Raw genomic sequence first — 57,261 nt, forward strand, 5'->3', positions numbered from 1 at the left:
CACCACCCCGCCCCCGCGCCCCCCGGCCCCACCCGAAGCGGCCCGTGACGGCAGCGGCGGGCTGGGGACGATGTAGTAAAAGCTACGAATGGCTTTGCATCAAGCCAGAGGAATTATTGCTTACTTAAAGTGCCTATATTTTTTGTGGCTTCTATACTCTTAACCATGCTAGCTCTATTGCTTTCTAAGCTCCAGTATGGTTTGTCTTTTACAAAAGTATTCCATTGGCCCAAATACTTGCTAGCCTTATCAGTGTCTACTAAAAATAAAGCGGCTAATATATCTCCTTGGTTATACCACAAATCTTTGCGTTTCAAATAATAATCAAGGTAAAGGGTCAAATAGGATTTAGATTTTTCGTCGGCAAATACTGCTAAAGCCAATGCATAGCCATAACCGGCGTAGCAAACCTCGCTTTTTAGTAAGTGAACCCCAATTATATCCTTGAATTCGCTATAATTTTTGATTGCAGCAAAGTAGGCACCTACGATTCTTGGCCTCCAATCAAAATCGCCCAATAACTGCTTTACAATTTCAGGAGTTATTTCTCTTGCTGCATTTACGTAGTTAGCAAGAGTCGCTTCGTCCATGCTGTTTATTGAATTCATATAAAAATCCATAACCCACTTATCAATAAATTCTTCGGAAAGTTCTCCTTCATTACGATAAGATTCGAGTTTATCAAAGTTGCTCTGGTTTCTAGATGTTGCCCCAGAAACGTGTAAAGCAATTTCAGTTGCTTCATCATTGTTGCCGAATAGCTTAGTCCATAGTTTCAAAAAAGCCATATTGTCTTAATTTAACTCATTAAAAAAGGGTGCTACCTCGACAAGATAGCACCCTTTGTTATTCAGCCAAACAAGCCGCTTACATATTCCGCCGGTACTGCCCGCCGACCTCAAACAACGCGTTCGTAATCTGGCCCAGCGAGCAGAACTTGACGGTGTCCATCAGCTCCTCGAAGAGGTTGCCGTTGGCGACGGCGACTTGCTGCAGGTGCTTGAGGCGCGCGGGGGCCTCGGCGGCGTTGCGGGCCTGCAGGGCCTCCAGCATCGTAATCTGGTACTGCTTCTCCTCCTCGGTGGCCCTGATCACCTCGGCGGGTATCACCGTGGGCGAGCCCTTCGACGAGAGGAAGGTGTTGACGCCGATAATGGGGTACTCGCCGGTGTGCTTGAGCATCTCGTAGTGCATGCTCTCCTCCTGAATCTTGCCGCGCTGGTACATGGTTTCCATGGCCCCGAGCACGCCGCCGCGCTCCGTGATGCGGTCGAATTCGAGCAGCACGGCTTCCTCCACTAGGTCGGTCAGCTCCTCGATGATGAACGAGCCCTGGAGCGGGTTTTCGTTCTTGGCCAGGCCCAGCTCGCGGTTGATGATGAGCTGGATGGCCATGGCCCGGCGCACCGATTCCTCGGTGGGCGTGGTAATGGCCTCATCGTAGGCGTTGGTGTGCAGGCTGTTGCAGTTGTCGTAGATGGCGTACAGGGCCTGCAGGGTGGTGCGGATGTCGTTGAAGTCGATTTCCTGGGCGTGCAGGCTCCGGCCGCTGGTCTGGATGTGGTACTTCAGCATCTGCGAGCGGGCGTTGGCGCCGTACTTCAGCTTCATGGCCTTGGCCCAGATGCGCCGCGCCACCCGGCCGATAACGGCGTACTCGGGGTCGATGCCGTTGGAGAAGAAGAACGAAAGGTTGGGGGCGAAGTCGTTCACGTCCATGCCCCGGCTCACGTAATACTCCACAAACGTGAAGCCGTTGGAGAGCGTGAGGGCCAGCTGGGTGATGGGGTTGGCGCCGGCCTCGGCAATGTGGTAGCCCGAAATAGACACCGAGTAGAAGTTGCGGACCTTCTCGTCGATGAAGTACTGCTGCACGTCGCCCATGAGGCGCAGGGCGAATTCGGTGGAGAAGATGCAGGTATTCTGGGCCTGGTCTTCCTTGAGAATATCGGCCTGCACCGTGCCGCGCACCTGCGTGAGGGTGCGGGTTTTGATGGACGCGTAAACGTCGGCGGGCAGCACCTGGTCGCCGGTTACGCCGAGCAGTAGCAGGCCGAGGCCGTCGTTGCCTTCGGGCAAAGGGCCCTGGTAGTGGGGGCGGGGCTGGCCGTACGCCGCGTAAATGGCGTCAATTTTCTGGCTGACTTCCTCTTCCAGTCCGTGCTCCTTAATATAGAACTCGCACTGCTGGTCGATGGCGGCGTTCATGAAGAAGGCGGCCAGCGTGGCGGCGGGGCCGTTGATGGTCATGGACACCGACGTGCTGGGGTTGGCCAGGTTGAAGCCCGAGTAGAGCTTCTTGGCATCGTCGAGGCAGGCAATGCTCACGCCGGCATTGCCGATTTTGCCGTAGATGTCGGGCCGGACGTCGGGGTCTTCGCCGTAGAGCGTCACCGAGTCGAAGGCCGTGCTGAGGCGCTTGGCGGGCAGGCCCATGCTCACATAGTGGAAGCGGCGGTTGGTGCGCTCGGGGCCGCCTTCGCCGGCAAACATGCGGGTGGGGTCTTCGCCCTCGCGCTTGAAGGGGAACACGCCGGCCGTGTAGGGAAACTCGCCGGGCACGTTCTCCTGGAGCTGCCAGCGGAGCAGGTCGCCCCAGGCGGTGTAGCGCGGCAGGCTTATTTTCGGAATCTGAGTGCCCGACAGGCTCTGGGTGTGCGTTTGCAGCCGCAGCTCCTTATCGCGCACCTTGAACACGAACTCGGGGGCTTTGTAGGCGGCTACCGTTTGCGGCCAGTTCTCCAGGAGCTTCCAGTTCTGCCCGTCCAGCCGAAGCTTGACCTCTTCGAAGGTGCTCTCCAGGCCGGCCACGAGTGCTCCGGGCTCGATTCCGCCGCCTGCTGGGCCGCCGCCGTTACCAAGTCCTCCGGTACTTTTTCCAATTCGGTCGTTACCGAGGCTTTCAACGGCTCCGACGGCTTGTCGGATTCCATAGAGCTGCTGCGCTGTGGCAGACTGTTTTTGAACCCACTGGTCATATTGGCGGTTGGTTTCGGCTATTTCGGAAAGATACCGCGTGCGGTGCGGCGGAATAATGTAAATCTTCTCGGAGTCCTCCACCGAGGTTTCGAGCTTCGAGGCAAAGGCGTGGCCGGTGCGCTCCTCCATGGTGGCCAGCACGGCGCGGTACAGCCGGTTCATGCCCGGGTCGTTGAACTGCGAGGCGATGGTGCCGAAGACCGGCATGGTATCGGTCTGCTTGTCCCAGAGGCCGTGGTTGCGCTGGTACTGCTTGCGCACGTCGCGCAAAGCGTCGAGGGCCCCGCGCTTGTCGAACTTGTTGAGGGCAATGACGTCGGCGAAATCGAGCATGTCGATTTTCTCCAGCTGGGTGGCCGCGCCGTACTCGGGCGTCATCACGTAGAGGCTGGCGTCGGAGTGCTCGATAATTTCGGTGTCGGACTGGCCGATGCCGGAGGTTTCGAGGATGATGAGGTCGAAGTCGGCGGCCCGTACCACGTCCACGGCGTCCTGCACGTACTTGCTGAGCGCCAGGTTGCTCTGCCGCGTAGCCAGGCTGCGCATGTACACCCGGGGACTGTTAATGGCGTTCATCCGGATTCGGTCGCCGAGCAGCGCCCCGCCGGTTTTACGTTTGCTGGGGTCCACCGAGATGATGGCAATGGTCTTCTCAGGGAAGTCCATCAGGAAGCGCCGCACCAGCTCATCCACGAGCGAGGACTTGCCCGAGCCGCCCGTGCCGGTGATACCTAATATAGGAGTTGCCAGCTTGTCATTCTTATCGTCGGTAGAGGCGCTACTAGCTTTCAGCTTTTTGCTGACCGCCAAGAATTCATCCGGGAAGTTTTCGGCGGCGGAAATGAGGCGGCCAATGTCGCGGGCGTTCTTGTCTTTGAGGTGGTCGGCCTCGCCGTTGAGGTTCTGGCCGGTCGGGAAGTCGGACTGTTCGAGCAAGTCGTTAATCATACCCTGCAGGCCCATGGCGCGGCCATCGTCGGGCGAGTAGATGCGGGTGACGCCGTGGTTCATCAGGTCCTCGATTTCGGAGGGTAGAATCACGCCGCCGCCGCCGCCGAAGAGCTTGATGTGGCCCGCGCCGCGCTCCTTCAGCAGGTCGTGCATGTACTTGAAGTACTCGTTGTGGCCGCCCTGGTAGGAGGTAATAGCAATGGCCTGGGCATCCTCCTGAATGGCGCAATCCACGATTTCCTGCACCGAGCGGTTGTGGCCCAGGTGGATTACCTCAGCCCCACTGCTTTGGATGATGCGGCGCATGATGTTGATGGCGGCATCGTGCCCATCGAACAGGGCGGCGGCCGTTACGATGCGGACGTGGTTTTTGGGTTTATAAGGCGCTACGGGAGCTTGCATATCGAGGGGCGGTTGGGTGGGTTTTGGTAGGGCTAAGGTACGAAACAGGCAGCGGGGGCGCGTTGGAAGTGGGTTGAAAGGAGCGAGTGGTGTAATCCTAGTCAGTCGACTCCTCTTCGAAATCTTCTATGAAATTTCTTCCACCAGTTGTGTTAAAATCATTAAGCAAGTAATCTAAGGCCTCGATGGGAATGTCAACAGGCGTAAAAGTCGTGAAGGTTATTTTCTTTAAGTCATCATGCCGGAAAATTTCCACCAGCATAGAACTTCCTTCCCATAGTTCCCAGCCGAGGCCATCACGCAAGTTTACATCACTTGCTATTTCAAGCCGAAAAAGTCGGTTATCAATACGGAAAGGCATGAGTTTGGGGTAATGGAGATGAAACGCTTATGATATTCACTTCTCCAGATAGATACGTTAGCACATTAGTCGCGGCTGCCGCTTCAGTTTCGGAAGGTGTTGCTGAGGTGGCGAGAGTTGTTACAGGGGCAAGCCGGGCCCAAAGTGTTACCGCCAACTCTGTACGTTTAGGTATATGCTGGGCCGGGCGGGGTAGAACTTCCATTTAGCTTGACTTTTATCACGGGTATAAATCAAATGTAATGGGGAGGGAAATGCTGCCGGAACATCGAAGTGGTTGTAGCCGGGCGTTTCCCCCACTGCGTCGAGCCATTGTAGCGCCACTACTATTTTTTGCCCTTTGCTGAACTGCAAATTGTACGGCCGCAAATTGACTTTAATCCAGCCTCGCTGCTGGTCGGCTAGCACCAGCTGAATATCAGTGGGCAACAACTGCTCTGCCGGCCGGCCGGCACGCACGGCGTAGAACAGCAGTCGTAAGCGCACCTGCTGGAACGGGTTGCTCTCCACATACACATTGAAATCGTCTACGTAGCAGTTGCGGGGCGAAGTGAGGAAGGTGCCGAACTCCGAGCCGAGCTTTTCGCGGCGGCGGATACTGTCCTTCACGATGCTGTTCACCTGCCAATGGGCAATTCCGCCGGTGCTGGCGCGGCCTAGCACCTGCGGCCGTAGCTGCCGGTGGCGTACCGTTACCTCGCGCAGGGCCTGGGGCTGGGTTTGCAGCCTGATGGTAAGGTCTGCCTGCCGAAGTTGCCCCAATACCAGCCGGCCCGGCCGGTAACCCACGCCCGTTACGATAACCGAGTCGGTGGCTGCCAACTCGGGAGAGTCGGGGAAGCGGAAGCGGCCCTGCGCATCGGCGACGGTGCCATCGGCCTTCCCCTTCACGCCGATGGAAGCGAAGGGCACTGGAGTGGCGGTGGAGTCGGCGCGCAGTACGCGGCCGCGGAGGGTTTGGGCAGAAAGCAGCAGGGGAGACGCATAAGCCAGCAACAACAGTAAAAGGCGCATTCTGGAAGTAAAGTTGGTACGACCGGAAGAGTGCGGCAGGACTATTGAACGTTGCAAGAGGGTGAGGGAAGCCAAGCGCCCCTGTCGGAGCTTTTGTAAGTCCCGCGCAAATCCTGCCAGAAATTGCTCCCCCAACGACTCCAGTTCAAACCACCGTACGATTCCTAGTTTCGCTTGTCCGATATGGGATGGCGAAATAACAAGACATGAAAATGCCCCGCCGAGTCCGCCGGGGCATTTCAGTACAAGCAACTACAGCGTTAGGCATCAATTGGCTCCTGCTTGGCTTTGGCCTTGGGCTTCACGTCTGGAATCAGGTTGTGGGGGTTGATGACGAACTTCTTGGCCACGCCGCTATCGAATTCCTCGTAGCCGCGGGGCGCATCGTCGAGGCTGATAACCTCCACGTTCACGGCCTTGGCAATCTGCACCTTGTCGTACAGAATAGCCTGCATGAGCTGGCGGTTGTAGCTCATAACGGGCGTCTGGCCGGTATGAAACGAGTGGCTTTTAGCCCAGCCCAGCCCGAATCGGATGGAGAGGTTGCCTTTCTGAGCCGCCTTGTCCTCGGCGCCTGGGTCTTCGGTTACATAGAGGCCGGGAATGCCGATGGAGCCCCCGGCGCGGGTTATTTCCATGAGCGAGTTGAGCACGGCCGCCGGGACTTCCTTCTTCGAGTCGGTGCCGTGCCCGCTGGCCTCGAAGCCTACGCAGTCAACGGCGCAGTCGATTTCCGGCACGCCCAGAATCTGGGTAATCTGCTCAGTCAGGGTCGCGTCGAGCGTCAGGTCCACGGTTTCGCAGCCGAACGAGCGGGCGTGCGCGAGGCGGGCCTTGTTCATGTCGCCTACTATTACCACGGCCGCGCCCAGCAGCTGGGCCGAAGCCGCGGCGGCCAGCCCTACCGGCCCGGCTCCGGCAATGTACACGGTGGTGCCCGGGCCCACGCCAGCCTTCACCGCCCCGTGGAAGCCCGTTGGGAAAATATCGCTCAGCATGGTCAGGTCGCGGATTTTCTCCATTGCCTGGTCCTTGTTCGGGAACTGGAGCAGGTTGAAATCAGCGTAGGGCACCATCACGTATTCGGCCTGCCCGCCAATCCAGCCGCCCATATCTACGTAGCCATAGGCGCCACCGGCGCGGCCTTCGTTCACACTCAGGCAGATACCAGTTTTCATCTCCTTGCAGGTGCGGCACCGGCCACACGCCACATTAAATGGCACCGATACCAGGTCGCCCTTCTTGAGAAACTCCACATCGGTACCTGCCTCAATCACCTCGCCGGTTATTTCGTGGCCCAGTATCAGGCCGGCGGGTGCCGTGGTGCGGCCCCGCACCATATGCTGGTCCGAGCCGCAGATGTTGGTCGATATTACTTTCAGCACCACACCGTGGTTGATTTTCTTGCCTTTCGGGTTTTTTAGCTCCGGAAAGTCAATATCCTGGACGGCTACTTTGCCGGGCTCCAGGTACACTACGCCTCTGTTGTTAGCCATAAAATTGGGGGGTGATGGGGATGGGAAATAAGCTGTAAAACGCCAAACGGCGGCCTTCGCCACAAGGGAAGTCCGCCGTTCGGGTACTTAAAGGAAGCCGGGAAAGGCCGAAAGGTTTGGCCCAATAGCCCCGATGCGGGCGGCTACCGGCTACTTGAGCGCCTGCATGCCGGCTTCGGCCACGGTGTGGTCGTTTTCAACCGAGTCGCCCGACACGCCAATAGCCCCAACGATTTCATCGCCCTGCTTAAGCGGAATGCCACCGGGGAAAGTGATAAGGCCGCCGTTGGAGTGTTCAATGTTGTAAAGCGGGCCGCCGGGCTGCGACAATCCGCCGATGTTGCCGGTAGGCATGTCGAAGAAGCGGGCCGTTTTAGCCTTCTTAATGGAGATGTCGAGCGAACCCAGCCAGGCCCCGTCCATGCGGGCAAAGGCCACGAGGTTCGCCCCAGCATCGACCACGGCAATGTTCATTTTCACGCCCATTTCCTGGGACTTCTGGCGGGCGGCTTCGATGATTTGCTGGGCCTGCTGGAGGTTGATAGAGTTCATGGGAATTTGGTTGGTGAATACTTTCATACGCGGGTTGGAGCCGAAAAGATGGTCCGGCCGCGGCCGTTACGGTGGCGGCCGGGCCGTTGCTGTGGCTAGGCAGTAATGAGGGCTGCTACGGCCGCCGGCCGCCAGGGCTACCGGCCGGCCGTAGCATATCCGGGCGTCGTTGCGTACCTTTGAACCTAGAAAAAACTGCCTTCAGTGAAGAACATCCGCAATTTCTGCATCATTGCCCACATCGACCACGGCAAAAGTACGCTCGCCGACCGCCTGCTCGAATTCACGAGCACCGTGTCCAAGCGCGATATGCAGGCCCAGCTGCTCGACAACATGGACCTGGAGCGGGAGCGGGGCATCACCATCAAGAGCCACGCCATCCAGATGCAGTTTCCCTACAAGGGGGAAATCTACACGCTCAACCTGATTGACACTCCCGGCCACGTCGACTTCAGCTACGAAGTAAGCCGCAGCATTGCCGCCTGCGAAGGCGCGCTGCTCATCGTCGATGCTTCGCAGGGTATTGAGGCCCAGACGATTTCCAACCTCTACCTCGCCATCGGGGCCGACCTGGAAATCATCCCCGTCCTCAACAAAATCGACCTGCCCCACGCCATGCCCGAGGAGGTGAGCGACGAAATCGTGGACCTCATCGGCTGCGAGTACGAAGACATCCTCCACGCCTCCGGCAAAACCGGCCTCGGCATCGAAGGCATCCTCAACGCCATCATCGAGCGGGTGCCGGCCCCCAAAGGCGACCCCGAAGCCCCGTTGCAGGCCCTGATTTTCGACTCGGTCTTTAACTCTTACCGCGGCATCGAAGTGCTGTTCCGCATCAAGAACGGCACCATGCGCAAGGGCGACAAGCTCCGCTTCATGGCCACCGGCAAGGAGTACGGCGCCGACGAAATTGGTATTCTGGGCCTCAACCAGGAGCCCCGCCAGGAAATGGGCGCCGGCAACGTGGGCTACCTCATCTCGGGCATCAAAGAAGCCCGCGAAGTAAAAGTGGGCGACACCATTACCCATGTCGCCAATCCCACCAAGGAAGCCATCAAGGGCTTTGCTGATGTGAAGCCGATGGTTTTCGCCGGCATTTACCCCGTCGATACCACTGAGTACGAGGAGCTGCGCTCGTGCATGGAAAAGCTCCAGCTCAACGATGCCTCGCTAGTTTGGGAGCCCGAAACATCGGTGGCCCTAGGCTTCGGCTTTCGTTGCGGTTTCCTGGGCATGCTGCACATGGAAATCGTGCAGGAGCGGCTGGAGCGCGAGTTCAACATGACGGTGATTACCACCGTGCCCAGCGTACAGTTCCACGCCACCGGTACCAAAGACCAGCTGCTGACCATCAACGCGCCGAGCGAAATGCCCGAGCCGAACATGATCAAGTACATCGAGGAGCCTTTCATCAAGGCCCAGATCATTACGGCGGCCGACTATGTAGGACCCATTATCACGCTTTGCATGGAAAAGCGCGGCGTCATCAAGGGCCAGAGCTACCTGACGAGCGAGCGGGTAGAAATGACCTTCGAGCTGCCGCTGTCGGAAATCGTGTTCGACTTCTTCGACAAGCTCAAAACCATCAGCCGCGGCTACGCCTCGCTCGACTATGAGCTGATCGGCTTCCGCGAGTCGGATATGGTCAAGCTCGACATCATGCTCAACGGTGAGAAGGTCGACGCCCTGTCGGCCATTGTGCACCGCAGCAAGAGCTACGAGTGGGGCCGCCGCCTGTGCGAGAAATTGCGCGAGTTGCTGCCCCGCCAGCAGTTTGAAATTGCCATTCAGGCCAGTATTGGCCAGAAAATTATTTCCCGCGAAACGGTGAAAGCCCTGCGCAAAAACGTAATTGCCAAGTGCTACGGCGGCGACATCAGCCGCAAGCGCAAGCTGCTCGAAAAGCAGAAGGAAGGCAAGAAGCGGATGCGCCAGGTTGGCTCCGTGGAGATACCACAGGAGGCCTTCCTGGCCGTGCTGAAACTAGATTGATGAGTGGAAACGCGCCTTTCGCCGGCGCGTTTCTTTTACGCATACCTATTCATTTTTTCATCTGATGCACTTCTTAACCGGGCGTGTGTTGCTTTCCCTCAAACCATGTCTGACCACCATCTCGTTAAGAACTGTCGCAGTTACGACCAGCTAGAGAAAATCCGCCGCGGTCAGGAGCGTAAGTTCCGCTGGCGCGACGACTGGCCCGTGATGGAAAAGGCCCTGCTTGCCGCCGGTGCCGAAGCCATTGCGGCCTACGAAGCGTCGGTTGCCGACGCATCGGCCGCCGCTGATAAGCCTTCTGCCTAACCAACCCCTTCCTGCTGCATGACAACCGCCCCCGACGCCACGACCTACCGCCTCATCGACGGCAAGCAAACCGCCGAGGACATCAAAGTTGAAATTGCGGCCGAAGTAGCTACCCGGAAGGCGGCCGGCCACAAAACGCCTCACTTGGCCGCCATTCTGGTCGGCCACGACGGCGGCTCGGAAACCTACGTGCGCAACAAGGTGCTGGCCTGCGAGCGGGTGGGCTTCGAGAGCACGCTGCTCCGCTACGAAGACGACATCACGGAAGCCGAGCTGCTGGCCAAGGTGGCCGAGTTGAACGAGGACCCGCAAATCGACGGCTTCATCGTGCAGCTGCCGCTGCCCCGCCACATCGATACCAACAAGGTGATTGAGGCCGTGCGCCCCGATAAGGACGTGGACGGCTTCCACCCGATGAACATCGGGCGGATGGTAGCCGGGCTGCCAGCGCTACTGCCGGCCACGCCCTCGGGCATCGTGGAGCTGCTGCGCCGCTACGAGCTGCCCACCGATGGCAAGCACTGCGTAGTGATTGGCCGCTCCAACATCGTGGGTACGCCGGTTAGTATCCTGCTGGCCAAGAACATGGAGCCTGGTAACTGCACCGTTACTTTATGCCACTCGCGCACGCAGAACCTGCCCGAAATCACCCGTACGGCCGACATTCTGGTGGCGGCCCTGGGGCGCCCCGGCTTCGTAACGGCCGACATGGTGAAGCCCGGCGCAGTAGTGATTGACGTGGGCACGACCCGAGTGGAGGATGCCAGCCGGAAAGCCGGCTGGGCTCTGAAGGGCGACGTGAATTTCGCCGAGGTGGCCCCCCTGGCTTCTTACATTACCCCCGTACCCGGCGGCGTCGGTCCGATGACTATTGCCATGCTGCTACTGAATACGCTGCGGGCTGCTAAGGGGGAGGTATATCCCAAGTAGGGGTTGGGAATTGGGACGCTTAGGCTGGCAGAACGGCGTAGGGCGCGGGATTTGCCCCCGTCCGTCGTTGCACGGCCTCTGACAATCCGGCTAGTGAAGCATAGCCACCTCAAAAAGGCTTCGTTTTGTGCGGCGGGCGGGGGCAAGCCTCACATCCTAGGCCGTTCTGCCAGCCCAAATCCGCAAGACCCTAAAATCCAATTAACTCTGCCTGAGCTTTCAGAATTAGGAGCGTTGTAGTACTTTTAAAGTCGGTCTGCCGGGAAAAGCGCCAGTTACTGTGGTAATTGGATTTCCCGGCGGCCCGGCTTGTTTTTTTTCAGAAGATTACCCGTTTTGCTGCACCAACTTCCGCTTACTCCAGCTACGCCGGCCGCCACTTCACTGCCCGTGATGGAGCAGTTTTATACCATTCAGGGGGAGGGCTACAACACCGGCCGCGCTGCCTACTTCATCCGCCTCGGCGGCTGCGACGTGGGCTGCGTATGGTGCGACGTGAAGGAGTCGTGGCCCCTGGATGCCCACCCGCGCCATACCATTGCCGATCTGGCAACGGCCGTAACGGCACACCCGGGCCGTAATGTGGTGATAACCGGGGGCGAGCCGCTCATGCACGAACTGGGCCCGCTTACGGCTGCGCTGCAGCAGGCCGGCTGCCAAACCTGGATTGAAACCAGCGGCGCCTATCCGCTCAGCGGAAACTGGAACTGGATTTGCGTATCGCCCAAGAAGTTCAAGGCTCCGCTGCCCGCAGTGTTGGCGGCGGCGCACGAGCTGAAAATTGTAGTTTTCAATAAAAGTGACTTTGCCTGGGCCGAAGAACATGCCGCGCAGGTGGGGCCCGAGTGCCGCCTTTACCTGCAGCCGGAGTGGAGCAAGGCTGCCATCATGACCCCGCTCATCGTGGAGTTTGTGAAGGCTCACCCACGCTGGCAGGTATCATTACAGACCCATAAGTACCTCGATATTCCTTAGCGCCCTCATCCTTTAGCCCGTTCTGTATGCGTCGTTCGCTCTTCGTGCCGTTGGTGCTGCTGCTAACCGTTGGTAGCCTTTCGCCGCGGCCGGCAGCTGCTCAGGCGCAGCTCAGCTCCTCCAATACCAAGGCCCGTGGCCTTTGGGATAAAGCACAGGCGCAGGCCAAGGGCCGCGACTTTATCAAAGCACTCGAAACGCTCGATCAGCTCACGCAGAAGTTTCCGTCGCTGGGCGAGCCTTATCTGCTGCGGGGCTCTTTGCTAAAGGCTATGGGCGAAAACCAGGCGGCTTTCGAGGCCTACCGGACGGGCCTGCCCAAGCTGCCTGTCGATGCGGCTCGGAGCAACGACTACTTTATGCTGGGCGAGCTGGCCATGAGTTTCGGCGACTACACCACGGCGGCCGATGCGTATCCGAAGTTTATCAAAACGGCTCCCAAAGGCCAGCGCAACATTCCGCAGGCCAAGCGCCAGCTGCTCAATTGCGCGTTTGCTGCCGAGGCCATAGCCGCACCCACCGGCCCCGAGCCAACCCGGCTGCCTGAGCCGCTCAACACCTATCGGTTTCAGTACTTTCCGGTACTCACGGCCGACAGCCGCTTTCTGCTTTTTACCGGCCGCCCCACGGCTGCCAGCGACGAAAACCTGTATGTGAGCCGCCAGAACCCCGATGGTACCATGGGCGAGCCGGCCTCTATCTCGCCGGCCATCAACACCTCGTTCAACGAGGGGGCCGGGGCTATTTCCGGCGACGGCAAAACACTGGTGTTTGCTTCCTGCGACCGGGCCAACTCGGTGGGCAATTGCGACCTGTACATCTCGCGGCGCACCGGCAATGCCTGGAGCAAGCCCGAAAACCTGGGCCGCAACGTAAACTCGCCCGAATGGGACTCGCAGCCCACGCTTTCGGCCGATGGCCGCACGCTGTATTTCACCAGCACCCGGCGCGGCGGGCAGGGCCAGGAGGATATATATATAACAACGCTCGACGAGCAGGGTAACTGGACGCCTGCCCGCAACCTGGGTACACCCGTGAACACGCCCGGCAAAGACATGGCCCCGTTCATCCATGCCAGCGGCACTACGCTCTACTATGTAACCGACGGACTGGTAGGCATGGGCGGGCTCGACATTTACCGCTGCGAGCTGTCGTCCGATGGCAAATGGGACGCGCCCCGCAACCTGGGCTACCCGCTCAATACGTTTGAGAACGAAGCGTCGCTGTTTATCAGCTCCGACAACCGCCGGGGCTTCTGCTCGCGCTGGCGTACGGCCGAGCCGGGCGTGAAGCGCCAGCGCGACCAGCCGGTAGAGCTGTACTCGTTCGAGACGCCTGCCAGCATTCGTGCCCGCGAAACCAGCACGTACGCCCAGGGACGGGTGTTCGATGCCGTGACCAAAAAGCCCATTGCCGCCGATGTGCAGCTCTACGACCTCAATACCAACGAACTGGTGCAGTACGTGAACTCCGATGCCGAAACCGGCGAGTATACCGTGGTGCTCAACGAGGGCCGCCAGTATGCCATGTACGCCGCCGCCGACAAATACCTGCTGCGTAGCCTGAGCTTCGATTACAGCAGCCGCCGCAGCTTCAACCCGCTCACCCTCGACCTCTACCTCGATCCGGTAGGTGCGGGCCGTAGTGTGGTGCTCAACAACCTGTTTTTTGATGTGAGCCAGTACGAGCTCAAGCCTAAGTCGCGCACCGAGCTCAACCGGCTGGTGAGCTTCATGAAGCAGTACCCCACCATTCAGGTGGAGGTATCCGGCCACACCGATGATGTAGGCTCCGACGATGATAACCTGGTACTGTCGCAGAACCGGGCCAAATCGGTATACCGCTACCTATTAGGCCAGGGTGTGGAGGCTGCCCGCTTGCGCTACAAGGGCTATGGCGAGGCCCGCCCGCTTGCCCCCAACGACTCCGAAAACAACCGCCAGCAGAACCGCCGTATCGAGCTGCGGATTTTGTAAAGCGCATCAAGCCAGGCTCTGCCGGCCTCTGATACTATCCACTCCAACCAAAAAAAGGACAATTACGCGAGTAATTGCACTTTTTTGGTTGGAGTTTTTCTTTTCTGTAGCATAATCATTGGTTTGATAATGAGATGTTTAATAGATATTCATAAAAGTTATTGATTAGAATAGTGATAAAAAAACATTTTATAATTTAATATTTAGGTGTACATTTGATTATTCCCATAAAGCAGCCGGCGCTTGTGGGAGTAGTGGTGAAAGGTCTTCAATAGGAGACATTCCGCTACTGACAGCCCTAAAGATTCATCTTCCAACCCTTTCTCCCTTTTCCCCATGAAGAAAGTTGCAATTTTCGTTTGCCTGCTTATTGCCGCTCCAGGTGTAATATTCGCCGCTTCGCGCGCCGACAACCCCACCAGCATTACGGCCCGCGCTACGGCTCTCACCCGCGCCATTTCCGACCGTATCCGGCTCGATGAAGGCCAGTACCTGCGGCTCAAGCAACTCAACATCCGGATGCTGAGCGAGCAGGAGGAGTTGAAGTCCCGTTTCGCCGCTGAGCAGCCAATGCTCGACCAGCGCTTGGCCGATGCCCAGCTCTACTACGAAATGGCCCTGCTTGATATGCTGCGGCCCGCCCAACGGTCTTTGTTCGACCAGCACCGCGCCAGCATGACGGCTATGGGTACGCTGTCGAAATAGTAAGCTTGAGCTGCCACGGCTCGACTCCCTGGAGTTGGGCCGTGGGCTAAGCTTACAACAGCATCCGAAATAAAACAAATATTGCTTATGTCATATTTGTTTAGTATCTTGATAAGACAATTTTGGACAGTGAAGTTGGATGGTTGCTGATTTTTCCACCAAACCTTCTACAACTATGAAAAACGTGCTTACTCTACTCGGCCTAGTACTACTCATGTCCTCTGGAACTCCTACTGCGGCCCAGGCCGATGGCGGGGGCACAACGATGGGCGAGCGGGCCACGGCCATGACCTGGCGCATTGCCGAGCGTACTCAGCTCAGCGAAGGCCAGTACATCAAGCTCCGTCGCCTCAACGTGGGCTTGCTCTCTGAGATGGCAACTTTGCGCAACCAGCTTAAGGCCGAGCCCGCAAACCTCGACCAGGCGCTATCCGACTTGCTACAGCGCTACGAATGGGATGTAGCAGCCTTGCTGCAACCCAAGCAGCTCGCCGTCTACGATGGTCTCAAATCTGAATTCACAGCCGTCAATATTCGTTGATTGACAGCTTAGTATCAGGTGTTACTTTAGGTAACACTCGAATTGATTGAAAATAAAAAAGCCCGCATATGCGGGCTTTTTTATTGCGGTAGTACAGGCATTGCAAACCGGCTGGGCCGGCCTGCAACACTGTAACTTAGGCATTACGCTGGTCGATGGCTACGTAGTCGCGCTCGGTTTCGCCCACGTAAATCTGGCGGGGGCGGCCGATGGGCTCCTTGTTGGTGCGCATCTCTTTCCACTGGGCAATCCAGCCGGGCAGGCGGCCTAGGGCAAACATTACCGTGAACATCTCAGTAGGTATGCCGATGGCCTTATAGATGATGCCCGAGTAGAAGTCCACGTTCGGGTAAAGCTTGCGCTGCACGAAGTACTCGTCGGTGAGGGCAGCCTGCTCCAGCTCCTTGGCAATCTTGAGCAGGGGGCTGGCTTCGAGGCCCAGGGCCTTCAGCACGTCGTCGGCGGCCTTCTTAATGATGGTGGCGCGGGGGTCGAAATTCTTGTACACCCGGTGGCCAAAGCCCATCAGGCGGAACGAATCGTCCTTGTCCTTGGCCTTATCAATCCATTTCTGGGTGTCGCCACCGTCGCGCTCAATGCTTTCGAGCATTTCCACTACTTCCTGGTTAGCACCGCCGTGCAGCGGACCCCACAGGGCGTTGATGCCAGCCGAAACCGAGCCGTAGAGCGAGGCGTTGGCCGAACCTACGAGGCGCACCGTCGAGGTAGAGCAGTTCTGCTCGTGGTCGGCGTGCAGAATGAGCAGTTTGTTGAGCGCCTTTACAACTACAGGGTTGATTTCATACTTCTCCGTGGGGAAGCTGAACATCATGTAGAGGAAGTTGGAGCAGTAGTCGAGGTCGTTGCGCGGGTAATTGAGCGGATGACCCATGTTGTTCTTGTAGGTCCAGGCCGCGATGGTCGATATCTTAGCCATCAACCGAATCACGTTCAGGTCGGTTTCCTCCTTGCTCAGGTCGGGCGAAACGCTTTCGGGGTAGAAGGCGGTGAGCGAGCAGATGAGGGAGCTCAGGATGGCCATTGGGTGGGCCGCCGACGGGAAACCGTCGAAAATCTTGCGCACGTCTTCGTGCACCAGCGTGTGCTGGGTAACCTGGGAACTGAAGGCGTCGAGTTCGCCTTGGGTAGGCAGCTTGCCGTAAATCAGCAGGTAAGCAACTTCGATGAAAGTGGAGTTTTCGGCCAGCTGCTCGATTGGATAGCCGCGGTAGCGCAGAATGCCTTCTTCGCCGTCGAGGAAGGTGATGGCGCTTTTGCAGGCTCCCGTGTTCTTGTAGCCGGGGTCGATGGTTACGTAGCCCGTCTGGTCGCGGAGCTTGCTGATGTCAAAGGCCTTCTCGTGCTCAGTGCCTTCAATTACGGGGAGCGTGTACGACTGCCCGTTGAGCGTCAGTTCAGCAGATTCTGCCATAAAGCGTAGGTTGAAAAGTGGGGGTACAGGGCGAATTTAAAGATAATAACCGGCAAGCGGGCAACCTGGTCGGCGGTTACTGGCTATAGTACAAACCGAATAGGGTGGTTGTTTGCCATTTCACCTAGCGCAAAGAAACGCCACGGGGCCGATAAGTGCGGCATAAAGCCCGTTTTTTTACGGCTTATCCGCCCTTTTTTTCGCATCATGGCATCTAAACTGCGCCACCGTTCTACTTCCGCACGCTATGCACTATGCCCACCTGGGTACCACTGATTTGCGGGTAAGCCGTCTGGGTTTTGGCGGCATGTCGCTGGGGGCCGATGCGGCTGCCGACCGCCGCCTGCTCGATGAGGCCCGGGCCGGCGGCATCACCCTATTCGATACGGCCGATTTATACGAGCACGGCCGCAACGAGGAGCTTTTTGGGGCTGCCTTCCGCCACTGCCGCACCCAGGTTGTGCTGGCCACCAAAGTAGGCAACCAATGGCGGCCCGATGGCCAGGGCTGGGATTGGTGCCCCTCGGGCGCCTATATCCGGCAGGCCGCCGAGGCCAGCCTGCGCCGCCTCCAAACCGACTACCTCGACCTGTACCAATTACATGGTGGCACCCTCGCCGACCCACTGAATGAGGTAGTCGAAGCCTTCGAGCGGCTGCGGGAGCAGGGCAAAATCAGGCACTACGGTATTTCTTCCATCCGGCCCAACGTCATCCGGCGCTACGTGCCCGACACCGGCCTGAGCAGCGTGATGCTGCAGCTCAGCCTGCTCGACCAGCGCCCATTGGAAGCTGTGCTGCCCCACCTGGCTGCCCACGGGGTAGGTGTACTGGCCCGCGGGGCGCTGGCCCAGGGCCTGCTGGCCGGCAAGCCTGCCCGCGAGTACCTGGGCCAACCGGCCGGGGCCGCTCATGCAGCGGCAGCTGCCGTGGCCGCGGTGGCAAAGCGCTTGCAGCGCCCGCCCGTCGAGGTGGCCGGCCGCTTCGTGCTCGATACGCCGGGCGTAACGGCCGCCATACTTGGCATCCGGACCACCGCGCAGCTGGCGGAGGCGCTGCAGCTGGCCCGCAGTGCGCCGCTACCACCCGATGCCCGCCACGAACTGCTGCAGCTCGCGCCGGCAAACACCTACCAGGAGCACCGCTAGGCCCGCAGCACTTACTTGCCGATGCAGAACTGGGTGAAAATGCTGGTGAGCAGGTCGTCGGAGCTGATTTCGCCGGTTATCTGGCCCAGGGCGCCCAGGGCATGGCGTAGGTCGGCGGCCAGCAGCTCGGTGCCGCCGCCGGTGCTCAGGCCCACCAGCACGGCGTCGAGGTGGCGGTCGGCCTGCTCCAGGCTGCGGGCGTGGCGCAGGTTGGTGACGATGGTGCTGGCTCCGGTCTGGTCGAGGCCATCGAGGCGGACGCGAGCCAGCAGGGCGGCGCGCAGCTCTTCAATGCCGACGCCCGCCCGGCAGCTAGTAGCAGCGTCTCGGGCCGGGTCTGGAAGGGGCCGGCTTGGGCTTCGGTGGCCAGGTCGAGCTTGTTGCCCACGGCTAGCACGCCCACGCCGGCAGGTAGGTTCAATGCTTCAATCTCCGCTTGAAGCTCAGCCGGAGAAGTTGTCGATAGGTCAAATAGATACACGACCAGCGCCGCCTGCTGCACCCGCTGGCGGGTGCGCTCCACGCCGAGGGCCTCTACCACGTCGGTGGTGTCGCGCAGGCCAGCCGTATCCACGAACCGGAAGCGGATGCCTTCGATGCTCACCTCATCCTCAATCAGGTCGCGGGTGGTGCCGGCCACCTCCGATACGATGGCGCGGTCCTCGTTGAGCAGGGCGTTGAGCAGGGTGCTTTTTCCGGCATTGGGCCGGCCAGCAATAACGGTGGTTACGCCGTTTTTGATGACGTTCCCCAACTCGAAGGAGCGCAGCAGCCGGCGCACCAGGGCCTGCACCTCTTGCAGCAGCACTACCAGCCCGGTGCGGTCGGCAAACTCCACGTCTTCCTCCCCGAAGTCCAGCTCTAACTCCAGCAGCGCCGCGAAGTGTACCAGCTGGCCCCGTAGCTCCCGCAGCTCACGCGAGAAACCACCCCGCATCTGGCGCAGCGCCACTTGGTGGCTCAGGGCTGAGTCGGCGGCAATAAGGTCGGCCACGGCCTCAGCCTGGGCCAGGTCGAGGGCGCCGTGCAGGAAGGCCCGCTTGGTAAACTCGCCGGCTTCGGCCAGGCGGGCGCCGTGGCGCAGCAACAGCGCCAGCACCTGCCGTACGATGTAGTCGGAGCCGTGGGTACTGATTTCCACCACGTCTTCGCGGGTGTAGGAGTTCGGGCCGCGGTAGAGCGACACGACGACCTCATCGAGAATCTGCGTGCCGTCGCGCAGGGTGCCGTAGTGCAGCGTGTGGCCGGGCTGCTCGGCCAAGCGCTTGCCGGCAAACACCTCGTCGGTAATGGCAATGGCCTGGGGGCCCGAGAGGCGCACTAAGGCAATTGCCCCGGCGCCGGGCGGAGTCGAGAGGGCGACGATGGTATCGGAAAGGGAGAGGGGCAGGTCGGCGGCCACAGCAGTTTGGTATGATAGGGCCGCAAAGGTACGGTGACCCGAAGTGCGAACTAAAATATGAGAGGGTAAGCCCTTATAGATTTATTGCCCGGTTTCACTCCGCACCGCATTGACTATGACAACTCCCAGAGGCAAGTAAAAGAATAGTTTCACCAGCCCCCCTCCAAATTCATCGTCCAATAATCCCTGAAGCCCAATCAGCAGAAAGGCTAGCACTGAAGCCACTATTTTAGACCTTCCAGATGCTTTGGGTCGTGACAGATAAAAAATAGGATAGTACAGACCCAAGGCAAGTGGGACCGTGAAGATTAAGCCTGCGAAGGCTATCGGGGTAGTTTCCGACAGGAAAAGCGTCAGCAACATGGCCCGAGTTAGTTGATGGTGGGTATCGTATGGCTTGGTTTCATCAACGCAGAATTATCGGCACCAAAATGGCTTTCGGCCATCAATCCGTTAGCATCAGGTTACGACTTACCTCGGCTGAAATGAGCTGCTTGCCTTCTTTGTTGATTCTGATTTCCAAGGAATTGTCAAATAGTATCTTATCCATGACTTCAATGTGCGTGCCGAGGCCAACGCCCACCTTGTCGAGGTACTGCAAGAAGGGGGCGGAGGTGTTCCTGACAGACACCACGCGGCCCTGCTCGCCGGGGCGCAGGTCGGCTAGCAGGCGGTGCTCGGGGCGGTGCAATACGCCTTCGGCCGTCGGAATCGGGTCGCCATGGGGGTCAAGCTGCGGGAAGCCCAGAAACTCATCGAGGCGGCGCACCAGCAGCTCGGAGTCGACGTGCTCCATCTGCTCGGCCACGTCGTGCACCTCATCCCAGTGAAATCCGAAGTGCTGAACCAGAAATACCTCCCATAAACGGTGCTTGCGGATGGTGGCCAGCGCCACCCGCCGCCCGGCCTCGGTGAGCGTGACGCCCCGGTAGCGGGTGTAGTTGACGAGGCCCTTCTCGCCGAGGCGCCGCAGCATATCGGTCACCGAAGCCGGGCGGGTTAGTAGCTCCTCGGCCACACTGTTGGTGCTCACCTCGGTGCCCGGCTGAAACTCCGAGAGTTTGTAAACGGCTTTCAGATAGTTTTCCTCAGTGAAGCTGGGCATGCGTGTTGAAGGTCAAAAGTCAAAGATAAAAAGCCAAAGTGCGGAGCCAGTTGCGCTGCTTCAAGCGACGTAGCGGGCTTCACACTTTGCTTTTTAGGTTTTACTCAAGTCTGGAATTTACCATTTAACAAGCGCCGAGGCCCAAGTGAAGCCCGAGCCGAAGGCGGCCAGACACACCAAGTCGCCGCGCTTGATGCGGCCTTCCTGCACGGCCTCGCTCAGGGCGATGGGCACCGAGGCGGCGGTGGTGTTGCCGTAGCGCTGGATGTTGCTGAATATCTTGTCGTCGGGGAGGCCCATTTTCTGCTGCACGTACTGGGTGATGCGCAGGTTGGCCTGGTGCGGAATGAGCATGTCGAGGTCCTGGGGCTGGTAACCGTTGGCATCAAGCGCCTCCTTGATAACCTGCGGGAAGCGCACCACGGCGTGCTTGAACACGTTCTGGCCGTTCATGACAGGGTAGAGCTCAACCTCGTTCTCCAGATTCTGGATAAACGCGGTCCGGTCCTGGCGGTTCGAACTGGGCTCCTTCACAATCAGCTCCTCGGCGTATTCGCCCTGCGCATGCAGGTGGGTGCTCAGCACACCGTGGCCCTCGCGGGTGCAGGGGCGCATCACTACGGCCCCGGCACCATCACCAAAAATAACCGATACGGCCCGGCCGCGGGTGCTGATATCGAGGCCCGAGGAGTGGATTTCGGAGCCTACCACCAGCACGTTGTCGTACATGCCGGTTTTGATGAACTGGTCGGCCATGCTCAGCGCATACACGAAGCCCGAGCATTGGTTGCGCACGTCGAAGGCCGGAATGGGGGCCTTGATGCCCAATTCACGCTGCAACAGTACGCCCGAGCCAGGGAAAAAGTAGTCGGGCGAAAGCGTGGCAAATACAATCATCTGTACGTCGTCGGGCTCGAGGCCAGCCATTTCCAGGGCGCGGCGGGCCGCTTTAGCGCCCATGTTGGCGGTAGTGTCGGTGCCTTCGGTGAACCAGCGCCGCTCCTTGATGCCGGTGCGTTCCTGAATCCACTCGTCGGTGGTTTCCATCAGAGTAGTGAGGTCGGCATTGGTGACCACGCGCTCGGGCACGTAATGGCCGACGCCGGCAATTTCAGAGTTGCGGAGAGAGTTGTTCATCGGGGGAGGGATTTGCGGAGCAGTGCAGTATGTGGCAAACGCCGAAGGTAAATAAAAACGGTGCCGGTTCCGTAAACGGGCTGCTAAGGTCGGTAGTTACCCAATAGAATCCAGCAGTGCCAATAATTTTTTGGCTTCCGGCTCCCAGAAGGCCAGCGGCGGCGGCCCATGTGGGTAATAGGTGCCCACTTGCAGCGCTGCCGCCAGCTCGCTAGCCGGCGGGTAATCGGTCTGCTGAAAATCGAAGACGAGTCCTGCGCCGGCGGCTTCGGCCAGCGGCTGCCAGAGCGGGTTGGGCGGCAGCACCAGCGGCAGGGCCAGGCCCAGGTACTCGAACAGCTTGGTAGGCACGCAGCGGGCCGTGCTGGGGTGGGGCCGGTAGGGCAGCAGGGCCAAATGGCTGCGGCGCAGCTCGGCCACTACAGCCGCGTGGGGTACCAGCGCCGCCCCGCCCACCAGCGTAATGCCCCCATCGGCCACGGCCGCTTGCAGCCGCGCCAGCAGCGCTGGCTGCTGGCAGGCCCCGATGATGGTGAGGTGAGCCAGCGGCCATACCGTGCGCAAGTGGGCCGCAAACCGCAGTGCCTCCCACACCCCGTTCAGCTCCGAAATAGTGCCCGAATACACCAGCCGCAGCGGCTCCGAAACATCGGGCAGTCGGCGCGGCCAGGCAGCCGGCACAGCATCGTAGGGTTGATACTTGTTTTCAATGATGAGAACCGGTTTTGAGCTTTTAGTTGCTGGTTTTTGGCTTTTGGAAGGGGGGAAGAGTGTGAATGGCGTTAAATCTGAAACTGACACCCCGGCCGCGAAGGGCAGCTCGGCGGCGTAGCTGCGCTCGGCCAGCAGCACAGCAGCGGCGCGGGCAGCGGCCAGCGTTTCGAGGCGGCGCACTAGTCCCGCCAGCACATTACGAGCCCAGGGTGGGTACACGGCCTGCGTCTGAATGTTGAGGGCGTAGTTTTCGCGCACATCATATACAAAGTGCCGGCCCCGCCCCAGCCACTGCCAGAGCACGGTGGCCGGCAGTAGCTCGGGAGCATGTACAAATACCACCGTCGGCCGCAACTCCTGCAGCAGCTCCCAATAGCGCCACTGGGCCCGCAGCCGCGCCAGGCTCAGACGGGAGCCGCGCAGCAACTCGTGCACGTGCAGGTTGGTAGGCAGGTCGGGCGGTTGGGGCGCGGCGCGGCCCGCTACGTGTACCTGGGCTCCGGGCCGTTGCGCCAGGGTCCGCCCGAACTTGCCCAGCATCCGGGTATCATCGAGAGGCTTGAGTACGGAGGCTAGTAAAATGGTGAGGGCGGGCGGCATAATGGGAGCGAAGATGCGGTTTTTTGGTTCTTCGGAGGTGCGGTTTGGCTTCCGCAGACTTTATTGCAAGCCATATAATCGGGCCCTCGGTCGGCATCTGCTACCTTTAAGCCCAATATCAACCCCAGCAACCAACATCCAAATGACCGACCTGCAACCTCTCATTGAAGCCGCCTGGAACGACCGGAGCCTGCTGCAGCAGCCCGCCACCCTGCAAGCCATTGAGCACGTTATCGAAGAACTCGACAAGGGCCGCCTGCGCGTGGCCCAGCCTAACGCCGACGGCAGCTGGCTGGTGAACGACTGGGTGAAAAAGGCCGTGATTCTTTATTTTCCGGTCCGCCAGATGGAAACCATAGAAGTCGGCCCTTTCGAGTTCCGCGACAAAATGCGCCTCAAAACCGACTACCAGGGGCAGGGTGTGCGCGTGGTGCCGCCGGCCGTGGCCCGCTACGGCGCCTACCTGGCTTCGGGCGTTATCCTGATGCCCAGCTACGTGAACATCGGTGCCTGGGTAGGAGAGGGCACGATGGTGGACACCTGGGCCACCGTGGGCTCCTGCGCCCAGATTGGCGCCGGCGTGCACCTGAGTGGGGGTGTGGGCATTGGCGGCGTGCTGGAGCCCGTGCAGGCCGCCCCGGTTATCATAGAAGACGGCGCTTTCGTGGGTTCGCGCAGTATTCTGGTGGAAGGCTGCTTCGTGGGCCGGGAGGCCGTTATCGGGGCCGGCGTTACCATCACGGGCAGCACCCGCATCATCGATGTAACGGGTGCCGAGCCCAAGGAGTACCGGGGCCACGTGCCGGCCCGCTCGGTGGTTATTCCGGGCACGGTGGCCAAGCAATTCGCGGCCGGCGAGTACCAGGTGCCCTGCGCCCTCATCATCGGCCAGCGCAAGCCCAGCACCGACCTCAAAACCAGCCTCAACGACGCCCTGCGCGAACACAACGTAGCCATCTAATCACAGATGTTGCAGATGTTGCCGATAGCGCAGATTCGTGCTGGGCTTCGGATGAAAAAATGATTGGATAGCCTAGATTTGCTTAGAGTCGTGGCCAGCCGATGAGCAGATAACCGGCTTATTGGTTGGCCACCTATCTTTGAGAAGTTTTGATAACTAGCTTTCGACTTCCGTTAGCGCCAACAGAACGACGTGTCGTCCGCTCGGCACGACAAGAATCTGCGTCATCCAATCATTTTTTCATCCGAAGCCAGCACAAATCTGCGCTATCGGCAACATCTGCAACATCTGTGATTAAGAATGTCGTATCGGCCGCGCAGGCCCGCGAGGAAGTGCGCGACTACGTGGCCCAGGAACTGAGCCTCGACCCTGAAACCATCCAGACCCGCGTTGTTTTCAACCGCGAACTACCCTGGGTAGACGGCCGTACCCGGCCCTGCTTTCTGGTGGAGTGGGCCGAGCCCAATGGCCGCGACGGCGTGGCCCTGGCCGGCCCCTACACGCACAATTTCTTCGAGTTTACCCGCGCCGACGCCTATCAGCTGGGTGCGCAGAACGCTTGGCGTCAGCAGCTGCTCAACTTGTACGCCGGCTGCGAACTGGTGGTACATGCCCGCCTCACGCAGACGCTTACTGACGTGCCCGACCCCACGCGGCTGGCCGTTATCAAGCAGAGCCTGCAGGAGCGCAGCAACTGGCGCGTAGCCGTGAACGTGTCGTTGCGCGAGTTTCTGCGCCTGGGCACTGATGAGTACTACATCTTCAACGGAAGCTGGGTCTGGAACCCACATTACCACTACTCGGCCGTTAAAGGCTTCATGCCTTTCGGCGATAAAACCCTGATGACGCTGCCCAAGCAGGAGTTCATCCCGGTTCGCTCGCACTCGCCCTTCGAGGCGCTGCCCGAAGTAGGCGAAGACGGCGCGTACCCTGGTGAGCTGGTCAGCTTCATCATCGTGCGCAACGACCAGATTATTGAAACCCGCGACCTCGACCTCTACACCCGCACCCTGATGAACCAGGTGGCCACCTTTTACGCCCTCGGCCGCGACCAAGGGCCCTTTCAGATTGAAATGGCCGAGCAGCAGGGGTAGCTTTTGGAAGTGAATAGAAAGAAGGGAGAGGGGAGACTTTCGTACTGATGCCCAAAAATGGTGTAACAGCACGAAAATCTCCCCTCTCCCTTCTTTCTATGCGCTTCTGAAATTACGCTACTTCGCTTTTGAGCTTGTCGCCGAACACCGACTTCACCTTATCCACTTTGCTTTTGACCACGAACTGGCAGTAGGGCTGGCTGCGGTTTAGGTTATAGTAGTTCTGGTGGTAGGCCTCGGCGGGGTAAAACTCCGGCAGGGGCATTATTTCGGTGGTAATGGGGCCGTCGAAGGCGTTGGCATCGGCAAGCTTCTGCTTATAAGCTTCGGCCAGGCGCTGCTGCTCGTCGGAGTTGGTGTAGATGCCCGAGCGATACTGCGTACCGGCGTCGTTGCCCTGGCGGTTAAGGGTGGTGGGGTCGTGGGTTTTCCAGAACACCTCCAGCAGGTCCTCGAAGCTGATAACGGCCGGGTCGTAGCTGACCTGAATGACTTCGTTGTGGCCCGTCAGGCCGCTGCATACTTCTTTATAAGTCGGGTTGGAGATGCGCCCGCCGGTGTAGCCCGACACCACTTTCTCTACGCCCTTCAGGTTCTGAAATACAGCTTCGGTGCACCAGAAGCAGCCGCCGCCAAATGTAGCTTGTTCCATAAATCACGGATGTTGAATCGCAGATGTTGCAGATGAGAAGGATGACGCAGATACATTCTGCGGTGCCCCTATAACGCGTAAGGGCCGGTGGCTGTTCATAAACCCTGATATAATGCCAGCGCGGAGAATAACCGACTCAAAACGAACTTGCGTTACCCTTTTCATCTGCAACATCTGCGATTCAACATCCGTGATTTATTTGCGGAAGTTCTCGGCTACCACCAGCTTCTTGGTGCCGTGGGTCCAGGAGTAGAAGCCTTCGCCCGACTTCACGCCCAAGCGGCCGGCCATTACCATGTTTACCAGCAGCGGGCAGGGGGCATACTTGGGGTTGCCCAGGCCGTCGTGCAGCACCCGCATAATGGCCAGGCATACATCCAGGCCGATGAAGTCGGCCAGCTGCAGCGGGCCCATGGGGTGGGCCATGCCCAGCTTCATCACCGTATCAATCTCCTCGACGCCGGCTACGCCCTCGTGCAGCGTGATGATGGCCTCGTTGATCATGGGCATCAGGATGCGATTGGCCACGAAGCCGGGGTAGTCGTTGACCTCGGTGGGCGTTTTGCCCAGCTGCCGCGACAACTCCATCACCTTGGCCGTCACCTCGTCGGAGGTGGCGTAGCCCCGGATAACTTCCACCAGCTTCATTACCGGCACCGGGTTCATAAAGTGCATACCGATAACCTGGGTCGGGCGCTTGGTAACGGCCGCAATGCGGGTAATGGAGATGGAGGAGGTATTGGTGGCCAGAATGGCCTGCTCAGGGGCGTATTGGTCGATTTCACGGAATATATTGAGCTTGAGCTCCACATTTTCGGTAGCGGCCTCTACCACCAGATCAGCCTGCAGAACTCCCTCCGAAAGGCTGGTGTAAGTTGTGATGCGGCCCAGTGTGGCCGTTTTATCGGCTTCGGCCAGGCTGCCTTTACTTACCTGCCGGTCGAGGTTTTTGCCGATGGTGGCCATGCCCTTGTCGAGGGCTGGCTGGTTGATATCGATGAGGGCAACAGTGAATCCGTGCTGGGCAAATACGTGGGCAATGCCATTGCCCATCGTGCCCGAGCCAATAACGGCAACGTTCATAAAGGTGCGAAAAAGTGGGTGGGAAGAAACGAAAGCACGCCCAAACCGGGGTACGGGCGGGCCTTTGCAAATCTACGCCGAAACCCGGCCCCGCCCAATCCGGCAGGCGTTAGTAAGACCGACTACAAATTTTTTTTGTATCTCTTAAAACACCCTTGAAAGGCCTAAAAACGGGCTTTAGCTGTCGGGAATTAAAAATAGATGAAGCTGAATAAAACCTTTTGGGCAAAGGTGCGCGTACAAACCCGCAGAATGGCCTCCGAGCCGCTAATCATCCGCTGCGAATCGGAAACGTTGTTTTTCTCTCTCCCCTTTTTCCCCACTCTCTTCCTTTTCAATCATGGGTAATCTGTTGTACATCATCGCCGTCATTCTGGTCATCATTTGGGCTATCAGCTTCTTCGGTGGCTTTTTCTCCGGCAGCATTATTCACGTTCTGCTCGTAATCGCCATTATCGTAGTCCTGCTGCGCGTCATTCGGGGCGGTAGTGCGGTATAAGCACCGCCCGGCACATAGCCGACTGGAAATATAGCATTTCCGAAAAACCCAAGAAGCCCCGCTCAAGCAATTGAGCGGGGCTTCTTTATATGTGCCGCATGGGCAACTCCAGACCTTACTTCAGATCGAAAAGAAAGTTGAAGCGGATTTCCGGCTGTCCGTAGGGGGAGTTACGATTGCCTTGGTTGTCGATGCCGTCGTTGAAATTGTAGAGGACCACAATGTCGGCGGCAAACCGCTCACCAAACTGGCTGCGGTAACCGGCCCCGCCCAGCGGCGTGGTGGCCGTGGTGTTGCTGCTGTATACCTGGCCGAACGAATCGGTGGCTTTACCACGCAGGCGCGTTACCTCGTACTCGGCGTGCACAAAAAACTGCTTGTACACCATGTATTGTGCAAAGGCCTTCAGCCCAAGGTTGTTGTACTCGATTTTTTTGGGGTAGCCGAACTGCTGGTTGTAGGGCGAATAGCTGACGTTGATATAGGAGTAGCTGATGCCCGGGCCGATGGCGAACTTTTCCGTCACCCGATAGCCGATGGCCGGGGCAATACTCGCGTTAAACTGCCCGTCGCCAGCGTAGCTGCTGTAGCCCAACCCGAAGTTGGTGTACAAAAAGTACTTGCGCAACGGCGGCGGGGGCGGGGCCACACCCGCCCGCTGGGGTAAATCCATGCCCGAGGGCCGGTTGGGGTCGTAGGGCATGCCCGAGGCCGGCACGTTGGGGTCGGGCTGGTACACGGGTGGCGTGGTAGGCGCTGGCTGGGGCTCGTTGGGGGCCGTGGCCGGCTCCCGGCGGGGCCGGGCAGGGGCCGAGCCGGGCGGGGCCGTGTTCAGCTGCGGCTTCACGGTACGAACCGTATCGGCCGGCGTTGTCTGGGCGCGGGCAGCGGCGGGGATTAGCGCAGCGTCGGCCCCGCCCAGCAGCAGCGAAAACAGGAGTCTTTTCATGTGTTGAATTAGGTAGGAGAGTGGGTTATCTGCAACGGGCAAAAAAGCGAAATGGCGCGTTACTGCTATTCAATAACGCACCATCTCACCTTTCCCGTATGTGATCTGAAGGTTGTTGCTAAAGCTACGAAACCAGTTGGTACATGCGGCGCCGCTGCTCGCGAATGTTGTCGTCGGCCAGGTACTCCTCGTACGTCATGCGCCGGTCGATAACTCCGCCGGGCGTCAGCTCGATGATGCGGTTGGCCACGGTCTCAATTACCTTCAGGTCGTGCGAGGCGAACAGCAGCGTGCCGTTGAACTCCTGCAGCGAGTTGTTGAGGGCAGTAATGCTCTCCAGGTCGAGGTGGTTGGTCGGGTCGTCGAGCGTGAGCACGTTGCCGCCTTCCATCATCATCTTGCTCAGCATGCAACGCACCTTTTCGCCGCCGCTCAGCACGTTGCTTTTCTTCAGCGACTCCTCGCCCGAGAACAGCATCCGGCCCAGAAAACCGCGAATAAACGACTCATCCTTCTCGGTGCTGTACTGGCGCAGCCAGTCTACCAGGTTCAGGTCGGTATCGAAGAACTCGGTGTTCTCCTTGGGGAAGTAGCTGGGCGTAATAGTGGTGCCCCACGTAAAGCTGCCGGTGGCCGGCTTCACCTGCTCAAACAGAATGTCGAAGAGCAGGGAAGGCGCCCGGTCGTCGCGGCTTACCAGGGCCACCTTGTCGCCCTTATCGAGCATGAACGACACGTTGCGGAACACGGTCTGGCCATCTACCTTGGCGCTTAGGTTCTCCACCGCCAGCAGCTGGTTGCCGGCCTCGCGCTCGGGCTTGAAAGCAATATAGGGGTACTTGCGCGAGCTGGGCTTAATTTCTTCGAGCGTGAGCTTCTGGAGCAGTTTCTGGCGCGAGGTGGCCTGCTTGCTCTTCGAGGCGTTGGCCGAGAAGCGGCGCACGAACTCTTCCAGCTCCTTGCGCTTGTCCTCGGTTTTCTTGTTCACATCCTGGCGCTGGCGCAGCACCAGCTGGCTGCTCTCGTACCAGAACGAGTAGTTGCCAGGGTACATGGTAATCTTCGAGAAGTCAACGTCGGCCATGTAGTTACACACCGCATCGAGGAAGTGGCGGTCGTGGCTAACTACAATCACCGTGTTCTGGAACGAGTCGAGGAAGTTTTCGAGCCAGAGGACCGTTTCGGCATCGAGGCCGTTGGTGGGTTCGTCGAGCAGCAGCACGTCGGGGTTGCCAAACAGGGCCTGGGCCAGCAGCACCCGCACTTTGTCGGAGGTGCCGAGGTCGCCCATCAGGGTTTGGTGCTTGTCTTCGGCAATGCCTAGGCCCGAAAGCAGCTCGGCCGCCTCGTACTCGGCGTTCCAGCCTTCGAGGTCGGCAAACTCGCCTTCCAACTCGGCCGCCCGCTCGCCGTCGGCGTCCGAGAAGTCAGCCTTGGCATACAGGGTATCCTTCTCCTCCATTACTTTCCAGAGGCGGGTGTGGCCCATAATCACGGTCTGGAGCACCGGAAAGGCGTCGGCCGCAAACTGGTCCTGCCGGAGCACCGACAGGCGCGAGCCCTTGGGCATGTCCACCGAGCCGGTGTTGGCTTCGATTTCACCCGACAGGATTTTCAGGAACGTGGACTTACCAGCCCCGTTGGCCCCGATTAGGCCGTACACGTTGCCGGGCATGAACTTGATGGTAACGTCTTCAAACAGAACGCGCTTGCCGTAGCGCAGGCTTACGTTGGAGGTACTAATCATAGAAAGGAGTAGGCAAAAAAGAAATCAATAAGTGGCTCCCGGCTCTGCAAGCAGAGGAGCTGGCCGCAAAAGTACGGAAATTGCCCTCGCCGTTAAATTATCAGGACTTAGGGCGAGCGGAGCGGGTAAAAAATGGCGGCAAACGACAACAAGACGCCTACCAAGCTGGTATAAAGTGAAACAAGACTTTCCGGGCCGCATAAAGTCAACACGCGGCCTAGCCCGACTGGTTCCTGCGCTAACTCGCCAAAGTCCACCATTCCTGTTGTTACACTTTACCCTCTGTTGCTCGTCCTATGGCTGATTCCACAATTACTCCCGAAACCAACGGCGTCCGCTACGGCCTGTATACATCGACAGGCATGATGGTTTATTTCGTTGCTGCCTCGTTTATCAACTTGGCTGAGCGAATTGAATTCAGTTTCCTCAACGGCCTGATTCTGGCCGTCGGCGTCTGCTTTGCCATTGCGCGCTTCAAACGCAGCCGCGACGGCCGGATGGCTTACCTGGCGGGCTTCGGTACGGGCATCATTACGGCGGTTATTGCTTCCGTCGCCTTTGGCTTTTTCTTTATTCTTTATGCTGGCGTTATCAACCCCGGTATCATGGATGGCCTGCAGGCCCAGGACCTGTTCGGCTACGACCTATCGGTAACTATTGCCTTCCTCGCCATCATTCTGCAGGGAGGTATGTCCGGCATGATTATCTCGCTAATTGCCATGCAATACTTCAAGAGTCCCGACCACCAACCTATGACGGGCCTGGAGTAGGCCGCTACCCATCCCAGGCAGTTGATGCCAGCTGTATAGAATAGGGTGCACTAGCCTGCTGTTTATTTTTAAGTGCTTGATAGATATTGTTTTGACTCTATAAGTGATGCGTCTGACCCGTTGCAGAAACAGCAGAATGGGTTATTACAGGAAGATATAACAAATACATTATTCTAATATATAATTCGCTTAAAATTATATTGATATTCAACAATGTGGCTTTTTTTCTATATTATTGTATGATATATATGAGGCTTATGGAATTTTTGGTAGAATCAATTGGTTCTACTGCCAGCTGGGTTCTTTAGCCTCCCCGCAGTATAGCAAGTACCAACCATGAAAGCGTTTTTTTTAACTCTCCTCTTCATAGCTAGTCTGGGCTTGGCAGCGCAGGCCCAAAAGCAAGAGTACCATGCCGAACGACCTGACGGCATTGACCTGACCGTTGTGCAGGCTGAGGCGCTAACCCGGCAGATGACGGCACAACTACATCTGAACGAAGGTCAGATTGCCCGCCTTTACAAGGTTAATAGCATCAAAGTAGCTCAGGCCGACGAAATTCAGTGGCAGTATCATCAGAATCCGGTGCGGATGCAGCAGGCTCTTTCAGAGTTACAGTCGCACTACGATGCCGAGTGCAGCCGCATCCTGACCCCTACGCAGCTTAGCCTCCTGCGTGGACCGCAACCTGCCCCGGCTCCGCAACCAGATACCGAAGGTGGGCTGGGTTAGACCAGGATTCCGCAAAAGTTAGCGCTGGTAGCCAATACAGCTCCGGCCGCTCCCGATTCAGTTCGGGAGCGAGTTGTATCGTACGACAATGAATCAGCTGATTGTACACTGGTTTTGGGAGGCCTTTCGTGCGCGTGGAGAGGAGCGCTCCAGATCCGGCGTAGTATCGGGTAAATGCTTTGTTGAGACGTATAGAGGAATAGTACTGTTTGATTATTGGAGTTGCACAGGGAGGATGACCTCCGTAACGGTGCCAGTAGCGCCGCTACGCAGCATTACGCGGTTGGTGGCGGCACGCGGATTACCGGGGGCACACTGCGCGCCCGGCGCTACATAGTAGATATATATTTTGTCGCTCTGTTCGCCCAGTTCCTCCTCGTCTGGATGGCCCAGGAGCTCCGTTATATCATTAATGCGCGCCTCAAACAGGTCGGAACGGTGCTTTTCGAGGATTGGTACAAGCATAGCCCGTTGCCCACGGCAGCCGTACGGGTCGGCACGCCAAATGGCTGTGTCGAAACCGGGCAGGCGTTTTAGCGCGTGGCCACAGCCGGAAAAAGCAAACAACGCTGCTGGGAGTAGGAACCAGGATAAGCGCAAAGAAGGGATTCTCATGAGCAGGAAAACCAGGAAGCCGGTGGCGGTTTTGCGGAAGAAATGCTAATTTTGAACTGGCCCCGACTGCGGGGCACTGCAAGGTACCGCCAAATTCTATGCTTCCCATAACGCTCACTGCAGGCCCATGACGAAGTTGCCGACGCTGACCGCCGGATTTATCCTGACCTTGTTTAGCAGTTTCACGCCTGCCGGGCGGGTTTCGAGCGGGCCAGGCGCTGTGCCCGCTGAAGCAGTAGCCGTCGTACCTGCCAATTCCCGTACCAGGCTGTTGGGGCCATCGCTACTGAATCCGGCTGAGCGCACTGTCTACCTGGCTGCGTTTGAGCAGCACGTGGCCCGCACTTACATTCGAGCCGGCCTGATGAATGCCGCGCTGCCGCTGCCCGTGTACCGGCAGGCACTGCTGGGCTTCTACAACCTGCAGCAGCAGGGCCAGATTCAGGCCGATACCCGTACCCTCACCATTGCCGATTTCAGCCAGTCGAGCAACCGCGAGCGGCTGTGGGTGGTTGATGTGAGTGAAGGTCGGCTACTGCACCACACGCTGGTTGCGCACGGCAAGAATACAGGGGAAGAATTCGCCCGCAACTTCTCCAACATAGAGGGCTCCGAGAAAAGCAGCCTGGGCTTCTACGTTACCGGCCCCACCTACCACGGCAAGCACGGCCTGTCGTTGCGGCTGCAGGGCGTAGATGCGGGCTACAACACCAATGCCCACACCAGAGCAATAGTAGTGCATGGGGCCGATTATGTGAGCAAGACCTTTGCCAGCCAGCACGGCCGGCTGGGGCGCAGCCAGGGCTGTCCGGCCCTGCCGGCCGCCGAATCGGCCGCCATTATCCGGACGATAAAGGGTGGCACGGTGCTCTACATTCACGGCCCGGCGCAGGTTAGCTACCGCTCGACTCTGCTGGAACTGGATGCCGCACTAATGGCTTTCGCCCGTGGGCAACAGAGCCTGGCCTCGCGGCCGGGCTAACCCCAACCGAGGCGTCAGGTCAGGTTCTTCCTAAGCATAAAGCCCGCCGCCGGTATGTACTGGCGGCGGGCTTTATGCTTAAAGAATGTGCGGCCGCTTAGGCCCGGTCGCTGGTTGTGCGTACCAGGTTGATGCCGGCAAAGAAGAAAATAAGGCCTACAACAAAAGGCACAAGTGAATTCATTTTGCTCAGGCCCATGCCCCCAATCTGCAGGAAGGCCAGCGCCGCCCATATAATGCCAATGATGCCCAGGATGGTAAGGATGGTGCCAAAAGTGCGTTTCTGATTCATGGTCAGGGAGAAGAAGGGTGAAAGAGGGGGAACCCGAACGGGAAAGAGGTCGGTACGGAGCCTGATACGTGGCCCGGGTATTATAAGGTTTAGGTCAGGGGCGCAACCCTAGCCGCGCGGCCGCGTTACGAAACGCCAACGACCTCCCTTTCTTCCAATCCTTTTTCCTCCCTGCTATGCGTGGTAACATTCGCTACCTGCTGGCCCTGCTGATGGCCGCATTTGCTTTCATTCCCTATTACTGTAACACCCAGAAAAACGAGGTGACCGGCGAGGTGCAGCACGTTAATATGTCGGCCGATCAGGAAATTGCCCTCGGCCTGCAGGCCGCCCCCGAAATGGCGGCCCAGTACGGCGGCCTGCACCCCGACCAGGAGGCCCGCGCCGCAGTGGAGCGAATCGGGCAGAAAATTGTGCAAAGCACCAAAGCCCGCCAGACACCTTATCAGTTCAAGTTTCATTTGCTGGCAGATGAGAAAACCATCAACGCATTTGCCCTGCCCGGCGGCCAGATCTTCATCACGGCCGGCCTGCTGAAAAACCTGACTACTGAAGGCCAGGTGGCCGGTGTACTGGCCCACGAAATCGGGCATGTAGTGGCCCGGCACTCGGCCGAGCAGGTGGCCAAGTCGAAGCTGACCAACGGCCTGACCGGGGCCGCCGCCATTGGCCTCTACGACCCCGAGCGGCCCGGTACGGCTGCCAGTGCCGCCGCCGCCGCCATGGTGGGCAAGCTGCTGACGATGCGCTACGGCCGTGAAGATGAGCTGGAAGCCGACCGGCTGGCCGTAGACTTTACGCCCGCCGCCGGCTACGATCCGCGCGCCATGCTGCAGGTAATGGAAGTGCTGGACCGCGGAAACGGCAGCGGCAACCCTCCCGAGTTCCTGAGCACTCACCCCAATCCCGGCAACCGCATTCAGGAAATTCAGCGCGATATTGAGGCCGATTTCCCGCAGGGGCTGCCGGCCGGCCTCAAGCCCTAGTTACGGCGCACATTTCGCTCTTTTTTACTCTACACGAATATAGCCGGCAGCATAGCCGGCTATATCGTGTAGAGCCAACCAGCTGCCTGCCTTTCCCGCCGGCGCTCCTGCTGCTACTGGTACGCTATGAAAACCGCATCTTCGGGTCCGCTGCAGCGGTTGCTGTTCGTGCTCAACCCCATATCGGGCGACATCAATAAAAGCCAGCTTCGCGACACCATTGCCGCATACTGCGCCGAGCGGGGCCGCCAAGCCGAGTTTTTCGATACGGCCGGCGAGCAGGATTTGGACCGCCTACGCGACCTGTTGGCAGCCGCCCCTCCGCCCGATGCCGTGTTTGCTGCCGGTGGCGACGGCACGGTGAGTATGGTAGCCGAGGCGCTGGTCGGCAGCATGGTGCCGCTGGGTATTCTGCCGCTGGGTTCGGGCAACGGAATGGCCAAAGATCTGGCCATTCCGCTTACGCTGAACGAAGCGCTGGCTCTTACTTGGCAGCACGATATCCGGCAACTGGACACACTGCGGGTGGGTGGCCGGTTCACGGTACATCTGGCCGATATGGGCTTCAATGCCTGCGTGGTAAAGCGCTTTGCCGAAGGCGGCGTGCGCGGCCCCGGAGCATACGTACGCATTGCCACCCAGGAGTATGCTGGCTACACGCCTGGCACCTACCACATCGAAACCGAGCATGAAAACTGGCAGGGTGAGGCCTTTATGCTCACCATTGCCAATGCCAATACCTTCGGTAGCAATGTGGTCATCAACCCCGACCGGGAGCTGGACGACGGGCAGTTTGAAATTTGCCTTATTGCGCCCTTCCCGGGAAGGGCGGCACCCGGCCTGCTTTACCGCCTGTACACCAGCAATTTCGATAGCTCGGACTATACCCGCCGCCTGAGCTGCCACCATGCCCGCATTACGGTGCCCGGTGCCAGCGAAGTACTGGTACAGCTGGATGGCGAGCCGTATATGCTTGCCTGTCCGGTCGAAATCAGCCTGCAGCCGCGTAGCCTACGGGTGCTGGTACCGCCCGCTACGGCCGGGGCGCCCCCGCGTACGTAACGCTGGCAGCTGGTCCGGCGGTGGCATCCGAACCGGGACTAAGCTGCAGCCGGAACACCTCGGGCGTACCGGTGGGGGGCTCGTAAGTGCGGAGCCAGGTTTCGTGAGGGCCATAAAAGTCCAGCCCGAAAAAACCCTGATGTTCGTGTACGAAGGTGGCTTGGCCACCGGCCTGCACGAAGGCCGTTTTGCTGCCGGCCCCGCTAACCAGGTAGTGGCCCCCGCTACGCTCGAAATACTGCAGGTTATGGTCGTGGCCGGCAGCGTAGATAACGCCGGGAAATTCGTGTAGCACCCGCAGCAGCCGGCGGCGCATTCGGCGGTAGCGGGGGTGGGCCATGTCTTCGGCCGCACCCACCGTTTTGCGGTACAGCGGCAGCAGCGAGCCAATGAAAGGTAGCGGAACGTACGCCCGCTTATTGACCGTAGTAAGCGGAAACACGTGCTGCTTGGCGGTGAACTTGCCCCCGTGCAGGGCATTCGAGTACAGCGGATGGTGCCCGGCCACGAGCACCTGCTGGTGCCGGTTGGCCTGCAGTAGCGCCCGCAGCTGGCGGAAAGGCCGCCACGGATCGGCGGCCGGCCGGGGCCCGTTCTGTACCCACCACTGGGTATTGAAAACAATCAGGAGCAGGCCCTCGGCAAGCTGCAGGCTCACCGGGCCGGGGGCGCCATCAACGGGCAGGTAGTGGGCCGTGGGTAGATGCTCGCGCACATACGCCTCTTGCCGGCGCAGGTACTCCCAGCCATCGGAGCGGCCCTTGTTCCAGTCGTGGTTGCCGCTGAGCATTACCACCCGCCCCTCAAAGCGGCCCAACGCCGCCAACAGGGTATTGAAGCGAGCTTCGGCAGCAGCCCGGCCGGAGGTGTGGGGGGCAGGTAGCCCCACAGGATAAATATTGTCGCCGAGCAGCACCACTGTGCCGGCCGGGCCGGCTTCCTGCTGCCATTGTTCGAGCAGCTGCAACACGGGGTCGGAACCATCGGTGGCCACGGCTCCGGGGTCGCCGAGCAGGGCTACACGATGATAGGGCGGGCGGTTGGGCTGGGGCCGGTTTGCCCAGTCGTGGGCGGTAGAGGCCACGTAGGGGCGGCGGCGGTAGTTTCGCTCCTGCACGTAGCGCCGGGCCAGCCACAGGGTCAGCAGCCCGGCCAATATAAGTGAGGCGTAAAAGAAGTAGTCGATAGTCATCAGTTTATGCCTGAGAGAGCGGAGCAGCGTACGTGGGCCGGCATCTGCCAGCGGAAGCCTGCTGCTCCTTCAGTGGCTGTTATCAACTACGTATCGAACGTTAAAAAGTAGGTGGCGTAAGGTTTTTGAAGTGGCCATTGAGGCGCACGCGCTCCTTAAGGCGCTCGGTTTCCTGCAACACGGGCAGAATGTGTTCGAGGTGGCGAAGCGCCATTATCTGCCGATCGGCTTCGGTATCGGCCTCCAGTAGCTCGTACTCCTGCTCGGTGCTCATGCCCAGCTGATGGGCCACATCGTAAATGCGGAAGTCGGTTGGCAAATCGAGGAACAGGCGGCGCAGGCCCAGAATGCCATAAAGCTGTTCAATTAACACACGGGTTCGGTCGTGCAGTGCCGGGTCGGCGTCCTTATCATCGGTCAGGTCGCGCACGCTAGCTCCGGCATAAAGTTTACCAGGCAGCTCGCGCTGAAAATCCTCCATTTCAAACACCCCAATAGCCTTGGTCCGGATGTCGAGTTCGCCCGATGGATAGTTTTTTTCCACATCCATGAGGCGTACCTCGGTGCCACGGCGGCTTACGCCCCCGTTCAGGAAGGGCATAATGCCGAACATGATGCCCTCCAGCAGGCAGTCGCGCACCAGCTGGCGGTAGCGGGGCTCGAAGATGTGCAGATTGAGCTTTTCGCCGGGAAATACGACCAGATTAAGCGGAAACAGAGCGAGTTGACGCATAAAGTAAACGAGCAGAAAGGGCAGTGCAGAAGCAGGAAGCTACGGGCCCCTGGGCGTAATAACAACGTCGATACCCAAATCTTCCCGACCCGGCCGGCGCTTTTTTGGTAGGTTGCAGTGGGCGGGGCGTGGGGTTGGCGTAAAGAGCCGCTATTTTTGCTCGTATTCCGGAGTCGGAGTGCAAGCCTTTTTTAAGCGGTTGAGTGCGTGAGAGATTTTAAACAGATTGCCCGCCGAACGGGCCGGATAGCCCTACAGGTGCTGGCCGTGGCCTTCCTGACGTCGGTGGCCTGGGTACTGCTTTACCGCTGGGTGAGCCCGCCCGCCACCTGGCTGATGCTCGACCGCCGGGCCCACGCTCCGGTTGGCCTGGGCTACCAGGGCATCCGCGAAGCCGACCGCCGCATTCAGTACGACTTCAAAAGCCTGACCGACGTATCGCCCGAGCTGCCGCTGGCCCTGGTGGCGGCCGAAGACCAGCGGTTTCTGCTGCACCACGGCTTCGATGGCGACGCGCTCCTAAAGGCGGCCAAATCGAACCTGAGCGGCAGCAAGCAGCTGCGTGGCGGCAGCACTATTACGCAACAGGTGGCTAAGAACGTGTTTTTGTGGCAGGGACGCAGCTACGTGCGCAAGGCTGCTGAGGCCTACTTCACGTTGCTCATCGAGCTTCTCTGGGACAAGCGCCGCATTATGGAAATGTACCTGAACGTGGCCGAAATGGGCGACTGTATTTTCGGGGCCGAAGCGGCCTCGCAGGCTTACTTCGGCAAGCCAGCCGCCAAGCTGAGCGCCGCCGAGGCGGCCCTGCTGGCCGGTGTACTGCCCAACCCGCTCCGGTTTCGGGCCAGCAACCCGGGCCCCGTCGCCCGCTCCAAGCAGCGCCGGGTACTGCGCCGCATGCGCGCCCTGCGCGGCACCGACTACGTTAGGGAGTTGACGGAGAAGTAAGTTGAATGGGTAGATGAAAGACCCAAAAGGCTGTCATGCTGAGCGAAGGCGGAGCCGGACTTGAAGCATCTCTACCACAACAGTTATTTTCAATCGTCAAGGTTACCATTGCGGTGGAGATGCTTCAAGTCCGGCTCCGCCTTCGCTCAGCATGACAGCGTTCTACACTAATATATCCCTTCTTTACATGAAACGTCTGCTTCTTCCGCTGCTGCTGGCCTCGATGGTCGCCGCGCTGCCCGCTTGCTCGCCGCGCTTGTCTGCGGTGCTTACGCCGGCCATCGAAACTGCCGCCCGCCAGGATATTCTGGCGGTGCTAAGCACCCAGACGGCCGCCTGGAACCGGGGCGATGTGGCCGGCTTCATGCAGGGCTACTGGCAGAACGACTCACTGGTATTTATCGGCAAAAGCGGCCTCACCTACGGCTGGCAGCCCACGCTCGACAACTACCGCCGCAGCTACCCCAACCCGGCCGCCATGGGCCAGCTCGATTTCAGCCGCCTGCAAATCCGGCCCCTCAGCCCCGATGTCGCCCAGGTTATCGGCCGCTGGCACCTGGCCCGCCCCGCTGCCGGCGACCTACAGGGGCATTTCCTGCTGGTAATGCGCCGCCTTGCAGGTAAGTGGGTGGTAGTAGCCGACCACTCGAGCTAGGATAGAAGCTTAATTACGAACGTCATTCAAAAGGGCAGCGAAGAATATCGTCGAAGTCGTTGCAAGGGTGATTGTTCAACAACTTCGGACGATATTCTTCGCTCCGCGCTGAATGAAGTTCGGATTTTCTCTAACCCCTAACCCCTAACCCCTAATCCCTGATAACCATTACCTAATTCCTTATTCCTCTACCTCATCCTTCGCCTTTTCCTGCTCCACGGCCGGAATGGCTTCGTGGAAGATGAGGCCGGTGGCAGCGGCGTGCTCGGCGGCCTGCACAGTGTCCTGCACCAGCAGCATCTCTACTTTATCGCCCCGTAAGTCTTCGCGCACCTGCTCGACGAGGGCGGCGCGGTCGGCACGGTTTACGTCGCGGATGTAAATGGACAGGATGCGGCCGGGGTGGCGGCGCACTACTTCGCGGTAAATGTTGGCGTCTTCCTGGCCCGAGTCGCCGATGAGCACGAAGGGCAGGAGCGGGTAGGTAAGCAGCAGGTTCTCGATTTCGTGTAGCTTGTGGGTGTGGTGGCTGCTGGCCGCGGCCGTCTGGCGCTTCAGGGCCGCGTCGCGCAGCAGCAGCGGGCCGGGCGGAATGCCGTTCAGCTCCAGGAAATCGTCGAGCAAATCGTAGAGGTTCCAGGGCGAGCTGCTGACGTAGAAGAACGGGTTGTTGCGCTTCCCATTACGGCCCAGCTGCAGCTGGCGGTAGAACTCGGCCACGCCTTTGAAGGGCAGCCGGGAGCGGGCGTTGCGCAACAGTACCGTACGGGCCATGCGCAGCAAATTGGTAGCCGAAGTCTCAATTACGGTGTCGTCGAGGTCAGAAATGATGCCGTACTCGGCGTCGGGCGGCGGAATGAGTACCATGGCAGTAGCGCGCAGCCCGTGCGGGGTGGGGAAGGGGGGCGGTGCCTGTTGCAACGCCACCTCAACCGGATACCATAGGAAATCGACCGGCGTGGGCAGCGTCTTCGGGGTCAGGTTGAGGGTAAAGTAGCCCTCCTCGTCGGTGAGGATGGGGTGGTCGGAGCCGTCGGTGGGGCGGATGCTGATTTGGGCGCCGGTAATTTCATTGCTGTCGAAGCGGCGGTACATGTTTAGCAGGTTGTTCCAGCGCGAGGCGGTGGGGTCGGGCTCTCCTATGCCTTTATCGGTGAGCAGGCGGCCTTTCACGTAGAGGCGCTCGGGCGTGCCGTAGCTGCGGTAGGGCACCAGCTGCAGCGGGTGCAGCAGCCCGAGGCGGGCCCGTAGGCGGGTTAAAGATTCGTCGGCGTTTTCGGCCCAGGTGTGGAGTGTATCGCGGAAAGGAAGCATAGAGCGCAAATAAAGCAATTGATCGGAGAGCTGTCTACGCAGAAGCCCGTCCGGGGTGTTGCTCCGTCGGTGGTAATGGATCAGCCTCAACCACAAAAAAGGCTCCCGGCAAATTGCCGGGAGCTGATAACTGCGGATGCAGGTGCGCCTACAATGCGCTTCGCAGCTGGTTGAAGTCGTCGGAGCCGGCCGTGCGGTTACGGCAGTTCAACTGGTCGGCCTTGGCCTGAATGCTCTGAACGCGGTTGCCAGGGTTGGGGTGGGTGCTCAGAAACTCGGGTGGGCTGGCCTGGCCGTCGTTCTGGGTTTTGATGAAGAAACCAGCCGCCCCGTCGCAGGCGTAGTAATTGGTACCGTTGAGGTATTCCACCGAGTAGGCATCGGCCTCAATTTCGTAGTCGCGGCTGAACTTGAGCTGCCCCAGGCCGCTGGCTACGTCTACCAGCGCATTCTGGTTGTTGCCCAGCACCAGGCTCAGCAACACACTGATGCCGTACTGCTGCTGTAACTGGCGCGAGGTGTGGCGGCGGTCGGCGTGGGCAATTTCGTGGCCGATTACCCCGGCAAGCTGGGTTTCGTTGTCGAGGTACTTAATCAGCCCCGAGTACACATAGATATGCCCGCCGGGAGTAGCAAAGGCGTTCCGGGTCTGGTCGTCCTTGATGATTTTTACATCCCAGGGGAATTCGTTGCGGTACTGGAGCTTGCCTGAGTTGAGTACCCGGAGCACTATTTTATTGAGGGCCGCGTAGGCCTGGGGGTTGCTGCCGGGTTCCAGCAGTTGGCCTTTAGTCCGAAAAGTTGAGTCGGTCTGGGCCGCTACTTGCTCGCCCAGGGCCTTATCGTCTTCGATGGAGAACAGGAGCACTCCGTCGCCGTCTTTGGAGCAGGAGGCTACGCCGCCGAGGGTGAGGGCCAGGCCTGCCAGGAGGCCGGTTTTTTTTAAAATATTCCGCATGTGAAGCGAAGAATTGAATGGTTGAATAAGAGAGAGTCAGTTGGCTTGCTAGAAAAAATGGTGCCAGGGCCAGCGGTGCACCAACGGTCTAGCCAGGCGAGGTGTTGCTTGCCGGGACGTGAAAACAGGCACTGGGCGCGCAGGATGCGGCCAATCAGGCAGAAAAAAACATTTAGCCAGGTAGCCCGCTTCGTCTGGCAAGGCGCCGAGCGGGGGCCACCTTCCACCGGGTTTCTGCGTAGAGCAAAACCCGCCCGCCAGCTCCGGTGCGTGCCGTATTTCCTGTTCATTTCGCTATGGTTACCACTGCCACCGCCCGCCCCAAAACCAAGAAAAAACGCCTCGACCCGCTACCGGCGGCCCACGAGCTTTACAAAGACCCCGCCCGCCAGGCCGAGCTGGCCGGCCTGCGCTACCTCACCGATTCCAAGCCCGGCCTCACCCGCGAAACCACCCGGGCCGGCAAAGTCCGCTACCGCACGGCCAAGGGCGAGCTGCTCGCGGACGAAAAAGAACTGGCCCGCATCGGGGGCTTCGTAATTCCGCCGGCCTGGACTGACGTCTGGATTTCGCCCTCGCCCAACAGCCACCTGCAGGTTACGGGCCGCGACGCCAAGGGCCGCAAGCAGTACCTCTACCACGCCGCCTGGGATCAGGCCCGGGCCCTGACCAAGTTCAGCCGGCTGCGGGCCTTCGGCGAAAACCTGGCCGAACTGCGGGCCCGCATGCACAAGGATCTGGCCCGCCCTCAGTTCGATAAAACCAAAGTGGTAGCCCTGGTGCTCACGCTCATGGATCAGTCGTTTATCCGCGTCGGCAACAAGGAATACGCCAAAAAGAACAAAACCTATGGCCTGACCACGCTGCGCGACAAGCACGTGAACGTGAGCGGGGCCGATGTGCGCTTTAGCTTCGTGGGCAAGAAGGGCGTGCCCCACGACCTGACCATCCACGACCGGAAACTGGCCCGCATGGTGCAGAAGTGCAAGGAAATTCCAGGCCAGCACCTGTTCCAGTATTACGCCCCCGACGGCCATCGCCAGGAGCTGGAATCGGGCGACGTGAATGCCTACCTGCATGAGGCCACCGGCCTAAGCCTCTCAGCCAAGGACTTCCGCACCTGGGGCGGTACCGTGAAAATGGTGGAGGCGCTGGAGCGAATTCTGGACGAGGAGCCCGACTTCCCGCGCCCTAAAACCCTGAAGCGAGCCGTGAAGGACGTGGCCGAAAACCTGGGCAACACGCCCACCGTGTGCTCCAAATACTACATCCACCCCCAGGTTATCGAGCTGTTCAACTCCAACCAGCTCCTCGACTACCTGCGCCGCCACGACGTCGACCCCCAGCAAAACGACCTGCTCACGCCCACCGAACACATGGTGCTGGAAATGCTTACGGAGATTAAAAATTAAAAGTGGAGAGCTGAAAATGGCTATTGAGTGGTTCCCAATCGGGTCGCTCAACGGCCATTTTCAACTCTCCACTTTTAATTTTTAATTCGACTTTACCTTCCCGACCCGTCCCGGTCGAAAGCGTGGGAGAGGACATCGTGGGCGGTTTTGTCCTTGGTTTCGGAGCCGGGCTGGAAATTGTTGTTGCGGTCCGTGTCGAAGAAGCGGGTGCGCTTGCGCAGGCCGGCTACGCGGGAGGAGTCGCGCACGAGGTCTTCCTGGGGGCCGCCGTAAATGTCGATGAAGGGCGAGCGGCGCACCTTGCCCGATACCAGAAACTCGTCTTTGCCCTTGAGGCCGTGTAAGCGTACTGTTTCGGTTTCGCGCGGGTCGAAGCTGCGGCTGTAGAGCAACTGGCCCTGCGACTGCCCGGCGGGCACCTTTTCCAGCGAATACACCGATACCACGGTGGCCGTGTCGCTCAGGCGCTCTACCACAAACCGCTCCTTCTCATCGGTGCCGGCTACCATTACTTCCTTTGCCTGCAGCCGGTAGAATTCGTCGGCTACCTGGGGCAGCTTAGCGCGGCGGGCTTTCAGGGCGGCCACCATGCGCGGGCCCTCGTAGGCGTGCACCGCGGGCGGCAGTCCCTGGCGCACGGCCTGCTCAATTACGGCATCGGTAAGGCGCTGCTGCAGCTCGCGGGCCGTGGCCAGGTAGGTGGCGCGCGGCACGGCGGGCAGCACCCGGCTGTCGATAAACGAGGCGTTGCGGGTGTAGCCGGCAATACTTTCGTAGCCGGGGCCGAAGGTGCGGAACTTGGCCACAGCCTTGCTCACCACCCACGAAGCCCAGCCATCATCGAACCGGAAAAATACCTGGTCGCGGTCCTGCGGAACGGGTTGCCAGCGCCGTTGCCGGTCGGGCTGGGGGTAGGCGGCCCAGCTCCACTGGCCTTCGTGCCGGTCCCAGTCGCCGAGCCACATGTCCAGCAGGCGGGCCCGCACGAAGGCCACGCCGTCGAGCTGGTCGCGCTGATTTTCGTAGCGGGCGGGCAGCACCTCCTCCGATTCGTCGAGGTTGGTGGCTCCGGCCACCGGCCCGTCAATATTTTCCTTGCCCTCGTACCGGCGCTCCACCAATACAACCCGGCCCTGAAACCGTTTCGAATCGGGTCCGAGTCCGGTTTCATCGGCGCGCACATAGTAGGGCCGTGGGCTGCTATGCGGTACGCCGGCGGCCTTGGCCAGCGGCGGTACCACAAAGGCTCCATAGGGCATAGCCGCCGAGGTAGCGTCGCGCACGGCCCCGAATACAAATGTGGCCCGCAGAACCTTGGGCAGCGTTTTTTCGGGGTTTTTGTCGATGGTGCGCACCGCGTAGCTGCGCCCCGCCGAATCGGCCATGGTCAGGCTGGTGGTTTGAAATCCTCCGCCCATCTTTACGAATTTCAGCCCGCCCGGTGCCAGCCGCTCAGGCCGGAATATGGGCAGCGTCACTGGCTCGGCCCAGGCTCGGCGGTAGTGCGGGCCCAGCACGAAGCGGCCCAGCGGCCCACGCTGATAATGGCGGCCGGGCGTTACCAGCGCGCTATCGGCGGTAGGCGGCAGGGGAGTGGTGTGGGCCACGCGGGCATCGGGCTGAAAAAAGGGTTTGCGGCTGCAGGCGGTGGCACTCAGCAGCAGTAATGGCAGGGCGTAACGATAGTTCATGCAGGGCGGAAAGTTCGCGGCAGTGGCTAATGCTACGTAATTGGTAGCGGCTTGTTTGTTGCGGCTTGTTGGTTTCGCAACAACCGCCGGCCCCGGCTTTGCGCTATAAGGGTAGTTGGCCCGCCTGGCGGCGGCCGCTTGGTTGGTTCTCCTTCTCTCATATTGTGTCTTTTCCCTCCTTTTCGGCCTGGCTGATGACCGGCTTTGGCAGCAGTCTGCTGCTGCTGTCCTGCTCGGCTCCGGCCCAGCCTTCGGGCGTGGCTTCTACGTCCCGCCCCGTTATCGGCCCCGACTCGACGGTGCTGGTTGCGGCCGGCCCCCAATACGACCGGGGCGGTGTGCATCGTTTTTTCTGGGGTACCCACTACCGCGACCTGTGGAAGCTCCCGGTGCGGGTACCCGTATTTAACCTGCGCACGGCCGTGCCCGGCGGCCTGACGCCCATCAAGGAGGGCGGCTCGTTCCAGACCAAGAACCTACGCCTCGTAGACCGGAGCGGCCGCGAGTACGTGCTGCGCTCCGTGGATAAGGATGCCACCCGGGCTCTGCCCGAAGGGCTGCGCGAGGGCCCGGTGGGCCGCATCATGAAGGACCAGACCAGCGTGATCCATCCGTTCGGAGCCTACATTGCCGCGCCGCTAGCCACCGCCGCCGGCCTCTACCACACCAACCCCCGCCTCGTGTACGTGGCCGACGACCCGGCTTTGGGGGAGTTTAGGGAGGAGTTTGGGTATGCGCTGTATCTGTTTGAGGAGCGGCCCGAAGGCGACCAGACAACGGTTGCGAGCTTCGGTCGCTCGGCTTCGGTTGAAAGTTCGCGCAAGGTGTTCACCAACCTGCTGACCAGCTCCCGGTTTCAGGTGGACGCCCGCCAGTACCTGCGCAACCGCCTGTTCGATATGTGGCTCGGCGACTGGAGCCGGCGCGAAGATCAGTGGCGCTGGGCCAGCTTCCCGGCTTCGGCCGGTGGTACCATCTATCGGGCAATTCCGCGCGACCGGGACCACGCCTTTTTCAAGTTTGATGACGGCCTGCTGACGCACATGATTGGCTGGGTGAAAACCAATTACCAGAGCTTCCACGAGAAAATAAGGCTGGCCGATGTGGAAGGACTCAACCGGGCTGCCCTGCCCATGGATAAGTCGCTGCTGGCCTACCTGACCCGCGAGGATTTCCAGCAGGTGGCCGATTCGCTGACCGTGGCGTTGTCGGACGACGTGATTGCCCGCGCGCTGGCCGTGTGGCCGCCCGAAGTACGAGAGCTAAGCCAGGCCGAGTTCACGCGTAAGCTCCGCGCCCGCCGTGCCCAGCTGCCCGCCGTAGCCAACCGGTTTTACGAGCTGCTGGCCCGCGACGTAGAGCTGCCCGGCACCGACGAGGCCGAGCGGTTTGTGGTGGAGCCCGCCGGCCCCGATGCCGTGCGGGTGCAGCTGCTGCGCCGCACCCCCCAAGGCGATACGCTCCTGCACCAACGCACCTTTTCGGCCCCCGAAACCCGTTCTGTCAAGCTCTTCGGGCTGGGGGGCAACGATGCTTTCGAGTTGCGCGGCGAGCCTACCGGTCGTATCCAGCTAGGTATCTACGACGGTTCGGGCCAGGATTTGATTGAGGCATCGCCCGTTCCCCTGAAGCGCCCCGTAAGCCGCCTTACCATTTACGAAAGCGGCGACGGCAACACCTTGCGGGTAGGCAAGTTCAAAACCGAAGCTTACCAGCCCCAGGCCCGCGAATTCGACGCCGCCGGCTGGCTCCTGCGCCATCGGCTGTACTAGTGCGTACGGCAGCGGCCCCATCCAGCCCCAGTTTCAGATGTCTGTGTTGACCACATCTGAGACTGGGACTGGATGGGGCCGCTGCCGTATAGGTGGCCCTGCTCCGGATTGCCTGCCAGAACAGGGCAACGCCCCGATAAAATTACTTGTTCACTGATTGCTGAAGCCAGCTGGTGGCAATGCCCTCGTCGCTAAAAAGTCGCACCTGATACTCGTTTTTGGAAGCCAGAGACGAGGACTGCGCCAGCACAGCCAAGGGCGTAGCAGGCGTTTTGCCCGGCTGCCAGGTAGCGCCCACCAGGCAGGCCAGGTATACAGGGCGGTTGTTGAGGGCTGAGCTTAGCTCGGGCAGAAACTCCTGGGCCAGCCAATCCACCATTTCGGCATTAGGCTGGACGCGGCGGCGCGAATCAATTAGCCAGCAGGTGGCTTGGTGCTGGATGGCCGCCTGTAATACCTGGGTGTAGCCCTCCTGCAACTCGCTTCTTTTTACATCACGAAGCCAGCGCACAATGAGCAAGTCGAGGTCGGAACGAAAGGTAATCGAAAGCGCAAGGGTATTGACGGGCATCTAGAAACAGAATAGTGGAGCAACTCAGTAAGTTAAAGATACGGCCTGCTTGCTGAACCGACTGCTGGCTTGCGTACTAAAGCACGCAAACGGCTAGCCTGGCTGCGAGGACATCGGGCATAGTAAGAAGCTTATGTTGCTTCAGCCGCCGGCGTAGCTTGCCAGCCCACTGCCGCCCACTGGAAGCCGGCTGCATTTATTGCGTACCCGGAGGCCGCCTGGGGCCGGCCGGTATGTACAGGGTCGCTGTTTTCAATCCTTTCGGCATACCGGGCAACTACCTGGGCCACTCCAACAGCGAAAGAAACGCCAGCCACTAGCTGAATACCTTCACCTTATCCTTGTGCTTGGTGCGCAGGTACTGGCGGATAATCTGCTGCACGTCCTTATTGTCGTTGTAGCGCGTAATGGCGTCGCGGAAGTCCTCGAAGCGACGGGCCGAGAAGGTCTCATCCACGTAGCCAAAGCCCAGATAGCGGCCGTTTTCTACCACTACCAGCGTCTTCTCGTCGGGCCGGCGGCCTTCCCCAATCACCACAAACGAGCCGTGCTCGTAGGTAAACGACTCGATGGCCGCCTCCACGCGCTTGTTGTACTCCTCGGCCGGCTCCAAGCCCAGGCAGGCGCCCTGGCAGCGGTGTACCTGATAGTCGAAGCACGCGCCCGGCGTTTTGTATAGGTCGCAGAGCTTCTGGCACAGGTTGAACTTGGAAACCTTGTGAAACAGGAAGCCCTTGGCCTTGAACTGGTTGCCCAGCGCAATCAAGGGGTGCGACTCGGCGTGGTCGTCGGCGCGTCCATAGTAGAGGTGCTTGTAGCCCTGATCGTCGGTGCGAAGGAAGATGCCCGCCGGAAACACCGAGCGTCGCTGCTGCCGGTTATACAGCGGCTTCAGACGCTTGATTTCGTGCGACTCGTAGAGCAGCGCCACCAGCTCCGAACCCGTCAGCTCCCAGGTGATTTCCGATATCGAGTTCTTGAACTCGATACTCTTGCGCGACTTGTAATCGACGGCGAAATGCTGCTGAATACGCTTGTAGATATTGATACTCTTACCCACATAAATTACTTCGCCGGCCTCGTTGTGGAAATAGTACACGCCCGCCTCGTGGGGCAGCGCGGCTACATGCTGAGGCGTAATGTTGGGGGGCAGCAACGCCGTTTTAATGGCCTCCTGCACTGCCTTCATCTTGCGGGGTGAGGGCGCTTTGGTGGCGGTGAGCGTCGCCGTTTCGGCCGCCGCCGGCTTGCGGCCCGAGGGAGCGTTGGCGTCCACCACCGCCAGCGCATCGGCCGGGCTCAGGCTGCGGGCGGTGGCCGGCGTTTCCTGCTCCTGGCTGATATCGAGCAGCCGCCCGAACAAAATGGCCGTGGCCGCCGCGTCGCCGGCGGCGCGGTGGCGGCCGTTGAGCGGAATACCGATGTTCTGGCAGAGCTTGCCCAGGCTATAGCTGGGCTGGCCCGGCATAAGCGAGCGGCTAAGGCGCACGGTACACAGCGTTTTGCGCGAGTAAGTGTAGCCCAGATCACCAAACTCCTTTTTCAGAAACGAGTAGTCGAAGCGCACGTTGTGGGCCACGAATACGCAGCCCTCGGTCATTTCCACCACCTTGCGGGCCACTTCGTGAAAGCGCGGGGCCTCACGCACCATATCGTCGGTGATGCCGGTGAGCTGGGTTATGAAGAACGGAATGGCCGGCCGGGGTTGATGAGTGAGCTGAACTCGTCAATCACTTTCTCGCCATCGTGAATGTAAATGGCAATTTCGGTGATGCGGTCCTGCGCCGGCTGGCCCCCGGTGGTCTCAAGGTCGATGATGGCGTACAAGTATTTTTGAGCTGTTAGCTGAAAGCTATTAGCTGATAGCTTTCGGGTGGTGATACTTAGCCGGGCCTGGTTGGCTAAGCAGATTGGTAACAAAGATACCCAGCGCTAAGGTTGCACTTTCCAAAGCTGTTTAGAAATCAGGTCATACGAATGAGAAGGCCATGCTTCGACAGGCAGACATCAGATATAGCATGGCCTTCTTTTGACATTCTGAATTAGCCTTACCACATGCCCGACGTACCGGGAAGCTAAAGGCCCAAAAAAAGGAAGCCCACCGAATGGCGGGCTTCCTTTAAAAAAGCGAACAACTGTAAGCGAACAGTTCAGGCCTAACGGCCTTTCTGTCCGGTAATCCAGTTCTTGGTAGACAGAATTTCGCTGTGCTGCTTCTCGATGACACTGCGGGCTTCTGCGGGCAGCTCGTTCGATTTGAGCGCCGTTTCATAGCCTTTGAGCGCCGTGGCGTCGCCGGTTTCGCACTCGCCCAAAATAGCCGAGTCGTCTTGGCCGGTAATAGCCGATTTGATGTTGATCCAGCCGCGGTGTACGGCTGCAGCGGCATCAGTCAGGGCACCTTCAACAGTGCTTTCATCTTCGGGGTTGATGCCGAACTGCCGGGCGTTCTGGCCCAGCTCCGAGGCAAACTTAGCGCGTTGCTGGCTGAACTGGCTCAGTTTGGCCTTCAAATCGGGGCTGCTGACGCCTTCAGCGGCTTCCTGATAGCCTTTGGCGGCCGTTTTGTTGAGTTCTACGAGGTCGTTGTACGCGCGGGCAGTTTCGCCGGTGATAGTAGCCATGATGGGGAAAGTTAAGGTAGAAGATACGTGCCGCCCTTGGTGGCAGCAGCTGTGTCCTTATACTGTAAGGCGCCAAGGTCGGGTTACGTATAAAATTAGGGGCCCACCCCGCGCGCCAATGGCCCGACTACGCTTCGTCGCGGCCCAGCATCCGGTTCCAGAGCCGTTTAAGTCCGCCGGGTTCCGCCGATTCAGGCTTGGTTGAGTCATCGCCATCGGCCGTATCGCCCAGCAAAAAGCCCCAGGGCTCGGTGGCTTTATTGGCATCGAGCACCACTTTAATCACGGCCATCAGCGGAATGCTGAGAATCATGCCCGGCGTGCCCCAGAGCTCGTTGCCCAGAATCAGGGCCAGAATGGCGGCCAGCGGGTTGATGCTCACCTGCGAGCCCGTAATCATGGGGGTAATGAAGTTGCCTTCCAGGAATTGCACGAACACAAACACGCCTACTACCAGGGCAGCCTGTACCGGCGAACCGGTTTCAACCAGCGTTACGATGGCCGGCAAGGTGGCGCCAATCAGGATGCCGATGTAGGGAATAACAGCCAGCACCGAGGCGAAAACGGCGAAGAAGATGGCGAATTTCACCCCCAGCACCAGCAGTCCGATACCGTTGAGAATCGACACAATTACAATCACTTTGAACAAGCCCGAAATGTAGGCCTGCACTACAGTCTGAATGCTATCGACGGTGTGCAGCACGCTGGTACGCTTGTCCGGGTCGACAAACCGAAACATGAACTGGCGCAGGTGGTCGCGGTAGAGCAACAAACAGAAGATGTAAATGAGAACCTGCGCCAAATTGCTAAACACGGCGGTAGTGGTGTTCAGCGTAGTACCCAGGTAGGTGCCACCCGACTTCTTAAGCGCTTTCATCGTCGTTTCTTTCAAATCGTCAACGCTCATGGGTTTATAGCCAAATTTCTGCTGGGCCCACTGCTGTCCGTCGCGAAAAAACTCCATCATCTTCACCTGCAGCTTGGGCAACTCGTCCTGAAACTGGGTCAACTGGGTTCCAAAGGCCAGAATAATGCCGGCAAAAAGGCCCATAACCAGCAGCAAACACACGATAATGGCCAGGATGCGCGGTACCCGATGGGCTTCGAGCCACTGGCAGATGGGCAGCAGCAGCAGCGTGAACAGGGCCCCGAACAGCAGCGGCAGCAGAATGTCGTCGAGCTTGTGGAGCGTGTACACCAGCAGCACGGCCGATAGCAGCAGGAATGCAAACTTTACGCTGGCTACTTGCTTCACAATGGGTGGCGCCTGTGGGGTAGTGGTAGGCAGGCGATGCGGACTGAGAGGAGAGTTCATTTTACTAATATTATTGGGAGGAAGGGTCAGTATATGGGCCGGGAAAAAACGCTTTTGGGCTGCGGTAAGCCTTAACAGGGCATCGGTTGGGAGAATTGCCCAGTGTTTGCTAACTTTACTAGCGAAATGAAACGCGGAAAAGGTCGGTTTTCTGCGTTATTTTACCTCAACTTTTGAATGGCAACCCCTCGGCATGGCTGAAGAACAGATTTCCGTGGCCACCCACGGCTACACCGAAGACAGCATCCGCTCACTAGACTGGCGCGAGCATATCCGGTTGCGGCCGGGCATGTACATCGGCAAGCTCGGCGACGGCTCGGCGTACGACGACGGCATTTACGTGCTGGTGAAGGAAGTTATCGATAACTCCATCGACGAGCACGTAATGGGCCACGGCCGCACCATTGAAATCAAGATTTCCGAAGATAAAGTGCAGGTGCGCGACTATGGCCGGGGTATTCCGCTGGGCAAGGTGGTGGACGTGGTGAGTAAGATTAACACGGGCGGCAAGTACGACAGCAAGGTTTTCCAGAAGTCTGTGGGCTTAAACGGGGTCGGCACCAAAGCGGTTAATGCCCTCAGCAATTACTTTCTGGTACAGAGCGTGCGCGACGGGCTGATGAAGTCGGCCGAGTTCTCGCAGGGCATGCTCACGAGCGACCCCAAGCCCCAGAAAACCAGCCAGCGCAATGGTACGCTGATGGTGTTCGAGCCTGACGAGTCGATTTTCAAGAACTACAAGTTCTACCCCGAGTACCTCGAAAATCAGATCTGGAACTACGTTTACCTCAACGCTGGCCTCACCATCCACTTCAACGGCCAGAAGTACTATTCCGAGCACGGTCTGCTCGACCTGCTTTCCCGCAAGGCCGACCCCGAAACCCTGCGCTACCCCATCATCCACCTGAAAGGGGAGGATATGGAACTGGCTATTACCCACGGCAACGACTACGGCGAAGAATACTACAGCTTCGTAAACGGCCAGTACACCACCCAGGGCGGCACGCATTTGGCGGCTTTCCGCGAGGCCATCGTAAAAACGCTACGCGAGTTCTATAAGAAGGACTACGACGCGTCCGACGTGCGGGCCTCGGTGATTGGTGCCATTTCGATCCGGGTGCAGGAGCCGGTGTTCGAGAGCCAGACCAAAACCAAGCTCGGCTCGCTCAACATGGGCCCCGATGGCCCCACCGTGCGCGGCTTCATCCTCGACTTCATCAAGGAGCACCTCGACAATTACCTGCACAAGAACCCCGCTATTGCCGAAGCCCTGAAAAAGCGCATCGAGCAGAGCGAGCGGGAGCGTAAGGACATGGCCGGGGTGAAGAAGCTGGCCAACCAGCGAGCCAAAAAGGCCAACCTGCACAACCGCAAGCTCCGCGACTGCCGCTTGCATTTCGGTGATGGCAAGCACGATGATGAGGTTCGGACAACTCTCTTCATCACCGAGGGCGACTCGGCCTCGGGCTCCATCACCAAGAGCCGCAACGTGCAGACGGAGGCCGTGTTCAGTTTGCGCGGCAAGCCGTTGAACTGCTTCGGACTGAAGAAAAAAATCGTGTATGAGAATGAGGAGCTGAATCTGCTCCAGCACGCGCTCAACATTGAGGAAGGCATTGAGAACCTGCGCTACAACCGCGTGGTTATTGCCACCGACGCCGACGTGGACGGCATGCACATTCGGCTGCTGCTGCTCACCTTCTTTCTGCAGTTCTTCCCCGATTTGGTGCGCAACGGCCACGTCTACATTTTGGAAACGCCGCTATTCCGGGTGCGCAACAAGAAAACGACCATCTACTGCTACAACGAGGGCGAGAAGCAGGCCGCCATGCGCCAGCTTGGCCGCAACCCCGAAGTCACGCGCTTTAAGGGCCTGGGCGAAATCAGCCCCGATGAGTTCGGCAAGTTCATCGGGGAAGATATCAAGCTGGAGCCCGTGATTTTGCAGGCCGAGCGCTCAGTGCAGCAAATCCTGACCTACTACATGGGCAAAAACACGCCCGCCCGCCAGGAATTCATCATCGACAACCTGCGCCTCGAAAAAGACCTGATAACCTCTGATGTGCTGCCCGTGGCCGAAGTGCCGATTGAGCAGGCCGAGGCGGCGCAAGTCTTCTAGTTCAGCTAGAGAATGCAAAATTCCTTCGCGCCGCTTCTGTTGGCGCCGAAGAGTGGTACAAGAACAAATAAGCGTGGCCCGGAGCCACACCCCGTATGTCCGAAGAAACGAACCCCCAGGCCACCCCAATGAACTCCAATGACGCCGACGAGCAGCTGTACGCAGCCGGCGAATCGGTGGAGTTGAGTGGCACCGATGCCGCCGAAACCGAGGAAATCCTGTCTGAATCTGGGGCCGATGTGGAGGTCAACATTGAACCCGAAGCTATTCCGGAAGACGAAATGTCGGCGGAAGAAGAGGAGGAGGCCAAGTTTGCGCCCGGCGAAACTATCCACGACGTGGCCACGGTGCGCGGCATGTACCAGAACTGGTTTCTGGACTACGCCTCGTACGTGATTCTGGAGCGGGCTGTGCCGGCCATCGAAGACGGCCTCAAGCCCGTGCAGCGGCGCATTATGCACGCCATGAAGGAGATGGACGACGGCCGCTTCAATAAGGTGGCCAACGTCATCGGCCAGACCATGCAGTACCACCCGCACGGCGACGCTAGCATCGGCGACGCCATGGTAAACCTGGGCCAGAAGGACCTGCTGATTGAAACCCAGGGCAACTGGGGCGACATCCGCACCGGCGACTCGGCGGCCGCGCCCCGCTACATTGAGGCCCGCCTGAGCAAGTTCGCCCTCGAGGTGGTGTTCAACCCCGACATTACGGAGTGGCAGATGAGCTACGACGGCCGCAAGCGCGAGCCCACCACGCTGCCCGTAAAGTTCCCGCTGCTGCTGGCCCAGGGTGTGGAGGGCATTGCCGTGGGTTTGAGTACCAAGATTATGCCCCACAACTTCCGCGAGCTGTGCCAGGCCAGCGTAGCGGTGCTCAAGGGCAAGGAGTTCCAGCTGTTTCCCGACTTCTCGACCGGCGGCCTGGCCGACGTGAGCAACTACCAGAACGGGCAGCGGGGCGGCAAAATCCGGCTGCGGGCCACTATCGAGAAGGCCGACAAAACCATGCTCGTCATTCGCGATATTCCGTACGGCACCACCACCACGGCGCTGATGGAAAGCATCGTGAAGGCCTCGGAAGCGAATAAAATCAAGATTAAGAAGGTGGTCGATAACACGGCCGCCGAGGTGGAAGTGCAGGTGCACCTGCCGACCGGCGTGAGCCCCGACCTGACGATGGACGCGCTCTACGCCTTCACCGACTGCGAAATCAGCATCTCGCCCAACACCTGCGTTATTATCGAGGACAAGCCGCGCTTTGTGGCGGTGGAAGATATGCTGCGGCTGAGCACCCAGAAAACGGTGCGGCTGCTGGAGCGCGAGCTGGAAATCAGGCAGGAAGAGCTGGGTGAAAAGTGGCACTCGGCTTCGTTGGAGAAGATTTTCATCGAGAACCGCATTTACCGCAAAATTGAGGAGTGCGAAACCTGGGAGGAAATTCTGCTGACTATTGAAGCCGGTCTGAAGAAGTTTACGCGGGTGGCAGGGGAGAAGGAGAAGCCCAACGATACGCGCATCGTGCTGGCCCGCGCCATCAGCGAGGATGACCTCACGCGGCTCACCGAAATCCGCATCAAGCGCATCAGCAAGTTCGACGGCTTTAAGGCCGATGAGCTGATTGCTCGCCTCGAAGCCGAACTGGCCGAGGTGGCCGACCACCTGCTCAACCTCACGCGCTACGCCATCAATTACTTCGAGGGCCTGCTGAAAAAATATGGCACCGGTCGCGAGCGGCGCACTCAGTTGCGCGCCTTCGCGGTGGTAACGGCCCAGAAAGTAGCCGTGGCCAACCAGAAGCTCTACGTCAACTACGCCGATGGTTTCGTGGGCTACGGCCTCAAGAAGGACGAAAAGGCCGTGGCCGTCACCGACTGCTCCGACCTCGACGACATCATCGCCATCCGCCGCGACGGTACGTTCATGGTGACGCGCATTGCCGAGAAAACCTTTGTGGGCAAGGATATTCTGCACGCCGGGGTGTATAATAAGAACGACGACCGGCTGGTGTACAATATGGTGTATCAGGACGGCACTTCGGGCATCAGCTTCGCCAAGCGCTTCCTGGTTTCGGGCATCACCCGCGACAAAACCTACGACCTGACCAAGGGCACCAAGGGTACCAAAACGCTCTACCTGACCGCCAACCCCAACTCGGAGTCGGAACTCGTGGCCATTCAGCTTGCCGATAAAGCGGTGGCCCGGGTCAAGCAGTTCGACTTCGACTTTGCCGACCTCGCCATCAAGGGCAAGGGCTCGATGGGCAACATCGTCACCAAGCAGCCCATCAAGAAAATCACCCAGAAATCGTTGGGCGACTCGACGCTAGGCGGGCGCGAAATGTTCTTCGACAGCGTGGTGGGCCGCCTGAACGCCAACGGCCACGGCCGCTACCTGGGCACCTTCGACACCGATGATACCGTGCTGGCCGTGTACAAGGACGGCACCTACGAGCTGACGGCGCCCGACCCGGCCATCGACTTCGTGGTGGCCAACCTGGTGATGCTGCGCAAATTTGACCCGCAGATGGTGCTGAGTGCCGTGTACCTGGATGCCGAAACCAAGATGCATTTCGTCAAGCGTTTCCGGATCGAAACCAGCACGCTGGCCAACCGTTTCATCTTTATTAGCGAAGCCAAAGGCTCCAAGCTGCTGGTCGCCACGGCCCATCCCGAACCTGCCGCCGAGGTGAAGCTGCAGCGCGACAAGAAGGCCGAGCGCGAAACCGAAAAGCTGCTGCTCCACGAGTTCATCGACGTGAAAGGCTGGAAGGCTCGCGGCAACAAGCTCAACTACTACAAGCTCCACTCCCTTACGCTGCTCACCGACGAAGGCCCCGAGCCCGAGCGCAAGGCGGCCAAGAAAAAGGCCGCTCCGGCCGTTATTTCGGCCCCCGCGCCCGACCCCAACGCGCCCCACGAGCCGCTGCCCGACCGCACCGACGAATTCAATATCTCAGCCGATGAAGTCGCCCAGGCCAAGGCTCTGCTCAAGACGCCCAAGTCGCAACTGAAGTTTTTCTAGGGCAGCCCACGTACCGAAAGCCGTGAGGGGAAGCAGCACCGTAGCAGGTTGCTGCTTCCCCTCACGGCTTTCGGCCCCTCGGGCATTTGGGTGGTATTGCGCAATTTTGCGTTAGTGTGCAGATTCTGCCTGCCGGGTTGTTGGTTGTTTATGCTTGTTTTTCGTCTGCTCTTGGTTCGTTGTGCGTTGCTGAGTCTGCTCGTGACTGGGGCCGTGCTGCTGGCGTGCCCGGCGGCCCAAGCCCAGCTCCGTCCAAAACGTGCCTCGGCCGAAAAGGCGGCCGCAGCGGCCGTTCTGGCGCCTCCTTGCGGAGCGCCGCCCGCTAACCCTGCCCTGCAGGCCGGGCTGGCCGAAGCCGGGGAACTGCTCAAGGCCTACCGCGAGTCGGAGGCGCTGAGCCGCTACGAACAGGTGCTGGCGCAGGCTCCGGCCACCTACGAGGCCCTGTGGCAGGCCGCCGTGCTCAGCGTGCGCATTGGCAGTCGCTACACCGATGAGAGCCGCCGGTTTGCCTACTACGCCGCCGCCCGCCTCTACGCCAACCGGGCCTTGGTGGTGTGCCCCGAAGGAGCGGAGGGTCATTACGCCGCCGCCCGCGTACTGGCTGCCCAGGCACCCCTTCAGCCGTTGCGCAGCCGTCTGCTGGCCTACCGCGAAATGCGCCCCCATGTGTACCAGGCCACCGAATTGCGCCCCGGTTGGGCCGCGGCTTGGCAGCTGCTGGGCCGCTGGCACTACCGCGTCGACCACTATAGCCTGCCCGAGCGCGTTTACAGCCGCCTGTTTATGGGGGGCATGCCGGCGGGGGGCAGTACGCTGTTGGCCATTGAGGCCCTGCGCCAATCCTACAAGCTGGACTCCCAGCGTATTGAGGTGGCCTACGATCTGGCCCGGGTGTACCTCAACCGCAGCCAGGATGCCCGCGCCCGGTTTGTACTGCAGGCCGCCGTGCAACTGACGCCCGTTACGGCCGAAGAATTGGTTATCAGCCGCAGTTGCCAGAAGTTGCTCGACCAGCTTAACCGCCGCCAGCGCCGGCAGCAGGTCCGTTTCCGCCGGCTGCTCTGAACAGCGGCACGTATCTTTGCCGGCTCACCCTACTTTTTGTGCTGACTGTGCGGTTTTTTCAATTTTGGGGAATTGCCGGGCTGGCTGTGGCCGCCCTGCTGACCGGCTGTGCCGAGCCAACCCCGGCGGCCCGGCCCGATACCATGATTGACCTGCGCACAGTAGCAAGCGGCCCCCGCGTGCAGGCCGAGGAGCTCGACGGTGCCATTGTCCGCCAGCCCCGCAACGCCTCACTGTATGCCCGGCGGGCTGCTTTCCGCCTCGATGCCGGCCAGACCGATGCTGCCCTGAGCGACATCAACCATGCCTTGGCGCTTGATGACGCGCCGGGCCAGTTCTACTTTACTAAAGCCCGCGCCCTGCGTGCCCAAGGCTACATTAAAGCGGCCCTCGATGCCACCGACCAGGCCGCCCGCCGCGGCTTTGCCTCGCCCGAGCTCAACCTGCTGGTGGGGGAGATGCACCTGGCTTCACGCCGCTACCAGGATGCCCTCGACCAGCTCGACCGCGCCCTGCAGCAGGAACCCGATCTGGCAGCCGCGCTATTCTACAAGGGCCTGGCGTTTGTGGGGCTGCAGGATACCGTGCAGGCCCTCGACTACCTGCGCGCCAGTGTGGCCCGCGCCCCGCGCGAGCCCGAAATCCTGCATCAATTGGCTTTCCTGTCCAACGCTTACCGGCAGCCCGACCAGGCGGCTATCTACGCCGCCCGGGGCCTG

50 protein-coding genes and 2 pseudogenes (1 of these 52 only partly in view) are annotated in these 57,261 nt (G+C 59.5%); 24 read left to right on the top strand and 28 right to left on the bottom strand.

Features of this window, described 5'->3' with window-relative positions:
- Positions 1-113 precede the first annotated feature (113 nt).
- The 6 genes from D0N36_RS11360 to D0N36_RS11385 all read right to left on the bottom strand — a co-directional run bounded on the left by D0N36_RS11360 (position 114) and on the right by D0N36_RS11385 (position 7,755).
- Positions 114-788, bottom strand: a complete 675-nt coding sequence (locus tag D0N36_RS11360; protein WP_116941514.1) for a DUF6000 family protein — start codon at positions 786-788, stop codon at positions 114-116.
- 79 nt (positions 789-867) lie between these two features.
- Positions 868-4,332, bottom strand: a complete 3,465-nt coding sequence (locus D0N36_RS11365) for a methylmalonyl-CoA mutase family protein (RefSeq protein ID WP_116941517.1) — start codon at positions 4,330-4,332, stop codon at positions 868-870.
- A 97-nt stretch (positions 4,333-4,429) separates the two neighbouring features.
- A complete protein-coding gene (locus D0N36_RS11370) occupies positions 4,430-4,693 on the bottom strand; it encodes a hypothetical protein (protein WP_116941519.1) in 264 nt (87 codons plus the stop codon).
- 147 nt (positions 4,694-4,840) lie between these two features.
- On the bottom strand, positions 4,841-5,707 hold the full coding sequence (locus D0N36_RS11375) for a carboxypeptidase-like regulatory domain-containing protein (RefSeq protein ID WP_116941521.1): 867 nt from the start codon (positions 5,705-5,707) through the stop codon (positions 4,841-4,843).
- A gap of 260 nt (positions 5,708-5,967) precedes the next feature.
- Positions 5,968-7,203 (bottom strand): formaldehyde dehydrogenase, glutathione-independent, encoded by a 1,236-nt coding sequence (gene fdhA / locus D0N36_RS11380; RefSeq protein ID WP_116941524.1) that lies wholly within the window; start codon positions 7,201-7,203, stop codon positions 5,968-5,970.
- A 150-nt stretch (positions 7,204-7,353) separates the two neighbouring features.
- On the bottom strand, positions 7,354-7,755 hold the full coding sequence (locus tag D0N36_RS11385) for a GlcG/HbpS family heme-binding protein (RefSeq protein ID WP_116941674.1): 402 nt from the start codon (positions 7,753-7,755) through the stop codon (positions 7,354-7,356).
- 204 nt (positions 7,756-7,959) lie between these two features.
- On the opposite strand from D0N36_RS11385, the gene lepA reads away from it, so the two are divergent.
- The 7 genes from lepA to D0N36_RS11420 all read left to right on the top strand — a co-directional run bounded on the left by lepA (position 7,960) and on the right by D0N36_RS11420 (position 15,183).
- Positions 7,960-9,747: a translation elongation factor 4 gene (lepA, locus tag D0N36_RS11390; protein ID WP_116941527.1), complete on the top strand. Its 1,788-nt coding sequence runs from the start codon at positions 7,960-7,962 to the stop codon at positions 9,745-9,747.
- A gap of 105 nt (positions 9,748-9,852) precedes the next feature.
- Positions 9,853-10,056, top strand: coding sequence for a hypothetical protein (locus D0N36_RS11395; protein WP_116941530.1), 204 nt, complete (start codon positions 9,853-9,855; stop codon positions 10,054-10,056).
- 18 nt (positions 10,057-10,074) lie between these two features.
- Positions 10,075-10,986: a bifunctional 5,10-methylenetetrahydrofolate dehydrogenase/5,10-methenyltetrahydrofolate cyclohydrolase gene (locus D0N36_RS11400; RefSeq protein ID WP_116941533.1), complete on the top strand. Its 912-nt coding sequence runs from the start codon at positions 10,075-10,077 to the stop codon at positions 10,984-10,986.
- 393 nt (positions 10,987-11,379) lie between these two features.
- Entirely contained in the window at positions 11,380-11,961 is a 582-nt protein-coding gene (locus tag D0N36_RS11405; protein WP_242478892.1) for a 7-carboxy-7-deazaguanine synthase QueE, read from the top strand.
- Positions 11,962-11,987: 26 nt separating this feature from the next.
- Complete coding sequence (locus D0N36_RS11410; protein WP_242478888.1) at positions 11,988-13,937, top strand: OmpA family protein; 1,950 nt, start codon at positions 11,988-11,990, stop codon at positions 13,935-13,937.
- Between the two features lie 336 nt (positions 13,938-14,273).
- A complete protein-coding gene (locus D0N36_RS11415) occupies positions 14,274-14,642 on the top strand; it encodes a hypothetical protein (protein ID WP_116941538.1) in 369 nt (122 codons plus the stop codon).
- Between the two features lie 214 nt (positions 14,643-14,856).
- Positions 14,857-15,183 carry a hypothetical protein gene (locus D0N36_RS11420; RefSeq protein ID WP_147320842.1) on the top strand — a complete coding sequence of 109 codons (327 nt, stop codon included), beginning with the start codon at positions 14,857-14,859 and terminating at the stop codon, positions 15,181-15,183.
- Positions 15,184-15,319: 136 nt separating this feature from the next.
- On the opposite strand, the gene D0N36_RS11425 is transcribed toward D0N36_RS11420, so the two are convergent.
- Positions 15,320-16,615 (bottom strand): citrate synthase, encoded by a 1,296-nt coding sequence (locus D0N36_RS11425; protein ID WP_116941542.1) that lies wholly within the window; start codon positions 16,613-16,615, stop codon positions 15,320-15,322.
- Between the two features lie 247 nt (positions 16,616-16,862).
- On the opposite strand from D0N36_RS11425, the gene D0N36_RS11430 reads away from it, so the two are divergent.
- Positions 16,863-17,762, top strand: coding sequence for an aldo/keto reductase (locus D0N36_RS11430; RefSeq protein WP_116941544.1), 900 nt, complete (start codon positions 16,863-16,865; stop codon positions 17,760-17,762).
- Positions 17,763-17,773: 11 nt separating this feature from the next.
- On the opposite strand, the pseudogene mnmE reads toward D0N36_RS11430, so the two are convergent.
- From mnmE to D0N36_RS11450, 5 genes and pseudogenes are all read right to left on the bottom strand, one after another.
- Positions 17,774-19,164: pseudogene (gene mnmE, locus D0N36_RS11435) on the bottom strand (tRNA uridine-5-carboxymethylaminomethyl(34) synthesis GTPase MnmE).
- 81 nt (positions 19,165-19,245) lie between these two features.
- A complete protein-coding gene (locus D0N36_RS19365; protein ID WP_116941548.1) occupies positions 19,246-19,527 on the bottom strand; it encodes a hypothetical protein in 282 nt (93 codons plus the stop codon).
- Positions 19,528-19,609: 82 nt separating this feature from the next.
- On the bottom strand, positions 19,610-20,269 hold the full coding sequence (locus tag D0N36_RS11440; protein ID WP_116941550.1) for a metal-dependent transcriptional regulator: 660 nt from the start codon (positions 20,267-20,269) through the stop codon (positions 19,610-19,612).
- A gap of 117 nt (positions 20,270-20,386) precedes the next feature.
- Complete coding sequence (locus D0N36_RS11445; RefSeq protein ID WP_116941553.1) at positions 20,387-21,406, bottom strand: 3-oxoacyl-ACP synthase III family protein; 1,020 nt, start codon at positions 21,404-21,406, stop codon at positions 20,387-20,389.
- A 96-nt stretch (positions 21,407-21,502) separates the two neighbouring features.
- Positions 21,503-22,720, bottom strand: a complete 1,218-nt coding sequence (locus D0N36_RS11450) for a glycosyltransferase (RefSeq protein WP_116941555.1) — start codon at positions 22,718-22,720, stop codon at positions 21,503-21,505.
- 142 nt (positions 22,721-22,862) lie between these two features.
- Between D0N36_RS11450 and D0N36_RS11455 the strand changes: the two genes are divergently transcribed.
- Complete coding sequence (locus D0N36_RS11455; protein ID WP_116941557.1) at positions 22,863-23,681, top strand: 2,3,4,5-tetrahydropyridine-2,6-dicarboxylate N-succinyltransferase; 819 nt, start codon at positions 22,863-22,865, stop codon at positions 23,679-23,681.
- A gap of 290 nt (positions 23,682-23,971) precedes the next feature.
- Entirely contained in the window at positions 23,972-24,775 is an 804-nt protein-coding gene (locus tag D0N36_RS11460) for a hypothetical protein (protein WP_116941559.1), read from the top strand.
- Positions 24,776-24,887: 112 nt separating this feature from the next.
- Here D0N36_RS11460 and msrA read toward each other — a convergent pair whose 3' ends face one another.
- Positions 24,888-25,427 (bottom strand): peptide-methionine (S)-S-oxide reductase MsrA, encoded by a 540-nt coding sequence (msrA, locus tag D0N36_RS11465; protein ID WP_116941562.1) that lies wholly within the window; start codon positions 25,425-25,427, stop codon positions 24,888-24,890.
- Between the two features lie 195 nt (positions 25,428-25,622).
- Positions 25,623-26,510 (bottom strand): 3-hydroxyacyl-CoA dehydrogenase family protein, encoded by an 888-nt coding sequence (locus tag D0N36_RS11470; RefSeq protein WP_116941564.1) that lies wholly within the window; start codon positions 26,508-26,510, stop codon positions 25,623-25,625.
- A gap of 340 nt (positions 26,511-26,850) precedes the next feature.
- Here D0N36_RS11470 and D0N36_RS11475 point away from each other — a divergent pair, with 340 nt between their 5' ends.
- On the top strand, positions 26,851-27,009 hold the full coding sequence (locus tag D0N36_RS11475; protein ID WP_116941567.1) for a lmo0937 family membrane protein: 159 nt from the start codon (positions 26,851-26,853) through the stop codon (positions 27,007-27,009).
- A gap of 115 nt (positions 27,010-27,124) precedes the next feature.
- Here the strand turns inward: D0N36_RS11475 and D0N36_RS11480 are convergent, their stop codons facing one another.
- Entirely contained in the window at positions 27,125-27,958 is an 834-nt protein-coding gene (locus D0N36_RS11480; RefSeq protein WP_116941570.1) for a hypothetical protein, read from the bottom strand.
- 124 nt (positions 27,959-28,082) lie between these two features.
- Complete coding sequence (locus tag D0N36_RS11485) at positions 28,083-29,705, bottom strand: ABC-F family ATP-binding cassette domain-containing protein (RefSeq protein WP_116941571.1); 1,623 nt, start codon at positions 29,703-29,705, stop codon at positions 28,083-28,085.
- Positions 29,706-30,001: 296 nt separating this feature from the next.
- Between D0N36_RS11485 and D0N36_RS11490 the strand changes: the two genes are divergently transcribed.
- Positions 30,002-30,475, top strand: a complete 474-nt coding sequence (locus tag D0N36_RS11490; protein WP_116941572.1) for a DUF4199 domain-containing protein — start codon at positions 30,002-30,004, stop codon at positions 30,473-30,475.
- A 336-nt stretch (positions 30,476-30,811) separates the two neighbouring features.
- Positions 30,812-31,207, top strand: a complete 396-nt coding sequence (locus D0N36_RS11495) for a hypothetical protein (protein ID WP_116941573.1) — start codon at positions 30,812-30,814, stop codon at positions 31,205-31,207.
- Between the two features lie 213 nt (positions 31,208-31,420).
- Here D0N36_RS11495 and D0N36_RS11500 read toward each other — a convergent pair whose 3' ends face one another.
- Positions 31,421-31,672, bottom strand: coding sequence for a hypothetical protein (locus D0N36_RS11500; protein ID WP_147320843.1), 252 nt, complete (start codon positions 31,670-31,672; stop codon positions 31,421-31,423).
- A 421-nt stretch (positions 31,673-32,093) separates the two neighbouring features.
- Here D0N36_RS11500 and D0N36_RS11505 point away from each other — a divergent pair, with 421 nt between their 5' ends.
- Positions 32,094-32,804 carry a murein L,D-transpeptidase catalytic domain family protein gene (locus D0N36_RS11505; RefSeq protein WP_199798325.1) on the top strand — a complete coding sequence of 237 codons (711 nt, stop codon included), beginning with the start codon at positions 32,094-32,096 and terminating at the stop codon, positions 32,802-32,804.
- Positions 32,805-32,901: 97 nt separating this feature from the next.
- On the opposite strand, the gene D0N36_RS11510 is transcribed toward D0N36_RS11505, so the two are convergent.
- Entirely contained in the window at positions 32,902-33,096 is a 195-nt protein-coding gene (locus D0N36_RS11510) for a hypothetical protein (RefSeq protein WP_116941577.1), read from the bottom strand.
- A 176-nt stretch (positions 33,097-33,272) separates the two neighbouring features.
- Here D0N36_RS11510 and D0N36_RS11515 point away from each other — a divergent pair, with 176 nt between their 5' ends.
- Both D0N36_RS11515 and D0N36_RS11520 read left to right on the top strand, forming a co-directional pair.
- The gene (locus D0N36_RS11515) at positions 33,273-34,082 is read left to right on the top strand and encodes a M48 family metallopeptidase (protein ID WP_116941580.1); all 810 of its coding nucleotides are present in this window, start codon (positions 33,273-33,275) and stop codon (positions 34,080-34,082) included.
- 126 nt (positions 34,083-34,208) lie between these two features.
- Positions 34,209-35,144: a diacylglycerol/lipid kinase family protein gene (locus D0N36_RS11520; RefSeq protein ID WP_242478889.1), complete on the top strand. Its 936-nt coding sequence runs from the start codon at positions 34,209-34,211 to the stop codon at positions 35,142-35,144.
- Here the strand turns inward: D0N36_RS11520 and D0N36_RS11525 are convergent.
- Positions 35,116-36,336, bottom strand: a complete 1,221-nt coding sequence (locus D0N36_RS11525; RefSeq protein WP_116941583.1) for a metallophosphoesterase — start codon at positions 36,334-36,336, stop codon at positions 35,116-35,118. The genes D0N36_RS11520 and D0N36_RS11525 overlap by 29 nt on opposite strands.
- Before the next feature lie 100 nt (positions 36,337-36,436).
- On the bottom strand, positions 36,437-37,069 hold the full coding sequence (locus D0N36_RS11530; RefSeq protein ID WP_116941586.1) for an LON peptidase substrate-binding domain-containing protein: 633 nt from the start codon (positions 37,067-37,069) through the stop codon (positions 36,437-36,439).
- A gap of 207 nt (positions 37,070-37,276) precedes the next feature.
- On the opposite strand from D0N36_RS11530, the gene mtgA reads away from it, so the two are divergent.
- Both mtgA and D0N36_RS11540 read left to right on the top strand, forming a co-directional pair.
- The gene (gene mtgA, locus D0N36_RS11535) at positions 37,277-38,020 is read left to right on the top strand and encodes a monofunctional biosynthetic peptidoglycan transglycosylase (protein ID WP_116941589.1); all 744 of its coding nucleotides are present in this window, start codon (positions 37,277-37,279) and stop codon (positions 38,018-38,020) included.
- Positions 38,021-38,207: 187 nt separating this feature from the next.
- Positions 38,208-38,675 (top strand): YybH family protein, encoded by a 468-nt coding sequence (locus D0N36_RS11540; RefSeq protein WP_116941591.1) that lies wholly within the window; start codon positions 38,208-38,210, stop codon positions 38,673-38,675.
- 180 nt (positions 38,676-38,855) lie between these two features.
- On the opposite strand, the gene D0N36_RS11545 is transcribed toward D0N36_RS11540, so the two are convergent.
- Together D0N36_RS11545 and D0N36_RS11550 are read right to left on the bottom strand one after the other, a co-directional pair.
- A complete protein-coding gene (locus D0N36_RS11545; protein WP_116941593.1) occupies positions 38,856-39,989 on the bottom strand; it encodes an App1 family protein in 1,134 nt (377 codons plus the stop codon).
- Positions 39,990-40,137: 148 nt separating this feature from the next.
- Positions 40,138-40,947 (bottom strand): M48 family metalloprotease, encoded by an 810-nt coding sequence (locus tag D0N36_RS11550; protein WP_116941596.1) that lies wholly within the window; start codon positions 40,945-40,947, stop codon positions 40,138-40,140.
- A 296-nt stretch (positions 40,948-41,243) separates the two neighbouring features.
- Here D0N36_RS11550 and D0N36_RS11555 point away from each other — a divergent pair, with 296 nt between their 5' ends.
- Positions 41,244-42,359 (top strand): DNA topoisomerase IB, encoded by a 1,116-nt coding sequence (locus D0N36_RS11555; RefSeq protein ID WP_116941598.1) that lies wholly within the window; start codon positions 41,244-41,246, stop codon positions 42,357-42,359.
- A 92-nt stretch (positions 42,360-42,451) separates the two neighbouring features.
- Here the strand turns inward: D0N36_RS11555 and D0N36_RS11560 are convergent, their stop codons facing one another.
- Positions 42,452-44,050 (bottom strand): hypothetical protein, encoded by a 1,599-nt coding sequence (locus tag D0N36_RS11560; RefSeq protein WP_116941601.1) that lies wholly within the window; start codon positions 44,048-44,050, stop codon positions 42,452-42,454.
- A 164-nt stretch (positions 44,051-44,214) separates the two neighbouring features.
- Here D0N36_RS11560 and D0N36_RS11565 point away from each other — a divergent pair, with 164 nt between their 5' ends.
- Entirely contained in the window at positions 44,215-45,822 is a 1,608-nt protein-coding gene (locus tag D0N36_RS11565) for a hypothetical protein (protein WP_147320844.1), read from the top strand.
- 142 nt (positions 45,823-45,964) lie between these two features.
- Here D0N36_RS11565 and D0N36_RS11570 read toward each other — a convergent pair whose 3' ends face one another.
- The 5 genes and pseudogenes from D0N36_RS11570 to D0N36_RS11585 all read right to left on the bottom strand — a co-directional run bounded on the left by D0N36_RS11570 (position 45,965) and on the right by D0N36_RS11585 (position 50,332).
- Positions 45,965-46,393, bottom strand: a complete 429-nt coding sequence (locus D0N36_RS11570; protein ID WP_116941605.1) for a hypothetical protein — start codon at positions 46,391-46,393, stop codon at positions 45,965-45,967.
- Positions 46,394-46,709: 316 nt separating this feature from the next.
- Positions 46,710-47,582, bottom strand: coding sequence for a GIY-YIG nuclease family protein (locus D0N36_RS19630; protein ID WP_242478893.1), 873 nt, complete (start codon positions 47,580-47,582; stop codon positions 46,710-46,712).
- A gap of 228 nt (positions 47,583-47,810) precedes the next feature.
- A pseudogene (locus tag D0N36_RS19635) lies at positions 47,811-48,313 on the bottom strand (3'-5' exonuclease); the annotation flags it as partial.
- A 236-nt stretch (positions 48,314-48,549) separates the two neighbouring features.
- Positions 48,550-49,017, bottom strand: coding sequence for a PA2169 family four-helix-bundle protein (locus tag D0N36_RS11580; RefSeq protein WP_116941607.1), 468 nt, complete (start codon positions 49,015-49,017; stop codon positions 48,550-48,552).
- Between the two features lie 127 nt (positions 49,018-49,144).
- A complete protein-coding gene (locus tag D0N36_RS11585) occupies positions 49,145-50,332 on the bottom strand; it encodes an AI-2E family transporter (protein WP_242478890.1) in 1,188 nt (395 codons plus the stop codon).
- A 193-nt stretch (positions 50,333-50,525) separates the two neighbouring features.
- On the opposite strand from D0N36_RS11585, the gene D0N36_RS11590 reads away from it, so the two are divergent.
- From D0N36_RS11590 to D0N36_RS11605, 4 genes are all read left to right on the top strand, one after another.
- Positions 50,526-52,451 (top strand): DNA topoisomerase IV subunit B, encoded by a 1,926-nt coding sequence (locus D0N36_RS11590; RefSeq protein ID WP_116941612.1) that lies wholly within the window; start codon positions 50,526-50,528, stop codon positions 52,449-52,451.
- 281 nt (positions 52,452-52,732) lie between these two features.
- Positions 52,733-55,474 carry a DNA gyrase/topoisomerase IV subunit A gene (locus D0N36_RS11595; protein WP_242478894.1) on the top strand — a complete coding sequence of 914 codons (2,742 nt, stop codon included), beginning with the start codon at positions 52,733-52,735 and terminating at the stop codon, positions 55,472-55,474.
- Positions 55,475-55,624: 150 nt separating this feature from the next.
- On the top strand, positions 55,625-56,542 hold the full coding sequence (locus D0N36_RS11600) for a tetratricopeptide repeat protein (protein ID WP_147320845.1): 918 nt from the start codon (positions 55,625-55,627) through the stop codon (positions 56,540-56,542).
- A 47-nt stretch (positions 56,543-56,589) separates the two neighbouring features.
- A protein-coding gene (locus D0N36_RS11605) for a tetratricopeptide repeat protein (RefSeq protein WP_147320846.1) crosses the window boundary here: on the top strand, positions 56,590-57,261 show its 5' portion. Its footprint extends 450 nt past the window's final position; 672 of the gene's 1,122 nt are visible here — the first part of the coding sequence; its start codon is at positions 56,590-56,592; its stop codon lies beyond the right edge, outside the window.

The sequence above is a fragment of the Hymenobacter lapidiphilus genome (genome assembly GCF_003417065.2).
Lineage (GTDB): Bacteria > Bacteroidota > Bacteroidia > Cytophagales > Hymenobacteraceae > Hymenobacter.

Coding starts and splice junctions, on each gene's coding strand:
- D0N36_RS11360 (WP_116941514.1), bottom strand. CDS start 788: ATGGCTTTTTTGAAACTATGGACTAAGCTATTCGGCAACAATGATGAA.
- D0N36_RS11365 (WP_116941517.1), bottom strand. CDS start 4,332: ATGCAAGCTCCCGTAGCGCCTTATAAACCCAAAAACCACGTCCGCATC.
- D0N36_RS11370 (WP_116941519.1), bottom strand. CDS start 4,693: ATGCCTTTCCGTATTGATAACCGACTTTTTCGGCTTGAAATAGCAAGT.
- D0N36_RS11375 (WP_116941521.1), bottom strand. CDS start 5,707: ATGCGCCTTTTACTGTTGTTGCTGGCTTATGCGTCTCCCCTGCTGCTT.
- fdhA (WP_116941524.1), bottom strand. CDS start 7,203: ATGGCTAACAACAGAGGCGTAGTGTACCTGGAGCCCGGCAAAGTAGCC.
- D0N36_RS11385 (WP_116941674.1), bottom strand. CDS start 7,755: ATGAACTCTATCAACCTCCAGCAGGCCCAGCAAATCATCGAAGCCGCC.
- D0N36_RS11395 (WP_116941530.1), top strand. CDS start 9,853: ATGTCTGACCACCATCTCGTTAAGAACTGTCGCAGTTACGACCAGCTA.
- D0N36_RS11400 (WP_116941533.1), top strand. CDS start 10,075: ATGACAACCGCCCCCGACGCCACGACCTACCGCCTCATCGACGGCAAG.
- D0N36_RS11405 (WP_242478892.1), top strand. CDS start 11,380: ATGGAGCAGTTTTATACCATTCAGGGGGAGGGCTACAACACCGGCCGC.
- D0N36_RS11410 (WP_242478888.1), top strand. CDS start 11,988: ATGCGTCGTTCGCTCTTCGTGCCGTTGGTGCTGCTGCTAACCGTTGGT.
- D0N36_RS11415 (WP_116941538.1), top strand. CDS start 14,274: ATGAAGAAAGTTGCAATTTTCGTTTGCCTGCTTATTGCCGCTCCAGGT.
- D0N36_RS11420 (WP_147320842.1), top strand. CDS start 14,857: ATGTCCTCTGGAACTCCTACTGCGGCCCAGGCCGATGGCGGGGGCACA.
- D0N36_RS11425 (WP_116941542.1), bottom strand. CDS start 16,615: ATGGCAGAATCTGCTGAACTGACGCTCAACGGGCAGTCGTACACGCTC.
- D0N36_RS11430 (WP_116941544.1), top strand. CDS start 16,863: ATGCACTATGCCCACCTGGGTACCACTGATTTGCGGGTAAGCCGTCTG.
- D0N36_RS19365 (WP_116941548.1), bottom strand. CDS start 19,527: ATGTTGCTGACGCTTTTCCTGTCGGAAACTACCCCGATAGCCTTCGCA.
- D0N36_RS11440 (WP_116941550.1), bottom strand. CDS start 20,269: ATGCCCAGCTTCACTGAGGAAAACTATCTGAAAGCCGTTTACAAACTC.
- D0N36_RS11445 (WP_116941553.1), bottom strand. CDS start 21,406: ATGAACAACTCTCTCCGCAACTCTGAAATTGCCGGCGTCGGCCATTAC.
- D0N36_RS11450 (WP_116941555.1), bottom strand. CDS start 22,720: ATGCCGCCCGCCCTCACCATTTTACTAGCCTCCGTACTCAAGCCTCTC.
- D0N36_RS11455 (WP_116941557.1), top strand. CDS start 22,863: ATGACCGACCTGCAACCTCTCATTGAAGCCGCCTGGAACGACCGGAGC.
- msrA (WP_116941562.1), bottom strand. CDS start 25,427: ATGGAACAAGCTACATTTGGCGGCGGCTGCTTCTGGTGCACCGAAGCT.
- D0N36_RS11470 (WP_116941564.1), bottom strand. CDS start 26,510: ATGAACGTTGCCGTTATTGGCTCGGGCACGATGGGCAATGGCATTGCC.
- D0N36_RS11475 (WP_116941567.1), top strand. CDS start 26,851: ATGGGTAATCTGTTGTACATCATCGCCGTCATTCTGGTCATCATTTGG.
- D0N36_RS11480 (WP_116941570.1), bottom strand. CDS start 27,958: ATGAAAAGACTCCTGTTTTCGCTGCTGCTGGGCGGGGCCGACGCTGCG.
- D0N36_RS11485 (WP_116941571.1), bottom strand. CDS start 29,705: ATGATTAGTACCTCCAACGTAAGCCTGCGCTACGGCAAGCGCGTTCTG.
- D0N36_RS11490 (WP_116941572.1), top strand. CDS start 30,002: ATGGCTGATTCCACAATTACTCCCGAAACCAACGGCGTCCGCTACGGC.
- D0N36_RS11495 (WP_116941573.1), top strand. CDS start 30,812: ATGAAAGCGTTTTTTTTAACTCTCCTCTTCATAGCTAGTCTGGGCTTG.
- D0N36_RS11500 (WP_147320843.1), bottom strand. CDS start 31,672: ATGCTTGTACCAATCCTCGAAAAGCACCGTTCCGACCTGTTTGAGGCG.
- D0N36_RS11510 (WP_116941577.1), bottom strand. CDS start 33,096: ATGAATCAGAAACGCACTTTTGGCACCATCCTTACCATCCTGGGCATC.
- D0N36_RS11515 (WP_116941580.1), top strand. CDS start 33,273: ATGCGTGGTAACATTCGCTACCTGCTGGCCCTGCTGATGGCCGCATTT.
- D0N36_RS11520 (WP_242478889.1), top strand. CDS start 34,209: ATGAAAACCGCATCTTCGGGTCCGCTGCAGCGGTTGCTGTTCGTGCTC.
- D0N36_RS11525 (WP_116941583.1), bottom strand. CDS start 36,336: ATGACTATCGACTACTTCTTTTACGCCTCACTTATATTGGCCGGGCTG.
- D0N36_RS11530 (WP_116941586.1), bottom strand. CDS start 37,069: ATGCGTCAACTCGCTCTGTTTCCGCTTAATCTGGTCGTATTTCCCGGC.
- D0N36_RS11540 (WP_116941591.1), top strand. CDS start 38,208: ATGAAACGTCTGCTTCTTCCGCTGCTGCTGGCCTCGATGGTCGCCGCG.
- D0N36_RS11545 (WP_116941593.1), bottom strand. CDS start 39,989: ATGCTTCCTTTCCGCGATACACTCCACACCTGGGCCGAAAACGCCGAC.
- D0N36_RS11550 (WP_116941596.1), bottom strand. CDS start 40,947: ATGCGGAATATTTTAAAAAAAACCGGCCTCCTGGCAGGCCTGGCCCTC.
- D0N36_RS11555 (WP_116941598.1), top strand. CDS start 41,244: ATGGTTACCACTGCCACCGCCCGCCCCAAAACCAAGAAAAAACGCCTC.
- D0N36_RS11560 (WP_116941601.1), bottom strand. CDS start 44,050: ATGAACTATCGTTACGCCCTGCCATTACTGCTGCTGAGTGCCACCGCC.
- D0N36_RS11570 (WP_116941605.1), bottom strand. CDS start 46,393: ATGCCCGTCAATACCCTTGCGCTTTCGATTACCTTTCGTTCCGACCTC.
- D0N36_RS19630 (WP_242478893.1), bottom strand. CDS start 47,582: ATGAAGGCAGTGCAGGAGGCCATTAAAACGGCGTTGCTGCCCCCCAAC.
- D0N36_RS11580 (WP_116941607.1), bottom strand. CDS start 49,017: ATGGCTACTATCACCGGCGAAACTGCCCGCGCGTACAACGACCTCGTA.
- D0N36_RS11585 (WP_242478890.1), bottom strand. CDS start 50,332: ATGAACTCTCCTCTCAGTCCGCATCGCCTGCCTACCACTACCCCACAG.
- D0N36_RS11590 (WP_116941612.1), top strand. CDS start 50,526: ATGGCTGAAGAACAGATTTCCGTGGCCACCCACGGCTACACCGAAGAC.
- D0N36_RS11595 (WP_242478894.1), top strand. CDS start 52,733: ATGTCGGCGGAAGAAGAGGAGGAGGCCAAGTTTGCGCCCGGCGAAACT.
- D0N36_RS11600 (WP_147320845.1), top strand. CDS start 55,625: ATGCTTGTTTTTCGTCTGCTCTTGGTTCGTTGTGCGTTGCTGAGTCTG.